A 57,671-nucleotide genomic window follows, 5' to 3' on the forward strand; every position below is an offset into this window, starting at 1 on the left:
ATCATCCGAAAAAGATTCTCCTACTTCGATAAAAAATATCTTGAAAAAGCGGTGATGAAGTCAAGCGCCAAGTTTCCAAATACTCTATCCCGACTCGTATCAATCCAGATTCCGACGTCTTCGATAATCGATCCATCGTCGATGGATTCTTGCGTTTCAGCCGATGCGACCCGAGCGGCCGGAGCGTCGGAAACGTTTTTTGAGAAAGGTCATCTGATCGGCCAAGATGCGGCGATTGGAGAGCACCAGATATTCCGCCCGGTTGGGGGTGTAGGGGATCGCCAACAGATTCATTCCGGCCTGATCCGGGGTGCGCGCTCCCTTGGCGTGATTGCAAGCGCGGCAGGCCGCCACCACGTTGATCCAGCAATCCTTGCCGCCTTGAGAGAGAGGGATCAGATGATCTCGGGTGAGGAGTTGTGCAGGGAATTCGTTGCCGCAATACAGGCAAAGATGGTCGTCGCGCAAGAAGAGTTCCCGATTCGATAGCGGGGGTGTGAGGTGCTCGCCCTCGCCCTCTCGATCCTTTCCTTTGACGGCGACGATGGAACTGACGGTGATCCTCGATCGATGCCCGGTCAATCGATTGATTCCGCCTTTGAAGGTGAACGAGCGTTCTCCGGCGGACCAAGCGACCATCTCTCTCGACATCAGCACCACCGCCGTTTGCCAAGGGATCCAACGCAAGGGGCGGCCGGCGATATCAAGCCGAAGGATCAGGGGATTGTGGTTGGGGCTCATGGTCGAAAGGGCCATCGAAATTCTCTCCTCGCAGAATGGATATCGAGTGCCGTGACAAAGAGCATGCTTTAGGGCCGGGCTTTTTTCAAAGATGTGGACCGGACCTGGGCGGGTTATGGTGTTTCCGCGTAACGCGCGATACAGGCCAGTATTTCCTCTCGCGCCGCTTCCACACCGACCCAACCGTCGACGCGTACCCACTTCCCGGCTTCGAGGTCCTTGTAGTGCTCGAAGAAGTGCTGAATCTGATCCAGCAGCGAGTTGGGTAGATCCCGAGCCGTGTTCATCTGTCGATAGAGATCCGTCAGATCGTCTGACGGTACGGCCAGGATCTTCGAGTCTGGCCCGGCTTCATCCGTCATACGCAGCATGCCGACGGGCCGGGCCCGAACCACCGAGCCGCTGATCAACGGGTAGGGGGATGCGACGAGTACGTCCGCCGGATCACCGTCTTCGGCGAGCGACTGCGGCACGTACCCGTAGTTACACGGGTAGTGCATGGCGGTTCCCATGAAGCGGTCGACGAACACGGCTCCCGTGTCCTTGTCGACCTCGTACTTCACCGGATCGCTTCTCAACGGGATCTCGATGATGACATTCACTTCGTCCGGCACGTTTGCGCCGGGCCCTACCTGATGCAGCGGCATTCTGGTGGTTCTCCGATATGACTTTAATCCTTACTTGTTGGCGATGAGATCGTCGACCATGGCGGGCGTCAAGCCCCCATGATGCCGAAACCGGCATCGACATGCACGATCTCCCCGGTGATGCCGCTGGCCAGATCCGAGCATAGAAAAGCCGCAACATTGCCGACTTCGTCGATGGTGATATTGCGCCGAAGGGCGGCGGTGGCGGCGGCGGTATCGAGCATCGACCGAAAGCCGGTGATCCCCGATGCCGCCAATGTTCGGATCGGGCCGGCGGAAATGGCATTGACCCGAATCCCTTCGGGACCCAAGGCGGCGGCCATATAACGAACATTGGCTTCCAGGCTCGCCTTGGCCGCCCCCATTACATTGTAGTTGGGGATGGCCCGCTCCGCTCCGAGGTAGCTCAAGGTCAACAAGGAGCCCTTTCGTTCTTGCATCATCGGGCGTACGGCCTTGGCGACGGCGGCGAAGCTGTAGGCGCTGATATCGTGGGCGATCGCATGCGCTTTCCGATCGAGGGATTCAAGATAATCGCCTTGCAAGGATTCGCGCGGGGCGAAAGCCACGGCATGGACCACGATATCCGTTTCACCCCAGTGATTGTTCAGGCTCTCGAAAGCGCCGTCGATGGAGGCATCGCAGCCCACATCGCATTCGACCAAGAGACTCGCCTGGACCTCGGCGCCCAAAGGTTCCACCCGCTGACGCAGGCGCTCGTTTTGGCAGGTCAGTGCGATCTTCGCCCCCTCCCGGTGCATCGCGCGGGCGATTCCGAAGGCGATGGAGCGGTTGCCGGCAACGCCCATGATCAGGGCGCGCTTGCCTTCGAGAAAGGGCATGGGGGGTCTCCTTAAGGGGCGGCGGTGATCGGGCAGGGGATCCGGGCAATAGCGATGTGCTTTTACCTATACCCCGTTTTTCCTTGGCTCATGATATCTCGATTCGATGATCGATCGAGATTGTATCGCTCCGATTAAACCTTTTTCTCAAGGCAATGCGACTCGGAATCGAGCGTGAGACTTATCAAGGGATGGATGGGGGCGGGCGGGGCGTTAGGTTATCGGCACGCTACTTGATCTTGCCTCGAGGACCGGATGCATGAGGGTTGAAGGCATCGTGTAGACCCTCCCCGACCAAGTTGAAAGCGAGAACCACAGCGAAAATCGCCAATCCGGGGATGAAGAAGAGCCAAGGGGCATCGAAAATGTAATTCTTGCTGTCGGCCAAGATGCTCCCCCAAGTGGCGAATGGGGGTTGCACCCCGAAACCCAAGAAACTGAGTGCGGATTCGGTGAGGATGGCGCCGGAGATGGCGATGGTGGCGGTGACCAATACCGGTCCGAGTGTATTCGGCAAGCAATGAACGATGAGGATGCGCCATTTACCGATCCCCAAGGCGTGGGCGGCGGTGACGAAATCCCGCTCGCGCAGAGTCAGCAGCTCCCCTCGAACCAAGCGGGCGGTGCCCATCCAACTGGTCAATCCGATGACGATCATGATATTCCAGATGCTCGGTGAAACCAAGGCGATTACGGTCAGGATCAAGAAGAAGGTCGGGAAGCAGAGCATGATGTCGGTGAAGCGCATCAGCAGGGTATCCAAGGTGATGGGGCCGATGCGACGATCCCCGAAATATCCCGCGGCGCCCCCGATCAGCACCCCGATCCCGATGGCGATCCCGACGGCCACGAATCCGATCAAAAGCGCGATCGGGGTTCCTTGCAGCATGCGGGCCAAAATGCAGCGACCGAGATGATCGCTTCCGAGCAGGTAGTGCCCGAAGAGCGGGCGATCCTCCGCCGCGACCAGATCTGAAACGACATGCAACGGTGGGCGCAATGTATCGACCAAGCGTACCGTGGCGGGATCGAGGGCCGGCATCCAAGTGGTCGCGATCTGCCCGATCACCGCGATCAAGACGAGCATCACCAGTACGATCAGTCCGCCCAAGGCCAAGGGATTGCGGCGGATACTGCTAAGGATATCGTTCCCCGGCGATGCGCTCTCCTCGGTGAGCGATTTCGAAGCGTTCCCGGCCTCTCTGTTGAGGGTGTAGGGGAGATCATCGCCAACCGTTCGATCGTTTCGCATGATCCGAGGGTCTCTTAGCTGGATCGATGGCGGATACGCGGGTCCGCCACTGCATAAAGGATATCCGAGATCGAGATCCCGATGAGGGTGAGGACGGCGCCCAAGAGGTTCACAGTCAAGATGATCGGATAATCCCGCGAGAGGATCGCCTCGTAAGCGAGTCTTCCCAAGCCCGGCCAAGCGAAGATGGACTCGATGATGACCGATCCTCCCACCAATCCCGGCACCATCAGCCCGAACATCGTGATAAAGGGTAATAGAGCGTTGCGCAGGGCATGGCGGTAGATCACGGTGCTCTCATCGAGACCTTTGGCGCGGGCGGTGCGTATATAGTCCGCTTCGATGACATCCAGCATTTGGGATCGGGTATAGCGCGAGAGGGTGGCGATACCCAAGACCGCCATCATCAGCGAGATAGGGGTGATATGCCACATCAGATCGATGATCGAGAACCACCACGGAGCTCCATCGTTACCGAAAGTACGCATCCCGATCACCGGCACCCCTATGTTTTCGACGATCCCCAATATCAGTAGATAGGCGAGGACAAAGCCCGGTATCGAAATCAGTGCCCAAGCGATCAGATTCGATATTCGATCGACAGGGGATCCTCGAGAGAGGGCAGCATGGATGCCGATGGGAAAGGATATCGTCCAAACCAACAATGTCGAGACGATGAACAGCGGCAGGGAGTTCAAAAAGCGCTGCCAAATCTTCGAAAGGACCGGCTGTCCGTCCTTGAATGAGCGCAGATCGCCGCGGGACAAATCCCTCATCCATAGGATATATTGCTTCCACAGTGGCTCATCGAGGTGAAAGGCGCCTCGGATCTTCTCGATATCGGCCGCTTTCATCATCGGATTGAAGGGATCGACCTCGCTTGGTTCCCCCGGGGCGAGGTGGATAACGGCATGCCCGATTAAAGAGATGACGAAAAGGAGCGCGATGCGCTGCCAAAACAGATAAAGGATTCTCCGGATCATCGGTTTATTTCTCTACCCGAGGTGTCGATCGTCCCGATGGATTCCGGAGTTTTTCTTGCTGTCGGAGACGAAGGTGACCAAAGCGCATCGTGCAGTCCCTGATTGCCCACCGATCCCGATGCAGTCCCCGATATGGGGGATGGCCGAGCAAGGCCATCGCGCGCTCCGATCGCTTTTATTATCGATGCGTATCGCATGTGATGTTTTCCGATATCTTGGTTTTCAAGGGGTCAATTCCGGATTGACTCCGTTTTTATGCCAACGATTGAAGTAATAGAAAGGTCGGCCCATGGAGGTGGTGCGCAAGCCGGTGGTTTCCCCGTTTTCGGTCATGACAATATTGCGATCCAGTACGATATTCGAGCGAGAGGCATAGAGAAAAGTGTAGGGTTGATCATCGGCGACCTTCCGATGCAGCGCATGAGCGAGGCGAACTTGTTCTTGTCGATCGTAGGTTTTGCGAAGATCTTCGATGATCGCATCGACCTCGAGATTCTTGTAACCGACGAAGTTGAGTTTCCCATCCTCGGTCTGGCTTGAATGCCAGACCTGATGAAGGTCATAATCGATCCCCGTGCTCCAACCCAATATGACGGCATCGAAATCCCGGGGGTTGATGAAGTCTTTCAAAAACACCGCCCACTCGATGATTTGGCTATTGCTTTTGACGCCGATCTTCGCCCAAGCATTCTGGGCGATGCTCAAAAGCGCCTTGCGCTGCTCGTTGCCGTTATTGGTGATGAGATTGAACTCGAGTCGCTCTCCGTTCTTTTCCAGCCATCCATCCTCTCCCTTCGAATAGCCGACTTCTTGCAGCAGGGCGATGGCGGCATCGGGATCGTAGGGTAGCGCGGGGACATCCGGGTCATACCACGGGGTATTTTTCGAATAGGGACCGGTGGTCCGCTCGCCTTGACCGTAAATCAAGTGTTCGATGATTTCCGGGATATTGATTGCCATCCCGAGGGCCCGCCGCACCCTCGGATCCTGGAATATTTCCTTATTCATATTCCAGCCGATATAGACATAGACATTGCCCAGATAAGAGAAGTTCTGCCATGCGGGATCTTGCAGAAATCGATCCACTTGATGCGGTTGCGGACTATAGGTATCGAGAGCACCGGTGCGAAATTCCATATCTTGAATCAGGGGGTCGGGGATGATCCGCATGTGATAGTGCGCGAACCCCGCCGGCCCGTCGTGATAGTCGTCGTTGCGTACCAAGTGGATTTCCTCGTCGCTTTCCCAATGCACGAAACGAAAGGCGCCGGTGCCGATCGGGCTGCGGTTGAAGGGGCTTTCTCGCATGCCTTCTCGATCTTGCTCGGAAGGCATCCTTTCCGATCCCGCCATCGGATCATCCCTTCCTCGCTCGCCCCCCCCTTCTTCCGGTTCATCGGCATTCGAATCCCCGAAGACGAACGATCTCCGGCCCAGAATATGCTCGGGCAGGATTCCTATGGTCCATGCCGATACCGCGGGGGAGAAGAGTCCTTTGTAGATCACCCGCAATGCATGCGAACCGGTTCGCTCGATGCTTTCCACCGGTTCGAAATCGGAGGCGCGCGGAGAGATATTCTTCGAATCGACGATGGCATCGAAGGTGAAGATGACATCCCCGGCATCGAATTCGTGGCCGTCGTGAAAGCGCACCCCCCTTCGTAGTTCGAAGTCGATGATCGGCTGATGGCGCAGGATTTCGAATTCTTCCGCCGCCGGAGCGTTTTCCGAGGCCAAGGCTTGGCGGCGCAGGTGAGCGGGCTCGACGTCGATGAATTCATCGAAGGTACTGGAGGGATCATCCGATCCGGAAGCCGGCGGGCGGGCGTAGCCGGGACCCAAAACCCCTTCGATGCGATCGAAGAAGTCCGGGTCGATGCGCGTCAGATGGAAGACGACTCGGGCCGGATGCCGAATCGTCAAGGTGGCGGTGGCTTCCTCTTGCGGCAGATCGATCTCCCTTACCTCGACCCTCGCAGGCTCGATATGCACCGATCGAACGAGGTCCGATGTCGCCGGCAGGCGTTCGAGGGATGCGATCACCCGGTCTTCGATGCCCTTGGCATCGACCGCCCGGCCATCGGGAAAGAAGGCATCGGGGAGCACGGCGATCGAGGCGAATTCGCTCAATTCCCAATCCTTTGCCAGCACGCCCCGCAATTCGAGGTTTTCGTCGTATTCAAGCAGGCCATCGAAGACGAGATCGATGATATTACCGCTCGCGACGTCGGAGCTGAGGATAGGGTTGAGCACCCTGGCGTCTCCGGTGGATCCATCGATATAACGCGTCAGACGCTCGGGGGTGGCTCGATCTTGGTTCTCTTGTGTGGGAATCCAAAAAAGGGACTGAACGAGGATAATCGTCACCACCAGCGGTAAGATGATCAGCAAGGTGGCGGGGCGCATTTTTTTCAGTTCGAAGAGGGTCGGGATATCGAGGATCGGATATCGATAGCGATGTGCGGGTTATCGATATCGAGCCTGTCAGCCCGAGGGCGTCGGCCCGGTCGGTACTTGAATTTTCTGACCGGGGAGCAACTTATCACCCCGAGGAAGATCGTTGGATCGGCGCAGATTGTTCAACGGAATCCCGTAGCGCTTGGCGATCCCCCATAGCGTATCCCCCTGTTTTACTTGGTATTGCAGCATTCCATCGCCTCGCACCGGGAAGAGTCCGGGAACCAATAGAGTACGACCGGCGCGAATCCGATCCGAAGCCAAGTTGTTGAGTTCCTTGAGTTGTTTGACGCTGGTATTGTTCCGCAGTGCGATTTCCGAGAGGGTATCGCCGGGGGCGATACGGTATTTGTCGAGGCCCGGGGCGAATTCCTGCACCGATCGCAATGCGCCCAAAGCGGCTTCGAAGCGCTCGACGGAGCGAAGCGGGATCTGCACTCGATGCGGACCCTTGGGGTCGGTGAATCCGTTGCGGATGAAGCCGGGATTGAGCCTTTCCAGTTCGTTCATGCTCACTCCCGCCAGTTTCGCCACTTGGCGAAGGTCCACCTGACCTTTATTACCCAAATCCACTTGCCGGAATTCCACGAAATCCGGGATCGGGGTCAACTCGACCCCATATCGCTTCGGATTGCGAATGATGGCGGATAGGGCCAGCAGGTTGGTCACGAACCCTCGGGTCTCCCTCGGCAATTTCAACGACCAGATATCGACCGCTTTGCCCGCTCGGCGATTGTTGGCCACCGCCCGCTTCAGCTTGCTCTGCCCCCAGTTGTAGGCGGCGACCGCCAGCAACCATTGATCATCGAACTCCCGGTGCAGGTATTCAAGATAATCGAGGGCGGCGCGGGTGGAATCGACCACATCCCTGCGGGCATCGTACCAATAGCTTTCTTTCAGGCCGTAGGCGGCTCCGGTTTTGGGCATGAATTGCCATAGCCCGACCGCCCCCTTATGGGATTTCGCTTGGGGGTCGAATCCGCTTTCGAGGTAGGGAAGGAGCGCGATTTCGGTCGGAATGCCGCGTTTTTCCACCTGCCGCACGATATAGGGAAGATACCCCTTCGCTCGTTCGCCGGCGATATTTTCGAGGTGGTAGCGGCGCTCGCGATAGCGAGCGATGCGGCTTTCGATTTCGGGGCGCATCGGCTCCGACAGCGCAAGGCCGTGTCGGATCCGCACCCAAGTATCGGTGTAGTAGCCGCGTCGGGAAAGAGATGAACCGGGCCGCAGATTGCCGAGATCGATTTCCTCGAGCCGGGATTCATCGCTTCTGCGAGCGACCTCGATCATGGAGTCTCGCTCGCTTTCGGGCTTGCTCGGATATCCGACGAGGGCGAGGGCGGCATTGCGCCCCCCGATGGACGCTTCTTGCGTCGGAATGCAGGCCGAGAGCGCAGGTATCAACAGGATCGACAGTGCGGCCCGCAATCGGAAAGCGGCTCGCAGCCGAGCCTGCAAGACATGGCGCGCGAATAGGGTCGGATTTTCGATAATCTTCATTCTTAGCGCTTAGTCCCGCACATTCATCGAAGCCGTCGGCCAAAAGGGAGTGTCGGGGATTTCAAAAGGAGCGAGTATCGATTCGTTGATTCGTGATCGTCTTCGATGACCGCGCATCGGCCACGAATATCAAGGCTATCGACACCGCTTGACGCCGCTAATGACGATTTCGGACAAGCAAAAAATGCTCTTTGGCTCTCGTTCGAAAGGGGTGATCATCGAGAGCCCCTTCCGGCGAGTGTCGCGCCCGCATTCGAAGCGGGGCATCGAAATGTCGATGACGGCATCGACGCCCGAGGGTTTCGGGGCATCCGCATGAGCGATTTTTGCCCATCGACGCATTCCACCGCACGGCAAGGCCCATGATTACCAAGACGCATCGCCGAGAGTGAATCGCGGGCTTATCGATCTGCGTCTCGAAGTTCAAGGAGCGAGATGGCTCGATGCTCGAAACTTCGACCCGCCCCGCATTGATTTGCAGATTTTACGCGACGGCGATGCCTTGGTCAAGCCGACACCCTCCGGCCTTCAAAGGGATGGCTCGAGAACCGACAAGTGCACCCCGAGCGCTTTCAAGTTGCGAGATCGCGAACGGATTGCCCGCGCCCCGGCGGGCAGGTCGTGACCTGCGCCGATGCGGACGGGATTCGTTGTCGATGAGATTCGGTGCCGGGTATCCGGCCCCCTTCGATCGGCCAAGGGTTTCGATCGACAGGAGTCTTCGATCGCTCATCGGCATCGTCGGCGGACGATGCCAAGGGGCGATCCCTACCGTCATTGCAAAGATGACGCTCCCGTTCCTTTACCGTTATGTCATGCTTCTTGCCGAAGCGGGTTTCGCCATTATCCCATCGAGCCTTGTCGAGTCCATCGGTGAAAGATCCTCCGAAGGTCCCTCGATGGATGCGCGGATCGTTGGCCCTTTTCGAGCGATTCGGATTCGATTTTCGATAAAAAACTGGAATCGATGGGCGAAATTCGCTATCATTACCGGTTTGTGCGAAGGATTTGTGCGGCATTCGATTCGACTATTCGATTTTCCCTATCCGGATTTCGTTTTTCAATCGATTTCGCTTTTTTCGACGAAAAAGGAATCGACCACCTTCGACTCCTTGCCTCACCGAGGTCGACCATCGACTCGGGAGGCTTTTCCCATGAGGAGAGATCAAGATGCGTCATTACGAAGCGGTATTCATGGTTCACCCCAACCAAAGCGATCAGGTTCCGTCGATGATCGAGCGCTATAGCGCCATCGTCACCGACGCCGGCGGCAGCGTGCACCGGCTTGAGGATTGGGGAAGGCGTCAACTCGCCTATCCCATCAACAAGACCCACAAAGCGCACTATGTATTGATGAATATCGAGTGCACGGATACCGCCGTGGCCGAACTCGTCAACGCCTTCAAGTTCAACGATGCGGTGATCCGCAACCTGATCGTTCGTCGAGACGATTCCCCGACCGAGCCCTCTCCCTTGGCCCGGTCCAAAGAGGAGCGCGAACTCGACGATCTCGCCGATCAAGACGGCGAGGCTCGACAAGCCGATGCAGATTCCGGGGACAAGCCCAAAGACGATGCCGATATCAAGGCGGCGCCTTCCTCCGACGATGCCAAAGAAGCGACCGATAGCGAGGCGGACGCAGCCGCAGCGGACGAAAAAGAGACGAACGAGGAGCAAGCGCAAGAATCCCCCGACGCCCCTTTCGCAAAGGCGCAAGAAGACGAATCGGCCGCAACGGATCCCTCGGACGATACGAAGAGCGAACCCTCGAAGAGCGATCCCTCGCAAGACAGCGAATCCAAATAGCGGCTTTGCAAGCGGGCATTTCCGAAAGATCGGGCGCGTATGCGTCTTTCGCCGGATACATGTCCTTCGATGGTTCATTCGCGATCATTCGAATGACTCGATAACACTGAATTTCTCACAAATCGGGAGGTAACGGGTCGATGGCACGTTTTTATCGTAGGCGGCGCTACTGCAGATTCACGGTCGAAGGGGTCGAGGAGATCGACTACAAGGATATCGCCACCCTCAAGTCCTATATCTCGGAGACCGGCAAGATCGTTCCCAGCCGGATCACGGGGACCAAGGCTCGCTACCAGCGTCAACTTGCGCGGGCGATCAAGCGTGCTCGTTTTCTCGCGCTCATTCCCTATACCGATCAGCATAGTTGAGGGTGCGAGGCGGGGCTGTCGGCCCCGCCCGCCGCCCGCCCTTGCATCGGGGAAGCAAGCCCGTGCCCCTTCTCGGTTTCATCACCCGCAGCCGCTACCATGCGATGGGGGTGTCGTTCTTAAGCCTGTCGGTGCCCGCCTTCGGAATGTTGTTCAGTTTGGCGATCATCGGCTTGGCCACGCTGCTCCACGGAGTGAAAGAGGGGATCGGCGTAGGGGTGGGGACGGTGCTTTTGGCCTTCCTATCGCTCTCGTTTATTTCCCAACAGTGGGTGACATTCCACATCCCTTGGCATCTGTCGCTGATCTTCACGGTGGTGGTCGCCTGCGGCGCCTTGCGGATCGGTATCTCTTGGGGGAATTTGCTGGCGGGGGCGACGGCACTTGCAGGTATCGGGATCGCCGTCATCCACCTACAGATCCCGGATTCGGCCGAGCACCGAAATCAGGCGCTGTTTCGGGATCTGCCATTGATGGAACTGCCCGATCTCGGCGCATCGCAAGGACCGAAGACCTTTGATGATCCGAACGACCCCGATGCGAACGATGCGAATGCGGTGATGCCGATCGATCTCGGGTCATCCCCGCTCGTCGGCATTTTCATGGCGACCTTCGTCATCTTGCTCTTCGTTACGATGTGCTTGGCTCGCTATGCGCAAGCGGTCTTGATGAATCCCGGGGGATTCGGGCGTGAGTTTCGCGCCCTCGATCTCGGTCGCCGATTCACGATCGTCACCCTAGCCCTGCTGTCGGTGACCTTCGTATCCTCCGTATCCTCAAGCGATCCGAAATCGGGTATTTTTCAGGATTTATTCATTCTGGCGGCATCGGTCTATATCGTTCAGGGAATTGCGTTGGCGCATGCCCTTGTCAAGCGATACCGCCTTCAAGGGACTTGGTTGTTCTTGATGTATACGGGGATCTTCTTGGGACCCTTTTTGCTTCCCGGCTTGGCGCTGCTGATTCATCTGGCACTGCTTTTGGCCGGTTTTTCGGATACGTGGATGAATTACCGAGCCCGTTTGACCCATCGAACTCCAGGAGATGACGAGGATCGGTGAAAAACCATCCGGCCGAGTGGACGAACCGGGCCGGGAATGTCAGTGGTTGGAAAACCACGAGAATCGATAAAGAGGTGGTGACATGGAAGTGATTTTGCTGGAGAGGGTCGGACGTTTCGGCCAGTTGGGGGATAAGGTGCAGGTCAAGCCCGGATTCGCCCGGAACTATCTGATCCCCAAGGGTATGGCTTTGCCTGCGACCTCGAAGAATTTAGCGGAGTTCGAGGAGCGTCGGGCGGCGTTGGAGCGCCAAGAGGCCGAGGCCATGAGTCGAGCGGAGAAACTGGCCGCCGCTTTGGAAGATACCGAGCTGTTGATCCGACGCAAAGCGGGAACCGAAGGAAGGTTGTTCGGCTCGGTCAACGCTGCGGATGTCGCTCAGGCGCTTGCCGAATCGGGTCATGAGATTGCCCGTCAGCAGTTGCGCATGCCTGACGAGGGAATTCGTCGCCTTGGAACCTATACCGTGGCCGTTCGGATCCATTCGGATATCAAGGCCATGATCAGCGTGGTGGTGGAAGAGGAAGAGCCCGCCTCGTCTTCTTGATACAAGGACCATCCGATATCCGGCCCATCGAGCAATCGACACCCTTGTTCGCACTCCCGTGATCGAGCGCAGCGAAGATGCCCCCTCGCCCGATCCGCGCTTGGCCTCTTTGCGCGCGCCTTCGTGGTCGCAAGAGGCCGAGCAGGCGGTTCTCGGGGGCTTGATGCTCGATAAGGAGGCGTTGGATCGCATCGCCTCCGTGATCGAAACGAAGCATTTTTATCGTTTGGAGCACCAGCATATCTTCGCAGCGGTGCTGGCCTTGGGGGAAAAGGGGCAAGCCTGCGATGCGCTGACGGTCGTCGAGCGCCTCGATCAAGAGGGCCGGCTGGACGAAGCGGGCGGACAGGATTATCTCTACGGGCTCGTCGACAATACCCCGGGTTCCGCAAATATCGTCGCCTATGCCGAGATCGTGCGAGAACGCGCCATCTTGCGCGAACTTGCGCGCGCCGGGACCGATATCGCCGATACCGCCTTGCGCCCCGAGGGTCGAGAGCCCGCCGAAATTCTCGACGATGCGGAGCGAAAGATCCTCGAGATCGGCAGGCAAGGGGGCAAGGACGAATTCGTTCCGATCCACTCCCTGCTGACCAAAGCCTTCGAGCGTATCAGCGAACTCAATCGCAGCGGGTCCACCTTGACCGGCATCTCGACCGGCTTTCAGGATCTGGATCAAAAAACCGCGGGGTTGCAGGCCGGCGATCTGATCATCGTCGCCGGTCGTCCGTCGATGGGCAAGACCTCCTTTGCGATGAATATGGTCGAGGATGCGGCCATCAAAGGCGAGAAAACGGTGGCGGTTTTCAGCATGGAGATGCCCGCCGAGCAACTCACCATGCGGATGCTCTCTTCGCTGGGAAGGATCGATCAACAAAAGGTACGCACCGGTCGTCTTGACAGCGACGATTGGCCGCGGTTGACCGCCCAGCTGACCCTATTGGAAAAGACCCGCATTTACATGGTCGACGATCCGGCCATGACTCCGAACGATATTAGGGCTCGCTGTCGACGTTTGCAGCGCGAGCAAGGGCTCGAATTGGTCGTGGTGGACTATCTGCAGCTGATGCATGTGCCGGGCTCTCGCGAGAATCGTGCCACCGAGATCTCCGAGATCTCGCGCTCCCTCAAATCCTTGGCGAAAGAGTTGATGGTACCGGTGGTTGCCCTTTCGCAGCTCAATCGCGGCTTGGAGCAGCGCACCGACAAAAGGCCGGTGATGTCCGACCTGCGCGAGTCGGGAGCGATCGAACAAGATGCGGATCTGATCCTCTTCATCTATCGAGATGAGGTCTACAACGAGAACAGCGACGACAAGGGCAAGGCGGAGATCATCATCGGCAAGCAAAGAAACGGCCCCATCGGGCGGGTCGATCTGGCTTTTTTGAGTCAGTACACTCGATTCGAAAACTACGCTCGGGATGATTATTCCAGATCCGACTACAAGGAAGTGGCTTACTCGGATTCCGATATCCAGGATTGACGATCCATCGGTCGGCATCGATCGGCGTCGATCGAGTTGGATCCGTCTCGCCCCTCGCCCCATCGTTTTTTCGCGAATTGGCCGCTTTCGATATCCATACCAAGGCATCGATCGCCGCCTGCTTCGACGAAGCCGAAAAAAACGCCATGGTGTGATATCCGCAGGCATCGGGAACGAGCCCGTCGATGAATCGATCGTCGATGAATCGATCGTCAATGAATCGATCCCATCTAAAAAGCGCCTATCGAGGATATTCGCCTCGATGCCGGCTCGGCGAGCCGATGAATCCCTTTTCGTTGAGATAGCGAAAAATTTCCCGTACCGCTTCGCCGGGATCGGTGTCGGTGGTGTCGATGCGGATCTCAGGGGTTTTTGGTGCTTCGTAAGGATCGCTGATCCCGGTGAATTCCGGTATCAGGCCTTTGCGGGCTCGCACATAGAGCCCCTTGGGGTCTCGGGATTCGCAGACGGATAAAGGGGTGCAGACGTGGATTTCGATCATGGCCCCGAAGGCTTCGATCATCTCCCGTACATCCCGGCGGGTATCGGCGTAGGGGGCGATGGGAGCGCATATCGCGATGCCCCCGTTCTTGGTGATCTCGCCTGCGACGAAGCCGATGCGTCGGATATTGATATCCCGATGGGCCTTTGAAAATCCGAGCTCGCTCGAGAGATGGCGGCGCACGACATCGCCGTCGAGCAGGCTGACCGGTCGCTCTTCCTCCTCGATCAAACGGCCGTAGATGATCCTCGCCAAGGTGGATTTTCCCGAGCCCGAAAGCCCGGTGAAAAAGAGTGTGAATCCCTGCTTGTGCGGCGGGGGGAAGGCCTTGCGCAGATCATCGATGACCTCGGGCCAGGAATACCAGTGGGGTATCGTCGAACCCCGAGCGAGGCGGGTTTCGCATTCGGCATCGCTGAGCATGAGGATCTCGGGCGATTCGAAGTCATCGCTCGCCGCTTCGAGGTGCCGCTCCTTCCCCGCGCTCGTTTCCGATCGATCGCCGTTTGCATCCCCGTTGCCGGTGCCGCTCGGGGGAAGGCGGACGAAGCGCTGTCGACTCGGAGCCCAAGCCATTCGCTCGCCGGGGATGATCGCGATTCCCAGCTCTTCCTCGTATCGAAGGGCCAATTCCAAGGCCGCCCACGGCGGATAGATGCTTCGCTCTGGATGATCCCGGTCTTGCCCGGTGGGGCTCGCATGGTCGGTCTCGACGATCAATCCGGTACAGCCATAGTTGCGGCGGATCAGCGCATGCCATAGCGCCTCTTTGGGACCGGCGGTATATGTCGCCAAGGGTAGCAGCGAAAGCAATGCGGATCGTGGCGGATAGTGTCGCAGGACGCTCCGGTAACTGCGCATTCGGGAGAGATGGCGCAGACCCGGAATCGTGGTTTCGGTGATGACGGGGTGGATCAGCAATCGCGCATCGGCCGCTTGCGCGGCTTCGAGGGTCATGGCCCGCTCCGCCTTGTGGATGGGGCGAGCGGTATGAAAGGCGACGATCCGCTGCCACCCGAGTTCGACGAAGCGGCGGCGAAGGCTCTTCGGGGTGTGGCGCAGATCCAGATAGTCATAGCGCTGCGGGAGGTGCAGGCCGCGCACCCTTCCGCCGATCCGGAACTCCCCGACGCTTTCTTCGAGCCGCCGCACCCCCGGATGATCCTCGGAGGCGGTGCCGTAGATCCCTTGCGCCTCTCGTCGTTTGTCGGCGCGCCATCGTTCGCTGACCTCGAGCACCGCCAACGCCAGCCCTTCCGGATCCTGCAAGGCGATCTTCGCCCCGGGCTCGATGGTCGAGGCGGTCTTGGCGTCGACATCCAAGGTCAGCGGCATCGGCCATAGACTCCCGTCGGCAAGGCGCATCGATTCGAGGACGCCATGCCAATTCTCTTGGTCCATGAAGCCATCCAAGGGGGTGAAGGCCCCGCTCAGCAATAGCTCGAGATCGTCCATTTGAGACATCGAAAGGACGATCGCGGGTAATCTTGCGATCTCTTGGCGCAGGGATTTCGCCTCGTCATCGTCGACGAGCAAGGGGCGCAAGGGAAAAGGAGATGAATCGCAGCGAGGCGGCATGGCGGGGGTCGGACCTTTTATGGTTGTTCGCTTCGACGGGAATCGACGGGTGAATCGACGAAGGGATCGATAAGGAGTCGATCATCGATCGGGATCCTTTTCCGCTCGATCTCTTCCAAGGCCGAAGGGCGGTGCCCCGGATTATCATCTTGAAATCCATCGCAGATCCCATCGATACGAGGCGATCTCGAAGGATCCCCGCCGCCGATTTTAAACAAGCGGGCATCGAAGCGGTGCATCGGGAGCGCCGGGGTATCGCTCGATGCTTTGTTCATCTCGACCCATCGACCACCGACCACCGGGCAACGCTTGCGGGATCCTCATCGGGAATCATCATCGGATATGGCGAAACAGCGCAACATCTATATCTGCACCCAATGCGGCGCCGGTTCGAGGCAATGGCATGGGCAGTGCCCCGATTGCGGGGCTTGGAACTCCCTCGAGCTCGAAATCGATCGCGGATCCCGATCCCGTTCGCACCTCGCTCGCCCCGTTGCGCGCCCGGTTACGGCGGCGAGCGTGGATATATCCCCCGAGACCCGGATCGAAACCCGCATCGATGAGCTCGATCGGGTGCTGGGCGGCGGACTGGTTCCCGGCGGGGTGGTGTTGATCGGCGGCGAGCCCGGTATCGGCAAGTCCACCTTGCTCTTGCAAGCCTTGGCCGGGCTATCTTGCGAGACCGAGCGGCAGGTGCTCTATGTCAGCGGGGAGGAGTCGATTCGCCAAGTGGCCCTTCGCGCTCGTCGGCTGGGGGTGGCCGCGGATCGGGTGCGCTTGCTGGCCGAGACCCGAGCGGAGACGATCCTCGATCTTTTGAGCGTAGAGCGTCCTCGAATCGTGGTCATCGATTCCATCCAGACCATCTTCACCGAGGAGTTGCCCTCCGCCCCCGGAAGCGTCTCCCAAGTGAGAGAATGCGCCGCCAGACTGGCCCGTCAAGCCAAGGACGATGAGATGGTGACTTTTCTCGTCGGGCATGTCACCAAGGACGGGGCGTTGGCCGGACCCAGGGTCTTGGAGCATCTGGTCGATACCGTTCTTTATTTCGAAAGCGAGGCCGAGCGCCGGTTTCGGGTGATTCGGGCGGTCAAGAATCGCTTCGGGGCCGCCAACGAGATCGGATTGTTCGCGATGACCGATACCGGCCTCAAAGGCGTGCGCAATCCATCGGCGATCTTCCTCGCCCGCGGCGAGGAGGAGGTGGCTGGCAGCGTGGTGGCGGTGATCCGCGAGGGCACGCGTCCCCTCTTGGTCGAACTGCAAGCTTTGGCCGACGAGTCCTTCGGCCCGCCCCGTCGATTCGCCACCGGATTCGATCAGTCGCGGTTGAATCTGCTGCTCGCGGTGCTTCACCGTCATGCCGGAATATCCACCCACGGATTGGATATCTACGCCAATGTCGCCGGCGGAGTGCGTATCAGCGAGACCGGTGCGGATCTGGCGCTGCTGGCCGCGGTCCGCTCCAGCGTGCGCGAGCGATCGGTGGATCGCCGCACGGTGGTTTTCGGAGAGGTGGGTTTGGCGGGAGAGATCCGGCCCGTTCCCGGGGGCGAGGAGCGTTTGCGCGAAGCGGCCAAACACGGATTCACCAAGGCGCTGGTACCCGCGGCCAATATCCCGAGGCACCCTCCGAAGAGCATCGAGGTCATCGCCGTCAAACGCATCGAATCGGCCCTCGATCACCTTTGAGCCATCGGATCTTTCGGGTTTGCACGGTGAGCGCTTGACAGGGCGGTTTTGCAAAGGGGATCGGAAGGGCCCGGCGGCTCGGCGTCGGGCAGGGGGATTCGAAAGGTTCTCCTTGGAAGACGGATGGGCGATCAGGTGCCTTCGACGGCTTCGGGCTTTTGTCTCCGTGCAGGATTGATACGGGCCAAGCGCACCCCTTTGCTCGTGGTTTTGATGATATCGAAGGGGTAGCCTGCGATCATGATGCTGGTGCCGGGCTCGGGAATGGTTTCGAGGTGCTCGAGCAACAGGCCGTTGACGGTCTTGGGCCCGTCGGTGGGGAGCTCCCATTGCATCTCGCGGTTGATATCCCGGAGATTGGCGAGTCCGTCGACGAGATAGGAGCCATCGGCTTCCACCCTCACATCCTTCATGGGATCGGTGGAAAATTCCCCGACGATCTCTTCCAACAGATCTTCGATGGTGAGCAGGCCCTCGATATCGCCGAGCTCGTCGACGATGAGCCATAGATGATTGCGCGATCTCTGGAAGTTGCGCAGCTGCACCCCCAAAGGAGTGCCCACGGGGGCGAAAGAGGCTTCATTTGCTCGCTCTTCCAGCCATGCGGGCAGGCTATCGTCATTCGGTGCGGCAATCGCTCTTTTGATATGCAACACCCCGAAGATCTCGTTGATATTCCCTCGATAAAGGGGGATGCGGGTGTGTTCGGCTTGGTGAATTTTCTCCAATATCTCCGGCGGAGATTCATCGAGATCGATCGCCTCGATCTCGTCGCGCGGGATCATGATATCGTCGACCGCCATCTTTTCGAGATCCAAAATGCCGATCAGCATCTGTTTATGACTGAGCGGGATCAGCGCTCCCGCCTCGCTGACGAGGGTGCGCAGCTCATCGCGACTTAGGGTATCTCGATCCGAACCGTGGATCTTGATCCGAAGCAGCCATAACAATCCGTTGGCCATCATGGCGATGGCAATCACCAACGGACGAAAGATCGCCATCAAGACGGTCAACACCCAAGCCGCAGGGAAGGCGATCCTCTCCGGATGCAGGGCGGCGAGGGTTTTCGGGGCGACCTCGGCAAAGATCAAGATGACCAAGGTCAGCAGCCCGGCGGCCAATGCGACCCCCGCTTCGCCGAGAGTGCGCAGCGCGATCAAGGTCGCCAGCGAAGCGGCGGCGATATTGACGAGGTTGTTGCCGAGGAGGATCAGTCCGAGCAGCCGATCCGGTTGCTCGAGCAGTTCGCTCGCCTTTATCGCCCCCCGATGCCCTTTCTGCGCCAAATGGCGTAGACGGTAGCGACTTAAGGCCATCATGCTGGTTTCCGAGCTCGAGAAAAACCCCGAGATCAAGATCAAAAGGATGAGAATACCGAACAGTATTCCAAGAGGAACTTGGCTCAAACGAAGTGGACCCTCATGCGTGGATTCTTTTCGATGGCCCGATATCCCTCGGGCCGAGATTCCCCGAAGGATATCGAGCGATTTTCGAATCCGTCTTCGAAATCGAGCGAGCGGATATTCGCGCACATCGAGCTCGGGCGATGAATTCGATTCCCTCGCCCTCGAGTCGATATCCTTGTCGATGGACGATGCAAGACCGTGCCGAGCATCGACGATATCGGCATCCGATGCCTTGCAAGAAGCGACGAGCGCAAGCGATCATCGGATCCATCGTCAGATATCGGTATCCGACGGTCTGAAATCGATGTAGATATTTCTTTCCTCCCCCTTTTCCTTGGCGACCTTGCCCACCCTTGAAATGAATCCGAATTTCGTCATGAAATCCAAATCGTCGAAGACGCCCTCGAAGGTCAGCCGGATCAATATATCGACCGCATCCATGTCTTGATCCGCATAGTATTCCTGCTGGTACATATCCTCGACCGAGAGCTTCAATATTTTCAAATCGCTGTAGTTGTTCTTGTTGACCTCATGAACGATTTCTTCGACATCATCGAAAGACAGAACCTTGTTTTTCATATCGACCTCCTCGGTTGTCGTTGATCTGCGATCCTTAGCCGGAATTTCGAAAGCGGAGTCGATGCTCGCTCGATCGGAATCGAGGAACGCTCTTTCGTGAGGGCATCGAGAGCCTCGGCGAGATTTTCGGATTCGCTCGGCGAAGGGGGTTCGGATGTAAGGTGGAGGGTTCGAGCCGGATAGGGCGCCGAATACGATATCGGGCGGCTTCGATCCGCACCGGTGGATATCGATGCCGCGCATCGCAGGGCGCACCTGCGCGGACAAAAGGCAAGGCCGCCTTGCGCCCCCGCCGAGGAGATATTCGCTGAAAGAGGCGAAGGCAAGGAGCGGATATCGGAATGCTCGCACAATTTCAAATTTGCGCTCTCCTAGTGTCGATATTCATCGAGGCTCGAGATTCGACGGGTGATTTGCCAATTCATCGAAAACTTGGATCTCCTTTTAATGAGTATCGAGCCGAATGTCAAGATCCAAGGAGAGTTAAGGATGCGCGTATCTCGAGGATCGAGGCCCTTCGAGGCCATTCGACTCCATGAGCGAACCCTCGAAGGAAACCTTTCCAAAGGCCGAGATCAAGCCGGATACCAGCGTCGATCCAGCAGCACTTCGAGGATCAAACGGCTACCGAAATAGGCGATCGCAAGGGCCACGAAGCCGAAGAGGCACCAGCGTACCGCCTGCTGCCCCCGCCAGCCGTATCGTCGGCGTCCCCAAAGCAAGGTGCCGAAGATCGCCCAGGCCAAGCATGAGAGCGCCGTTTTATGGACCAAATGTTGTTCCAAGATATCCTCGATGAACATCAACCCGCTGATAAGACTCAGGCTCAGCAGGAAAAAACCCAACCCCACCCACTGGAAGAGCCAGCGCTCTTGGGTTTCCAAAGAAGCGAAGGAGCTCAAAGCCGCGCTCGGTCGATGATTGCGGATACGGAATTCCTGCCAAGAGAAGACCAAGGCCTGAAAGACGGCGAGCGTCAATATCGCATAGCCTGCCAGAGAAATGGTCGCATGAAGATGGATCGTCGTTTCGCTCAAGGTCACCGCCGGGGGCGAGGTCCATATCACGGGTACGAGGGGGGCGAAGGAAGTCAGCGAGAGCACCAACATCCCCGCCCCCTGATCCATCCATCGCAGGTCGGCGGCGATGACGAACATGGCGATGGTGATCAAGCCCGCCAGCGAGAGGGTGATCGCAAGATCGGGAGCGAAGGGATCCGGCCCGACGAAGAGCGAGGGCCAAAGGGCAATGGCGTGCGAAACGATGCCGCCCAAGGCGACCCGGCGGGCGAGCCGATCATGGGGCACCGCCGAACCGTCGCTGTCGTCGGGGACGCTCGCAATCCCTTGGGCGATGCGAACGGCCGCCACCAGATAGGCGAGGGTGGCGACGAAGGCGAAAAAAGAGGTGGTCGATATCATCGGGGTCGATGCCGATTCTTCATCCTTCGAACGAGGGCGGATATGCGTCGGGGAAATGCGATGGTGCAATATACGGCACTTTCCAAGCAAGGATATTGCGCCGATCGATCCCTCGCCGGATGCTTCCGCCAAGCCATGCGCCTTTTACCTGCGATCGACGGCGAGAACGGAGCATCGAAAAACGCACCCCGCCCCGGTCGATGAGCAGCGGTATCGTCGGCGAGCCCTCTCGGTGTCGATGCCGAAGCGGATGCAAGATATCGGATTGATAAGTACCATATCCCGATACTCGGTTGAGCCCCGCTGCCTCGCTCGATCCATCGATACCGTTTTTTGCACCCTTGTTCGGTGTCGACCGACAAACCGACCGACAAAGAGGATTTGAAATGAGCGAGCCCCGCATCATCAAAAAATATCCGAATCGGCGCCTTTACGATACGGAGATCAGCAAATATGTCACATTGAGCGATGTCCGAGATCTCGTCTTTCGGCAGACTCCTTTTCAGGTTCGAGATGCCCGCTCCGACGAGGATCTCACCCGCAGCATTTTGCTGCAGATCATCATGGAGCAGGAGGAAGGAGGGACGCCGATTTTCAGCGAGCAGGTGCTCGAGAAGATTATCCGCTTCTATGGCGGTTCGTTGCAAGGAGCGGTGACCAGCTATTTGGAGCGTAGTTTGAGCCTTTTCGTGGATCAGCAGGCGGGCTTCCAAAGGCAGATGCAGGCGATGATGAGCAGCGATCCCATTTCGGCGATGCGCGAGATCACCGAGCGCAATCTCTTCGCATGGCAGGAGATGCAGAGCAACTTGATGCGGGCGGCCACCGGTCCTTTGGAGCGCACCTTGCAGACCGATCATGCCGGAGCGAGGACTCATTCCTCGGATTCCGATCCGATCTCGGATAGCGGCGATCCACCATCGGATCGAGATCCGAACAAGACTCCCTAAGGGATCGATCGATTGTTTGCGCCCGCGCGCTTGCGGGCTTTGGCGTTGGATTCGAGCGGGCCCCGGTGTCGACCGATTCTATGGCATGCCGGCCAAGGATCGGCAGAGCCGCTTCTTGTTATCGACCGCTTCTCTTTATCGTTACTCGATCCTTTTTACTCGATCCTTTTTATCCGATCCTTTTTATCCGATCCCCCCAGCCTGATCTTGAGACCCGATACCCTCGAGGGCGCCCTTCGCCTCGATGATCGCCAACTCCCTCGGACTTGGGTCTTTTTCGACTCGAAGCCCTTGGATAGGTAAGCGAGGTGATCGAGTTCGATCGAATTTGCTGGTATCATTCGAGTTGTTGCACTGCAACATAATCTTGTCCATATCGCCTTCGAAGTCGGAGAATCGTTTTTTCGACCGAGGCCGAAAGGTCGATCCTTGCGCCTTCGGTTTTTTTTCGGATTCGAACTTCCGAAGGCGGCCATGAATCCACATCCAAGTACGAGATCCAAAGGGAGGTTTTTCGATGTCAGGAAGGATTGCATTGGTAACCGGTGGGCTGGGGCAACTCGGGCGTTCGATTTGCGAACGATTGTCGCAGCGGAATTTCAAGGTGGTGGCGCTGGATCTTCCGCAGGCGGTCGGCAGCGACGAGGCCAAGGATTGGAGCGCCCGACAAGCGCATGCCGATGGAGGGGAGGTCGCATTGATAGAGGTCGATGTCACGGATTACGAATCCTGCTCCCGGGGGGTCTCGAAGGTCCAAGACGAGATCGGTCCGGTGGATGTTCTGGTCAACTGTGCGGGCATCACTCGGGATGCGACCTTGAAGAAGTTGGAGAAAGACGCTTGGGATGCGGTCCTGACCACCAACTTGGACGGTGTGTATAACATGACTCGCCAAGTCATCGACGGTATGACGGTGCGCGGATTCGGGCGCATCGTCAATATTTCCTCCGTCAACGGGGTCAAGGGGCAGTTCGGTCAGACCAACTATTCCGCGGCCAAGGCCGGGATGCATGGATTCACGATGGCCCTCGCCCAGGAAGTGGCGCGCAAGGGGGTGACGGTCAATACCGTCTCTCCTGGATATATGAGCACGAAGTTGGTCGAGAAGATACCGGCGAATATCCTCGAAGAGATCGTCGATCGAATTCCGGTGGGGCGTTTGGGCGAGACTTTCGAGATCGCCGCCCTCGTCGCTTTTTTATGTTCCGACGAGGCGGCGTTCATCACCGGGGCCAACCACGACATCAACGGCGGTCTTCACATGCGTTGACGGTATATCGAGGGGATCGACGGGATCATCGGATCGAGGCGAGGCCGTGGACTCGAGGGTCGTCGGATTTCGCGACTTGAAGATTCCCGATCCCAAAATCCACGATTCAAAGGGCGAGGTCGTTTGTCGCACCGAGGGTAAGGGTTAAGATCGGGAGGCGATATCGGCGCTCGCTCGCCCGAATCCGAATAACCAAGAGGAGCCAGAATATGAAGATTCATATCGAGTTCGACGTGACACCGGCGGAACTGCGGGAATTCTTCGGCCTTCCGAATGTGCAGCCTTTGCAGGAGGAGATGCTCCAATCGTTTAGCCGGCAGATGCAATCGGGGATCGAGGGATTCGATCCGGTGCAGATGATGCGTCCTTTCATCACCCCGGATCCGGCGGGGATGGAAGCGATGCAAAAGGCGTTTTTGAAGACCCTTTCCACCTTCGCCCCCGGCGCCGATTCGAATCAAGCGCGGCAACAAAGGGCCTCGTCGTCGGCGGACGATCGCAAAAGAGACGATCACGAAAAGACGTGATCGCAAGCCGAGGAATCCCTCGTCAGGTTGGGGTTTGACCGAGCCAAGTCGCGATGCTCGGAAAGAGTCGATCGTGCGCGGCCTCGTCGCCGAAGAGATCGAAGTGCCCCCCGTCGTATTCCATCGAGGTATGAGGGGCATTCGGTGCGATCCTCGCCAAAGGACGGGAGGCGGCCGGAGGGACGATGCGATCTTCGCAGGCCACGACATTGAGGATCGGCAGACCGAGATCGTCGAGGGTCGAGGATCGCGCGCCGACCATCGTCGCCTCCTCTTCGAGTCGCTTGCCGATATCGCTCGTTTTCGTCATCAGGGCATTGTCCCGATAGAACATGCGCTGCATCGAAAGAAAGCATCGGCCGGGGAATTCGGGCGGGATCCGGCGGGCGACATTCAAGCGCTCTCGATGCCTCGCTCGGGCGCGATCCATCGCTATCGGCAGTGCCGACAGACCCTGTCCGTCATCGGGTATCGGCGAGATCATCGCCGTCAAGAGCGCCGGCAATCCCCCCGGCAGGTTTTCGAAGATCCCCACCAGCCTTTCGCCATCGAGCCCCCGTAGCCAGTGAGAGAGAAGATCGTCTTCGGTCGCGAAATCGATCGGGGTCGAGAGGGTGACCAGCGCTCTTGCCTTGCCCGGATGGGCCAGGCAGTGGAGGAGGGCCAGCGTTCCACCATGAAAATGCCCGATGATGGCCGGGCGATGGATCGCCTTAGAAGAGGGGGAATCGGCGAGAAGACGCACCGCATCCAATGCGCGCTCGATACCTTGGATTTGTTGCGAAAGACTGCCGCCTCCCTTGCAAGCCCGCCCCCTTTCGAGCATCCAGCAGTCGATGCCGTGGCGGGCCAGCGTTGCCATCACCGAGGATTGCGGATCGAGATCGAAAAGAGAGGATCCGGCGAGGAAGCCGGGGACGATCAGGGCATCGGCTTTTTTGGCAACCGGAGCCCGATGGTGGATAAGGAGATCGCCCCCGTCGAGCGCTCGTTCTTCGACGGCGCAAGGCCGTGCCGAGGATCGCTGCGCCTTCGAAGATCCCGAAGATGGGGGATTGGAATCCGAAGCGGGCCTTGATAGGACGCGAGCGATCCCGGCGGCGACCTCGGGATCGCTTTCCAGCCATTGCAGCGAGGCGGCGAAGGCCTGCCCCAAGGCATCGTCGAAGAGGGCTTCTCGAGCCCGCCGCCGGAAATGGGCATTCGCCTGCCGCACGATCCGTTCGTAGGCATCGATCGCAAAGAGCGGGTCGAGCCCTGCGCCTTGCTGCCCGACCCCGTCCCGGTCGCTTTCTTGCATCGCCCGCTGTCGATCTTCGAAAGCCGTGGCCTGCCGGAGCGAGAGCGCGACGTTCAAGGACAATCTTTGGGCGAAAAGGGCGATCGCCCTGATCGCCCCTTCCATCTCCTTGCGCGATGGATCATGCGCCGGCCTTCTTCCAAGGGCGTGTATCAGCGATATCCAAGGCCGGGACATCGCCATGAAGGACGATCCCGCCTCGCCGAACCGCCCGCGCAGAAGATCCTCGATCCCGGCATCGAAGATCGCGAGCAGCTCGTCGGGGTGCGCCTTGCGCTTGTCCAAGGATTCAGCGATTTCGACGATTCTCGATGATATCGTCGACCACCGCAGGCTCGGCAAGGGTCGATGTATCGCCCAATTCCTCGATCTCGTTCATGGCGACCTTGCGCAGGATGCGGCGCATGATCTTGCCGGATCGGGTCTTGGGAAGCCCCGGTGCGAACTGGATGAGATCGGGGCTGGCGATCGGTCCGATCTCCTTGCGCACGGTCTGCACCAGCGATTTTTCCAGTTCATCGCTTTGCTCGACGCCGGTGTTGAGGGTGATATAGGCGTAGATCCCTTGTCCCTTGATCGGATGCGGATATCCCACCACCGCCGCCTCGGCGACATCCGGATGCAAGACCAAGGCGCTTTCGACCTCGGCGGTTCCCATCCGATGGCCGGAGACATTGATCACATCGTCGACTCGTCCGGTGATCCAGTAGTAGCCATCGTCGTCCCGTCGCGCCCCGTCCCCGGTCATGTAGAGGTTTTCGAAGGTCGAGAAATAGGTTTGCACGAAGCGCTCGTGATCCCCGAAGACGGTGCGCATCTGCCCCGGCCAGCTTCGTTTGATGCATAAAGCTCCTTCGGCGGCGCCCGAAAGTTCCTTTCCTTCGTTATCCACGATCACCGGCTCGACGCCGAAGAAGGGTCGAGTGGCGGAGCCCGGCTTGAGGTCGGTGCAGCCGGGCAGGGGAGCGATCAGGATGCCCCCGGTTTCGGTTTGCCACCAGGTGTCGACGATCGGGCAGCGCTCTTCGCCGACGATGCGGTAATACCATTCCCAAGCCTCGGGGTTGATGGGTTCGCCCACGGAGCCGAGGATGCGCAGGCTCTTGCGCTCGGTGCGGGTGACGAATTCATTGCCTTGCCCCATCAGCGCTCGAATCGCGGTGGGGGCGGTATAGAAGATATTGACCCGGTGTCGATCGCAGACCTCCCAAAAGCGCGAGTGATCCGGATAGTTCGGCACCCCTTCGAACATCAAGGTCGTGGCCCCGTTCGAAAGCGGCGAGTAGACGACATACGAGTGCCCGGTGACCCATCCCACATCCGCGGTACACCAAAAAACATCCCCTTCGTGGTAATCGAAGACATAGCGGAAGGTCATGGTGGTGTAGAGAAGATATCCCGCTTGGGAGTGCTGCACCCCCTTGGGCTTGCCGGTCGATCCCGAGGTGTAGAGGATGAAGAGGGGATCCTCGGCGTCCATCTCCTCGGGGGCGCACTCGGCGGAGGCGTTTTCCATCGCCTCGTGGTACCAGATATCGCGTCCTTCTCGCCAAGGAATATCGCCGCCGGTACGCCGCAGCACGATGCAGGTGCCGACATCGGGGCAGGATTCGAGTGCCTGATGGGTGTTGCCTTTCAACGGGACATTTTTACCGCCGCGCGGCCCCTCGTCGGCGGTGATCACGATCCGACAATCGGAGTCGATGATGCGATCGCGCAAGGCATCGGGGGAAAAGCCGCCGAAGACCACCGAATGCACCGCTCCGATCCGGGCGCAAGCGAGCATCGCCACCGCGGCTTCGGGAACCATCGGCATGTAGATACAGACCCGATCCCCCTTGCGCACCCCGCGGGATTTGAGGACATTGGCAAAGCGACAAACATCGCCATGCAGCTCCTTGAAAGTGATCCTCCTTTCCTGGCCCGGTTGATCCCCTTCCCACAAGATCGCGATCTTCTCCCCGCGCTCTTCGAGGTGGCGGTCGAGGCAATTCCAGGAAACATTCAGCTTCCCCCCTTCGAACCAGCGGATGGAGACGCCGTCTTGAAAACTCCAGTTCGATACCCGATCCCATTTTTTGAACCAATCAAGGTGATCGTCCGCCATCTTCGCCCAAAACCCTTCCGGATCCTCCAGCGATTGCCGGTACATGGCTTGATAGCATTCTTCGTCGATCAGCGCGTTTTTTGCGATTTGCGGCTTGACTTCGTAACTATTCGATTCGGACATTCCGCTCCTCCTTTTTCCTCATGGTCATCGGTGAGTGTGGTCGACGACGGCGAATCGAATCTTGCGGGGATGAAAGGCTTCCGAGTTCTCGAAGTCGAGGGGCTCTTCGATTCACCGCCCCGGTCGGTTTTCGGCCCTTGCTCTTGATCCGCAAGTGTCGATGCGGGTTTCTCGTTCGACCCTCTTCACGGGGCCTTGTCGATCGTCTCGGCATGGTGGTTGTCGGGGGATTCGAGCCTTCGCTTGGCTTTTCTTCGAACCTTGGAGATTGCCGGCGACCAACGAAGGATAGCGAAAAATCGCCCTCGGGTTGCGAAGATCGCGCTTTCATATCGATATTCGCCGGATCGGCTTGTTCGAAAGGCGCCCTTGATTGCTCTTAGGGGCAAAGGTGCATCGCCAATCGAAGGCGATTGCCCAAGGCTCCTATCGGGGACTTGCGAATTCTCGGGCGAATATAGCCAAAAGACAGGCAATGGCTTGCCCTTGGCGATCCTTGGTCGTCTCCCCGGTTGCAGCCAAGATCCGAAAAGGATGGTCGGGAGTCGAAGTGTCAATATGCCAATTTGGTGCTAATAAGTGTCAATTTAGCAGCAATGAAAAGATCGCCACCGAGGGACTCTCCTCGAGGACGCTCTCGTTTTTCTCCGATGCGAAAAGGCCTCATCGATCGAGCTCGAGGCCGGGGATTTCGGCGGCCGCGCCTGAAAAAAATGTCCGGGAACCTAAATGTCAATATGCCAATTTGGTGCTAATAAGTGTCAATTTAGCAGCAATGAAAAGATCGCCATCGAGGGACCGGCTTCGAGAGCGCTCTCGTTTTTCTCCGATGCGAAAGACCTCATCGATCGATCTCGAAGCGGGGGGAGTCGGCGGTGCCCTCGCCTCGACGAGGCGGATCGGGGGCCGAAGTGCCAATATGCCAATGTGTCAATTTGGTGCTAATAAATGTCAATTTAGCAGTAAAATAAAAAGAGCCACCGAGGATCATCCCTTGAAAATTCCCGAACATCCTCCTGATTTCCAAGATCTCTTCGCCCGAGCCAAATCGTCGAAGGGCGATCTCGACGAGATCATCCGCCTCGCCCGTCCGACCGATGGGAAGGGTCGTTACTTGCATTGGGATCGGATGCGCCGTCTTTCGCCGCCTAAAGGACTCGACCATCGGCAGTGGTGGTTGGGAACCGCCATCGCTCGCCTCGCCATCGCTCGTAGGCTGCCCTTGACGGATACCGAAGGCAAGCCCTTTCGCTTCGGCTATATCGATCGCATGCAGCAAAGCCTGCACCGAATCGATCAGCAGGCCGGGGGAGAGTTGATGATCGACCATCCGCTCGTCGGCGATATCGTCGGTCGACGCTATTTGGTGTCCTCGTTGATCGCCGAGGAGGCGATCACCTCGAGCCTCCTCGAAGGGGCGGCGACCACCCGTCAAGAAGCGAGAGAATTGCTGCGCAGCGAGCGCCGACCGAACAATCATGGCGAGAGGATGGTTTTCAACAACTACCAGGCGATGATTCGGGCCAAGGAATTGATCGACGAACCCCTCACGCCGGATGGTGTTCTATCGCTGCACCGCAGCATCGTCGACGATACCTTGGAGCATGCCGAGCACGCCGGTCGTTTGCAGCGCAAGGGCGAGAAGCGGGTGGCCGTTTACTATCGGGATCGCGTGGTGCATCGGCCGCCTCCGGCGAGCGAACTCCCCCGTCGTCTCGAAGCCCTGTGCAGTTTCGCCAACGAAGAAAGCGGCGAGGGTTTCATCCATCCTGTGGTGCGAGCCATCGTCCTGCACTTCCAAGCGGCTTACGATCACTATTTCGTGGACGGCAACGGCCGCTTGGCGAGGGCCCTTTTTTACTGGTCGATGTTGCGCAAGGGTTATTGGCTGAGCGAGTACATCTCCATCTCCCGCATATTGCTTCGAGCCCCGGCGAGATATGCGAAATCCTATCTTTATGTCGAGACCGACAATAACGATCTGATCTATTTCATCCTCCATCAGCTGGATGCGATCGAAAAGGCCTTGGATGATTTGCGGGACTATCTTGCGCACAAGGCCGAGCGAGCCAAGCGGATCGAGGAGATGATGGCCGGCGGGGCTATCCTCAATCCTCGTCAGATATCCATCGTCGGCGATTTGTTGCGGAATATGAGCCTTCCGATGACGGTCAAGGATCACGCCCGCAGCAAGAGCATCGCCTTGCAGACCGCGCGCACCGATCTGGAGTCGATGGAATCCTCAGGTCTGCTTTCTCGCCGCCGGGTCGGCAAGCGCTTCGTATTCACCGCCGTCCCCGATTTCGCGGATCGCTTGCGGGCATTGCCCCAAAATCCCGGCAGGCGTCGATCATCGGCGGCTATCTAAGGTGTTCTAAGGCGTCTTCGAAGCGTCGGCGCCGAAGCGCTCCCGCAGGATATTTTTTTGCACCTTGCCCATCGCATTGCGGGGAAGGGAGTCGGTGAAAAAGATCCGCTTGGGGACTTTGTAGTTGACCAGATCGCGTTTGAGATGCTCGATCATCTCGCCCTCATCGAGGGTCGGGGCCTCGGTCGAGGGCACGATCACCGCGCAAACCTGCTCGCCGAAATCCGGATGGGGCAAGCCGATGACCGCCGATTCCTCCACCCCTTGCAAGCGATCGATCAGCAGTTCCACCTCCTTGGGGTGGATATTGAGGCCGCCGCTGATGATCAGATCCTTGCTGCGACCGACGATGGTGATATAGCCATCATCGTCGACATAGCCGAGATCCCCGGAACGAAAATAGCCATCGGCGGTGAATTCCTTGGCGCTGGCCTCGGGCATGCGCCAATAGCCGGAGAAAACATTCGGTCCTTTGAACTCGATACCGCCGACCTCGCCGGCGGCGAGTCGGCGTCCCTCGTCGTCGACGATGCGCAGATCGACCCCCGGCAGAGGGCGTCCGACGGTACCGGCCCGGCGTTCCCCCTCCAGAGGATTCGAGGTGCTCATGCCGCATTCGGTCATGCCATAGCGTTCCAAGATCCTGTGTCCGCTGCGCTGTTGGAAGGCCAAGAAGGTTTGTTCGAGCAAAGGAGCGGAGCCGGAGATGAACAGGCGCATCCCCCGACAAAGCGAAACGGTGAGTTCCTCTCGGGCGAGCAGGCGCGTGTAGTAGGTGGGAACGCCCATGAAAATCGTCGCTTGGGGCAGGGCTCGGCAAATCCGGGTGGCGTCGAAGTCCGGGAAAAAGAGCATCGCCGAGCCGTTGAGCAAGGAGGTGTTGCAGGCCACGAAAAGCCCGTGGACATGGAAGATCGGCAGGGCGTGCAGCAATACATCGTCGGCGCGAAAGCCCCAAGCGGCATGCAGCGTTCGGGCATTGGACGAGAGATTGGCGTGGGTGAGCATCGCCCCTTTGGGCCGACCGGTGGTGCCCGAGGTATAAAGCAGCGCCGCCGGATCGTCGCCTTTTCGGGGCGAGGTGGTGAAATCTCGGGGCAGCGACCGGCTTTGCTCGATCAACGAACCCTCGCCGTCGGCCCCGAGGCCGAGCAGGGAGCGCACCTTGTATTTTTCGCATAAGGGGCGCAGCGCATCGAGAAAAAGCGGCCGACCGACCACCACCGCCGGTTCGGCATCGCTCAGGAAATGATCCAGCTCGCGCTCCGGATAGGCGGGATTGAGCGGCAGATAGATCGCCCCGACCCTCAAGCAGGCGAGATAAAGAGCCAAGGCCTGCGCCGATTTATCCACCTGTACCGCCACGCGTTCACCGGGAGCGGCGCCTTGTGCCTTCAGGAGATGGGCGTAGCGCGCCGATTCGGCCTGCATATCCGACCAACTCCAGCGGTGGCCTTGCGTTGTGATCAGGCAAGGAGCCCGGTGGTCCTCGGCAAAGCCCGAGGCCAAGAGATCGTAGAGGTTGTCGTTGTTCATCGTTGCCGGGTATTTCGGATCGTATTTCAAGGTGATCGAGGCATCGCAGACCGAAGGCTCGATCGAGAGCCGGACCATCGGGGTATTCGATGGGATGGGGATTGTAAAGGCCTCGGATCGAAGGATCGATCGAATCCTTGACCGTTTTTTTCGAAGATCGTCGTTATGGTGATGGAATCCGTCCCCGATATCGCATCGATACGCCCGCCGCATCGCAACCCACATCGCAACCTGCCAGGGGCGTTCGCATCCGAATTCTTCGTCCCGATGCTCGATGATCCGAGCGAAAGGGCGAATCTCCAAGCGATTGGTTTTTCAAGGCGAGGATAGAGTCATCGATGGTTTTCGATGGTTTTTCGACGGGGAAAAACGCCGCCGCCCCTGATTTTTTTGTCGGCGATCGAGTCCCGCCGAGGGAGTCGGAGGGATTCGAAGCGTATCGAGGGATAAGGAAAAAATAAAGAGAAAGAGGGTATCGGAGAAGATTGAAAAAACGTCGAGAGATATCGAAAGGGATATCGAAAAACCGGATCGTTTCAGGAGGTCGTCGCCAATTCCTCGGAGAGGTGGGCGAGTTCGGCCCCGCCGGCCATCAATCGGCGCATATCGGCGCTGTCGAGATCGGCATTGGTTCCCGCTCCGATCACCTCGCCGAGGCTGAGGAAGGTGAAGCGGTCGGCGATCAGTTCGGCGTGCACTTCGTTATGCGTAATCAAGATGATCGCGATATGACCGAGATCCCGCACCCGTTTGATCGTTTTCAGCACTTCCATCTGCTGCTTTTGTCCCAGCGCCGAGGTCGGCTCGTCCAAGATCAGGACTTTGGCCCCGAAGTGGATCGCGCGGGCGATCGCCAGCGTTTGGCGTTGTCCCCCGGACATGGTGCCCACCGCTTGGCTCGGATCGGAAATATCGATGCCGAGTTTGAGCATCTCTTCGCGGGTGATGCGATCCATCTCGGCCATGCGCATCAAACCGAATATCGGCGGTCCGACGAAGAGCTCGCGGCCCATGAAAAAATTGCGAGTCACCGAAGCCAAGCCGTTCAAGGCCAGATCTTGATAGACGGTGCCGATGCCGGCATCCGATGCGTCCCTGGGCGATCGAAAATTCACCGCTTTTTCATCGACCGAGATGGTGCCCTCGGTGGGGGGGAATACCCCGGCCAGGGTTTTGATGAGCGTGGATTTGCCGGCGCCGTTATCGCCGAGCAAGGCGTGCACCTCGCCGGGATAGACATCGAGCGAGACCCCGTTCAAGGCGGTGAATCCGCCGAAGCGTTTGACCAGATTTTCGATACGAATGACAGGTCGGGTCGCCGCCGACATCACAGTCCTCCGGTGACGCGTTTGCGGATATTCTCGTTCGAAAACGCCGCGATCAACAGTACGGTGCCCAAGAATACCCGGTAGTAAGAGCCGTCGATCCACGGTATGTAGAAAACGGCATTTTGCACGAGGCCGAAGATCAAAGCCCCGAGCACGACCCCGATCACGGTCCCGAAGCCGCCGGTCAAAATGGCCCCTCCCACCACCGCCGCCGCGATCGCCTCGAGTTCTTTCAGATTCCCTTTCGCGGCGTCCGCGGTATTGGTATCGAATACCTGACAGGCGGCGAAAACCGTGGCGCAAAAGGCGGTGAACATGAACAGCCCGATTTTGACCTTGCGGGTCGGCACTCCGTTGGCAAGAGCCGCCTCGCGATTGCCCCCGGTGGCGTAGATCCAATTCCCGAGTTGGCTGCGCGAGAGCACGATATAAGCGGCGACGGAGATTGCAAGCCACCAAGCAAAGCGTGCATCGAGTCCGGTCACCCACTGATTTCCCAAGCGATTGACATTCCAGCCGATCCAGTAAAGAAAATCGAATAGCCACTGAAAGGTCTCGCCGCCGAAAAGATAGGCGAACCAATCGCTTTCTTTGAAGTCCGGAAGACCCGAAATCTGGGTCGAGCCCTCGTTGAAGGTGCGAAAACATACCTCGGTCAAGCCCCGCAAAATGAACAGGAAGGCCAAGGTGACGATGAACGACGACAATCCCGAGCGCACCACGATATTGCCGATCAAACAGCCGATGGCGAGCGTCATGCACAAGGTGATGGTGAAGGCGGCGAAGGGGGTCGCCTCGCCGAGGCCGAAGGGCAGCCCCCATTTGAGCATCATGGCCATCGACATGCCGGCGAAACCGATCATCGATCCGATCGATAGATCGAATTCCCCGGCGATCATCAGCAAGGCGGCACCGGTGGCGATGATGCCGAGCTGAGAGATGATCGAAAGATTGTTCTTGATCCCCAAGGGGTTGTAGACGACATTGCCTGCGACCACCCCGAGAAAGATCAGCAGCAGCAACAACCCGACGGTGGCCCCGATCTCCGGCCGGTTGATCAAGGCGGCCAGCATCCCCCGGCGTTGCCGCCGATCGGACTCGCTACGTTTCGCCGTGGTGGTTTTCGCTTCGGATGCCATGGTCTTGCACCGGATGCCGTATTGGACGATCGTCAAAAAAACACGGGGTCGCAAGAAAGCGACCCCGTGGGATTATCGATGGCAGCATATCCTTCGACTATCGAAGAAATCAGCGATTGACGCCCGCTTGTGCCACCACCGCGGAGGCGTTGGATGCATCCACGAAGCCCGGACCGGAGGGGATATTGGCCCCGGGCAGCATCCCGGCATTGGTGTTGTAGAGGTGAAGCACGATGACCGGCATATAGCCTTGGAGGCGTTGCTGCTGATCGATGGTGAACATCACCTTGCCCGAATCGATCAGATTCATCACCCCCGGGCTCAAATCGAAGCACGATAGATGCACCTCGGTCCCGACTTCGTCCACCGCCTCGGCCGCCGCTTCGCAGACGTGGGGGCCGACGGCCAGCAGGGCGTCGATTGATGGATCGGCCTGCAATGCAGCGGCGGTACGCGTCTTGATCTGCGCGGTATCGTTGGAGACGTCGATCATGTTGAGATCCGCCCCCATGGCATCGAAATAGCCGCTGCAGCGATCGACCAGCGCGGTATTGAAAGCCTCTTGGTTCAGACACAGGGCTTTGGTGGCGCCCTCGGTCTTGGCCCGTTTGCCGGCGTTCTCTCCCGCCAAACGCTCGGGTTGACCCACGTGCATCAAGGCTCCGAGCTTGCCGGAACTCTCCAAGCCGGAGTTGATGGTTACCACCGGGATGCCGGAATCGACCGCGGAGCGGATTGCATTGCCGAGGGCATCGGGGTCGGGCAGGGAGATGATCAGACCGTCGGGTTGGGTGGCGGTGGCCGCTTCGATTAGTTTGGCCATATCCGCCATGTCACCGCTGGGGGCGAAGTTGTACTCGAAATCGGCGCCGACGGCTTTGGCGGCATCGCGCCCGCCTTTTTCGACCACCGGCCAGAAGGGGTCGGTCCCTTGGGTATGCGTGATCATCACATAGCGTTCGGCCATTGCGGATCCACAAAGGGTCGTCGCGGCAATCGCCGTGATAGCGATCAATACTTTTTTCATCTCGATCCTCCGATTCGACAATTCTCGATATGGATGTTTATGCGGTGCTTGAAGTGCCCGCAATTCGTAGGTGCTGCAGCCAGTGTAGGTGCTGCAGCCGGTAAAAATAACATACTTGAAAAGAAACGATGAATTCTTTGCGCCGGGCATTATGTCGATATCTCGAAACGGATATCGAGGACAAGCCTCGAGGGTCGATGCCGGGGGCGATATCGGGGTTTGACATAGGCCCCTGCGATTCGCCGCTCGACGCTTTTGATGGATCCTCGGCGGCAACGCCCGAGGCGGAGCGGAGCCTTGGGAATCCCCGCCGTCGGCATGCATTCCATGAGTGCTCGAGGAGCGAAGCCATTCGGCAATCGCCAACGCCGGCCTCGCTTATCGGGATGCGGGCGGGGGCGGTGACAAGGGGATTCTCAGATCACCGCATCGCCCTTTCGGATCGCCTCTCCTTGCGAGAAGGCCAAGATATTGCCGAACATCCGGCGTACGGTCGGCTCGAAATTATCGGCGGCCATCGCCGCGATATGAGGGGTGATGATCAAGCGATCGACCCCGAGGAGCGGGCTGTTCGCCGCCAAAGGCTCGATCTCGAATACATCCATCGCCGCCCCTCTCAGTCGGCCTTGGGCAAGGGCCTCGATCAGCGCCTCTTCGACCACCACCTCGCCTCGGGCGACATTGATCAACACCGCATTTTTTTTCATCGCCGCCAAAAAATCCCGATCCACCAGATGGCGAGTCCGCTCGTCGAGCGGGCAGTGGAGGGAGACGATATCGGAGCGTTCGAGCAGCTCGGCCAACGAAGCGAAGCGAGCGCCGTGCCTGCGCTCCTCCTCGGGGGGCAAGGGACGGGGTTTGTGGTAGAGCGATTCGCAACCGAAACCCCGCAGCAATCCTGCGAGCCTGCGGGCGATGGCCCCGAAGCCGATCATCCCCACCGTCTTGCCGGAGAGTAGAAAGGGGGTGCCCCCGGCCGAGGATTGTTCCCACCGCCCTTCGTTCAATGAGCGATGCCCTTGCGGGATATTGCGCAAGGTCGCCAGGATCAGCCCCAAAGCGAACTCCGCCACCGGCAGCGCGTTGCTCCCGGTGGTGCGGGCGACCCGGATACCGAGGGAGCGAGCGGCTTCGAGATCGAGATTGTCGATCCCCACTCCCCACTTATGCAGGAGTTTGAGCCTTTTCCCCGCTCTCAATGTTCGGGCGTCGACCGCTATTTGACCGGAGATCGCATAGTCGGCGTTCGCGATCAACCCCTCTAGCCGCTCTTGCTCGCCGGCCTTCGTTGTCGGATCGCAAGATCGGGCGTGGATCAGCGAAAAACCCGGGGGTAGCAGGGATCGCATCCGTTCGACGATTCGCTCATCGATCGCATCGAGGAGCGCGATGGTTTCGGGCATCCGATAGTCCTTCGGTGTCAACAAGGCGAGCGTTGCAAAGATCTTCGGTCTTCCAAAGGCTAAGGCGCCAAGGACGCTCTTCGATCCCGCATCCCTATCCAAGCATTCCCATCTTGCACCCCTTGGCGCCCCGGTCAAGACCCGAGACTTCCCTCTTAGCGGATCGAAAAGCGCACCCCGGGACGGGCCAGTCCGCCGCCGATCCCCACCGGCACCCCGTCGGCTCGCCGGCATGCGGCGCCGATCAGATTGCCGTCCTCTTGCCGGGCGATCGCATTCATGCCGCCTGCGATCCTTTTTACCCGTCGTACTTCGTGTCCCCGGCGAATCAATGCCTCCTCGACCGCATCGGAAATCCCCGCTTCGATTTCAAGCGCCCCGCCTTGGGTCCAGATACGAGGGGCCTCGACCGCCTCCGGCAAGGGCATCGCATGATCGATCAGATTCACCAGAGATTGCATGGCGCAAGGGAAGATACGCAACCCGCCGGGGAGTCCGAGCGCATGGGTCAGCCGGCCATCTCGACGCACCATCATCGGGGCCATCGATGTGAATACCCGTTTCCTCGGGGCGATCGAGAGGGCGCGCCCCGGCCGGGGATCGAAGTTGAAGAGATAGTTGTTGGCGATCATCCCCGTCTTCGGTACCTCGAAGCAGGCCCCGAAGAGTCCGTTGATGGTTTGGGTGGTGGCGATCGCATTTCCCTTGGCGTCGACGGCGGTGATATGGGTCGTGGAGCTCGATTCCCCTTGAAAGATCGAAGGCCAATATCGACGGGCGCCTGCCATGTCGATCTCGTCTCGCCGGAGAGCGGCGTAGGCTTTGTCGATCAACGCATCGACCGGCACCTCGACGAAATCGGGATCGGCGGTGGCCACGCTTCGATCCGCAAAGGCGATCTTGATGACCTCGGCCAGCAGGTGCGTCGTATCCGCGCTGCCAAAACCCATCCGCCTCAAATCGAAGCCTTCGAGGATATTGAGCATCTGCACGATATGCACACCGGCCGAGGCGGGCGGAGGGGGTCCCAAGATATCGAAACCCCGATAATCGCCGCAGATCGGATCCCGGTCGATCACCCGATAGGCGGCGAGGTCATCGGCGTCGACCAAGCCGCCTTCGTCGGCCACGCTTCGCACGAAGTCCTCGCCCAAGGCGCCGTGGTAGAGCGCTGCCGGCCCGTGCTTGGCGACAAGGCGTAAGGTATCGGCGTATTGTGCTTGAACCAGCCGCTCCCCCGCCTCCAAGGGCGAGCCTGCGGGCAGGAAGCGCGCCGCAAGGCCCGGATCGCGCGCAAGATCCTCCGCCTGATCCGAAATGCAGTCGGCGAGATAGGGGGTGATGATGAATCCGCGTTCGGCAAAACGAATCGCCGGGGCCAAGATATCCTCGAGATCGAAAGAGCCGAAGCGCTCCAAGGCGCTGCACCACCCCGCCAACGCCCCGGGTACCGCAACGCTCTTTCCCCCGATCAGGTTTTCCCGGCCGACGGTCTCGATCCCCGGCAGCCCGCTTTGCGCCCCCGCTCGCTCCAAAGCCGGGGTGTACATCGTCTCATGGGCCGCCGCCGGAGCGCAGCCGAGGCCGTCGATGATGAGGTGCCGTCCGTCGGCATCGCGCAGGTGGGCGACGCCGCCGCCGAGGATCCCCACCATCATCGGTTCGACCACGGTCAGGACGAAGAGGGAGGCGATCGCGGCGTCGATGGCATTTCCGCCCTCGAGCAATATCCCGGCACCGGCGGCCGATGCCAGCGGATGATTGGTGACGATCATCCCTTGCGAGCCGATGGCGGGTCCTTTCTCGCAGATGAAGGGGAAGGAGGAGGCCTGATTCATGGCAAGACTCGTCAGCGTCGGCGATCTTGCTCGGCCCGCAGCTCGGCGAGCCGCTCGTCGATGCGAGACAGGCGATAGCGGCTTCGTCTGCTGCCATTTTTCTCGGCGTTCGAAGCCAAAACGAGCTGTCCGATGGCATCGGCGAGTCGATCGGAGAGGGCGTAGGATTCGGCGAGAGCCATCCGGCTATCCACCTCCCGCCCGAGCATTTGCAGGGCTTGGGCTCTAAGCCGTTGGAGGCGGGCGTCGACCCTTCCTCGGCGAGCGAAACCATCGATCTTATCCAGCGCTCGCTGCGCTTGCCCGTCGTCGATCAAGGCCTTGGCGAAGTGCCCGATCATTCCCGGGCTGCCCGGCAACCGATCGGCCCCGGCGGCGTAGAGCTCGATGGCTTGGGCGTTTTTCCCCGATCGCAGCAGGCTTTCGCCCAGACTCGAACGAAAGGCGAGGGTGCGGGGGTATTTCTCGACCAAACGGGCGATCGCCTCTCGCCCCTCGTCTTCCCGGCCCAAGCGCATCGAAGTAAGCCCCCGGCCATAGCGAATCGCCGCTCTTTCGGCCTCGTTGTCATCTCCCGCTCGATCGTCGATATCCGCCGCTTCTTCCTCGATCCCTTGCGGCAGACTTCGAGGGTCCTGCGCGTTTCGCACCCGCAGCCAAGTACGCACCGCGTGATAGTCGATGGGATCGGGGGGCTCCCCTTTTTGGAGGCCGCGGGCGATACCCCGCGCCTCGGCGAGACGAGCGCCGGTGATCGGATGCGTCGAAAGGAAGGATGGGGGGCGTTGTCGGAAGCGGGAATCTCGCTGCAGGATCTCGAAAAAATTCGCCATCTCCAAGGGATCGAAGCCCGCCTTTGCCAGCAAACGGATACCGATCCGATCCGCTTCGGCCTCTTTTTCGCGGGTGAAATCGATACGCCCTTGCATTGCCGAACCGATCACCCCGGCCACCGCCGCCTGTCCGATTTCGAGGTTCTGGCTGCCAAGGAGCAACCCGACCAAAATCCCGGCCATGGTCGGCAGGTTCGCCCGGCTGCTGCGCTCCAGGCTCTGGAGGATATGACGCTGCGATACATGGGCGATCTCGTGGGCGATGACGGAGGCGAGTTCGCCCTCGCTACGGGTTGCGAGGATCAATCCGGCGTAGATGCCGATATAGCCCCCGGGGGCGGCGAAGGCGTTGATCTCGCCGTCGTCGACCACGAAGAAGGTGAAGTCGATATCTCGGGAACGATCCGAATTCGCGGCCAAGGCATTGCCCAAGCCCTCGATATATTCGTCGATGGGCGGCTCGTCGATGATCGTCATGCGAGTGCGCAAAGAGCGCATGAACGCCTCGCCGAGGCGGCGCTCCTCGTCGACGGTGATGATCCCGCCGGAGTCGGAATCGATATCGGGAAGCAGGACCTGCGCCGATGCCCGATCAGTGAGCCCGCCTAGCAGACAGATCCCGCCGCAGATCGAGGCGATCATCGCCTTGCCGCAACGCCCGATCCAAGGGATCGAGCCTCGATCGTCTCGTCGGCCACGGCGAAAACGATCCTTGGGGCACCGCGCAAGCGGCGATCGCCGAAGCAACGAGGGCGCCGCTTCGAGGCCTGCGTTCATAGCCGGCTCGCCGCTGATGAAGTCTCGGGCACGCATCGAAGATATCTGTCGGGATCCAAAGATGGAAGGGGGCGAGGGGCAAGGGGGATCGAGCGCTTTTTATCCCCGATTCGGCACTATCCCGACTCGACCTTAGTCCTGATTCGACCCTATCAAGCGCAAGTTTACGCCATCGTCGATTCAAAGCGCCCTTGCGCGGCTGTATCCTTCGGTATGATCCCGAAGGGTCGATTTTTTCTTTTTTCTTCGCGCGAGGAAGCGATCATGCCCCGCAATGCGTTCTATGCTCAATCCGGTGGGGTGACTGCGGTCATCAACGCCACCGCCGCCGGCGTCATCGAAACCGCCCGCCGACATCCGGATCGCTTCGGCAAGATATTCGCCGGTCGCAACGGCATCCTCGGGGCGCTGGCCGAGGATCTGATCGATACCGATCAAGAAAGCGACGAGGCCATCGAGGCGCTGAAATTCACCCCCGCCGGGGCCTTCGGTTCGTGTCGCTACAAGCTCGGGGAGTTGGAGGAGAATCGAGCCGAATACGAGCGTCTGATCGAGGTCTTTCGCGCCCACGACATCGGCTATTTCTTCTACAACGGGGGCGGTGATTCCTCGGATACCGCGCTCAAGGTCTCTCGCATCGGCGAGATATTGGATTATCCGATGATCGCCATCGGCATCCCCAAGACCGTGGATAACGATCTGCCGATCACCGATAGCTGTCCCGGTTTCGGCTCCGTCGCCAAGTACGTCGCTGTTTCCATTTTGGAGGCATCTTTCGATGTGGCCTCGATGGCCTCGACATCGACCAAGGTCTTCATCCTCGAGGTGATGGGCCGGCATGCCGGATGGATCGCCGCCGCCGGCGCCTTGGCCGCGAAACGCCAAGGGGATCCGCCGCAGGTCATTCTTTTCCCCGAAATCGAATTCGACGAGGAGGCATTCATCGACAAGGTTCGCCTGACGGTCAAAAACGACGGCTTTTGCTCGGTGGTGGTCTCCGAAGGAGTCCGCGATGCCCGAGGGCGTTTTTTGAGCGAGTCCGGCTTGAAAGACGCCTTCGGCCATTCCCAACTCGGCGGGGTCGCCCCGGTGATCGCCAATCTGGTCACCGACAGGCTCGGCTATAAAAATCACTGGGCGGTGGCCGATTATCTGCAACGTTCGGCGCGGCATATCGCCTCGCAGACCGATCTCGACCACGCCGTGGCGCTGGGTCGGGCGGCGGTCAATATCGCGCTGAGCGGGCGCAACGGCGTGATGCCGGTGATCAAAAGGATCGGCGACGATCCCTATCGATGGGAGGTGGGCGAAGCGGCGTTGACCGATGTGGCCAATATCGAGAAGACAGTCCCGCGCGAATATATCAGCGAGGACGGTTTCGGTATCACCGAAGGCTGTCGACGCTATCTTTCACCGCTGATCGAGGGCGAGGCCTATCCCCCCTATCGCAACGGTTTGCCCGATTATGTGCGCCTGCGCAATATACAGGTGCCGAAAAAACTCGAAACCCTTTCTTGAATATCGTGAAAGTGTCGCGCTGACATCCACACCGGGTTTTGCGCGCCAATCGCCGATCGATGGGCGAGGGATAAAAGGCCGAAGCCTCTTGAAAAAAGAAGGCCCCGATAACCGGGGCCTTTTTTCGATCGACGAAAAGATCGCGCTTGGGTGTCGCGCCTTTTCAAAGCGACAGATCTAAGACAACAAGGGGGCGATCACCAAACTGACGATCGCCATCACGTTGATCAGAATATTCATCGACGGGCCGGAAGTATCCTTGAAGGGATCCCCGACCGTATCCCCGACCACCGCGGCATGGTGGGTGGTCGAGCCCTTGCCGCCGAAATTTCCTTTCTCGACGTATTTTTTGGCGTTATCCCACGCTCCGCCGGCGTTGGCCATCATCAGCGCGAGCAAAACGCATCCGAGCAAGGCCCCGCCGAGCATTCCCCCCAAGGCCTCGGCTCCGATCCCGAAGCCCACCACCCAAGGGGCGGCGATGGCGATCACCCCGGGCAGGATCATTTTGCGCAAGGCGGCGCTGGTCGCGATATCGATGCAGCGGGCGGTATCGGGTTTGGCCTTGCCCTCGAGCAACCCGGCGATCTCGCGGAACTGGCGCCTGATCTCGTTGATCATCTCGAAGGCCGCCTTGCCCACCGCATCCATGGTCAAAGAGGCGAGGTAGAAGGGAATCACCCCTCCGATCAGCAATCCGATCAGCACCTTGGGGTTGCTCAAGGCCAGTTGGAAATCGGGGTTTTCGCTTTTGATCTCGGCCACGAAGGCGGTGATGATGGCCAGCGCCGCCAGCGCCGCAGCGCCGATGGCAAAGCCCTTGCCGATGGCCGCGGTGGTATTGCCGAGCTCGTCCAAGGAATCGGTGATCGCCCGGGTTTCCGGCCCCAATCCCCCCATCTCCGCGATCCCCCCGGCATTGTCCGCCACCGGTCCGTAAGCGTCGATGGCCATGGTGATCCCCACCGTCGCCAACATCCCGACCGCCGCCACTCCGACACCGTAAAGACCGACGGTGTAGTTGGAGACCGCGATGATCGCGCAGATCGTCAGCAGCGGGATCGCCACCGAGCGCATCCCCACCGAAAGGCCGGAGATGACTACCGTGGCCGGGCCGGTCTCTCCGGCGCGGGCGATTTCCCGTACCGGTGAGCCGGAGGTGAAATGTTCGGTGACGAGCCCGATGATCACCCCGCCGATCGCCCCGCAGACCACCGCCCACCAGACATTCTTGTCGACCCCGATCAGATTGGTGATGACGAAGAAAGAAGTGATGATGAAGAGCACGGTGGCGCCGATGGTGCCGATGCGAAGCGCCACCTCCGGCTGCCGGGAGGAGAAGGAGCGTACCGCCAGGATCCCGGCGATCGAACATAAGAGCCCGAGCGAAGCCAACCCCAAGGGCAAGAACATCAAATCCCCTCTCAGTTGTTCTTGCATCTCTTCGGAACCTGCGATCTCCGCCCCGCCGACCGCCGTCAAACCGCCCAAGGTGAGCGTCGAGGCGATGGCGATGGTGGCGATGATGGATCCGCAATAGGACTCGAAAATATCCGATCCCATGCCCGCGACATCGCCCACGTTGTCGCCTACGTTATCGGCGATGACGCCGGGGTTGCGGGGGTCGTCCTCGGGGATCCCCGCTTCGATCTTGCCCACCAAGTCCGCCCCCACATCCGCGCTCTTGGTGTAGATGCCGCCCCCGACCCGCGAGAAAAGAGCGACGCTCGATGCCCCCATGCCGAAACCGTGGATGGTATGAGCGGTGTGTGGATCGCTACCGAAGAACAGGTAGAGAAGCCCCAAGCCCAGCAGCCCCAAGCAGGCCACCGCCAGCCCCATGATCGAGCCGCCGAAGAAGGCGACGGTCAGGGCCTCGGCGGATCCGCGGGTATGAGCTGCGGTGGTGGTGCGCACATTGGCGCGGGTGGCGGTGCTCATCCCGATATAGCCGGCGCCGGCCGAAGTCAAGGCTCCGACCACGAAGGCGATGGCGGTTTGGACGCCCAAGGTGAACAACAGCAGGACGAGAAGGACCACGCAGAAGATGGCGAGCATCTTGTATTCGCGGCGCATGAAGACCATCGCCCCGAGATGGATTTCGTCGGCGATCTCCTTGACGGCATCGGTGCCCGCCGGGTACTCCAATACCTTCTTGTAGACCCACCAAGCGACACCCAATCCCAAGATCCCGAAGAGAATCGGGAGCCAAGCGGCATGGGCAATGACATTACCACTCATCGAAAAGTCCTCCATGAAGATCGGATCCAAAGGGCTTCATCAGGCGAATGGGCGCTGCGAATCGACAAAAAATACCCGCTGCCGCGTTTCGAGAAAAACCCGGGCTCGCTGCGGTGCAAGAAGAACGAAAATAATGCCGAGCGAGAATTCGATGCGGGATTTTAACCGCTAGCGATCCTTTATGTGATATCTTGCCGAAAACGAGCCCCGATCATGGGCGAGGGTCTTTCCGAGCGAGTTACCGAGGCCGGCGCTCGGATTCGAGGCCTTGCGGACTTCGCCGACCTTGCGATCTCGAGCGTCGATGATCGTCGAGGGATCCTTCGATCGAGGCGCCGTCCGCTCGAGGGCTTCGACCACCGAGACGGATCATTCGCAAACACCGGTTTGGGCAATGGAAAAGTCATCCTCCGCTACGAGCACCACGACTCATAAGGCTACCCCCGGTAGCGATTGGCCGGATTCATGGTACGCCGCGACCATCCCCGATCCGCCGCCGACTCCGGTTCTCGCAGGCTCCCACAGTGCCGATGTCTGCGTGGTGGGAGGGGGATATACCGGTCTTTCGGCCGCGATGTATCTGGCCGAGCGGGGTTATTCGGTGATCTTGCTCGAAGCCCATCGCTGCGGTTGGGGGGCGAGCGGGCGCAATGGCGGCCAGATCGGGAGCGGTCTTCGCGGATCGGCCGATGCCCTCGAGGCCACCTTGGGCGTCGAGCGCGCCCGCATTTTGTGGAATCTGTGCGAAGAGGCCAAATCCCTGATCGCTGAGCGGATCGCCCGCCACGGGATCGAATGCGAATACCGACCGGGGAATCTACTGGCATGCATCCGCTCCCGCCATATCCCCGCTATCGAGCGCGAGGCGGAGTTTTGCCTAAAGCGCTATGGATACGAAGGCTTTCGGATGTTCGATCGCCAAGCCATGCGCGCCGAGGTCGCCAGCGATGAATACGCCGGGGGACGCATGGATGCGGGCGGCGGCCATCTGCACCCCTTGCGCTACGCCTTGGGGATGGCACGGGCGGCGTCCAAGCTTGGAGTGAGGATATTCGAGCATTCGAAGGTGGAGTCGATTCGTTGGTCACAACCCGCATCGCTGCGCACGATGAGCGGTGAGGTGAGTGCGCGCTACGTGATATTGGCGGGTAACGCCTACCTCGGTGGCATCGAGCCTCGCATCGAATCCCGTATCATGCCGATCACCAGCTATATGCTGGCCACGGAATCATTGGGTGAATCCCGGGCGCGATCCTTGATCCCGAGCGGGGCTTGCGTTCATTCCACCCGCTTCGTGGTCGATTATTACCGCTTGAGCCACGATCATCGCCTTCTTTTCGGCGGCGGCGAGACTTGGTCCCGTCGCCCCCTGTCCACCCCGAAGGATTTCGTTCGTCGATATCTATCGAGAGTTTTCCCGCAGCTTGCAAAGGTGGGGATCGACTATGCGTGGAGCGGACAGCTGGCCATCACCATGAGCCGCCTGCCGCATGTGGGAAGATTGCCGCCGAACGGTTTTTTCGCGCAGGGCTTTTCCGGGCACGGGGTCGCCTTGAGCCAGATCGCCGGGGTGTTGATCGCCGAGGCGCTTTGCGGAACGGCGGAACGTTTCGATGTGCTGGCGAGTTTGAGGCATCGCCCTTTCCCCGGCGGCACCCGCCTGCGGCATCCCTTGCTGGTTCTCGGGATGCTCTTCTACGCCTTGCGGGATCGCATCTAGCGCTCTCGATCTTCCATCGGTGGGTCGCGCAAGACATCGGCCAAGATGGATATCGAGCGCAATCCGAAGGCGGCGGATGCGGGCGATCATCATCGGTCGGTATTTGACTTATAATTTTCTTTGCGTTTTCTTTTGGCGGTTTTTCGAGCGAATGCCTTTTGAAATCGGTCGCCCAAGCGCCTTATCGCCGTCGCAGTGCCATCGAGGGTCGAGGAGAAAGCATGATGAAGAGGATCAAAGAGGGGATGATCGCGCTGGTCTTGGCCCTTGTCGTCATCGCCGGGCATCCCCCCGAGGTGCAAGCGCAGGCTCCCGGGTTGACGATTTCCCCGCAGTTATTGACGATCAGCGAGGGTTCGAGGGCTTCCTTCACCGTGATGCTCGATACCGTGCCGAGCGGGAATGTGAGGGTGGTTTTGATCGGGCTGTCGAACGGGCATATAACGCTCGACCGGAGTGAGTTGGACTTCGATCCCCGGAATTGGAATGTTCCTCAAACAGTTACCGTATCCACCGCCAACGATCACGATGCCACCGATGAACGAGTGACCCTCACGCTCATTGCCAGGGGATCGGATTACGTCAATGTCCGAGGGGAAATGCAGATAGAGGTCCGCGATGACGATCGCCCGGGGCTGGTGATTGACCCGTACAGGGTGGTGATCGACGAAGGAAGCAGCGACAGATTCACTTTGAGGCTCGCAACCGAGCCGAGCGACACGGTCGAGGTGATGATCGGCCGACCGCTGAATAGCGATATCAGAGTATCCCTCTCAAGCCTGACCTTCAATATCGAAAATTGGAATACCCCCCGAGAGGTCATCGTTCGAGCCATCGAAGATAGCGATCTATCCAACGAAGATACGGAAATTCCTCTCACGGCCCGCGGCGGGGATTACGAGGGACGTACCGGGATCGTACCGGTCACGGTGATCGACAGGGGGGATCCCTTGCCGCCGACGCTCGACGATTACGCCTTGATCGTCTCCGATCCCTCGATGACCTTGGAAGAGGGTGGAAGCGGTCGCTTCGAAGTGAGGTTGAAGACGCGACCGAGAGGCAATGTGACGGTGAATTTCATATTGCCGGACCATAGCGATGTGACCCTCGACTCCGATACCTTGATCTTCACGCCTGCGAACTGGGGCACGGAACAGCCGGTGGAGGTCGTCGTCGGCGAGGATGCCGATTTTTCGAACGATACGGTGAGGATCGAACTGGTCGCCTCGGGCGGCGGATATGACATCGCCCAGGGCAGGGTGGATGTAACGGTGATCGATAACGATACCTTCGGCAGCGCCTTGATCCTGTCCCCCAAGAATCTCACCTTGAACGAGGGTGAAAGCGGCACCTTCACGGTGCGGCTATCGCTTCGTCCCGGGGCCGAGGTGAATGTGGTTTTATCGCAGACGTCGAATCCCGATATCAGGTTCGATACCGATGCGAATCGCCCCGGCAACCAGAATTCCCTGATATTCACCTCGCAGAACTGGAATATCCCCCGACCGGTCAGCGTCTTCGCCGCCCAGGATAACGATGCCATCGAAGATCGAGCCACCATTTCATTGATGGCCTCGGGTGGAGGTTATATCCGGATCGAGAACGAACTGCCGGTCTCGGTGATCGACGACGACCCCCCTCCCGGCTTGATATTGTTCCCATCGAGGGAAATCACGGTCTCCGAGGGCGATAGCGGCATCTTCACCTTGAGGCTGGCGACGAGGCCGAGCGGGGAAGTGACGCTGACCTTGATACAGCCCTCGAATTCCGACATCAGGGTCGATACCGATTCGAAGAGGGAGGGCTTTCAGAACAAACTCGTCTTCGGACTATCGAATTGGGCACAAGAAGAGTTGGTGATCGTCAGCGCCAACCGAGACAATCGATATAGCCGCACGGAAGTGTCGATCGTCGCCGCCGGAGCGGAGGAGTATGCGGGCATGACGACGCAGCTCTCCGTCATCGCCATCGAGTCCAATCCCTCCTTGGCGTGGGAGTCAAGAGGTGCGATCCCCGCCATCTCTCCTCCGAATGCGCAGGATACGACGACCATTCGCATCAGCTGCAAGGAGGATGGCGTGCCCTGCGATGTTTTCCTCGATTGCACCGCCCAGGACGGCACCATCTATCGAGGCCGGATGAGCCCCATACCGTCGATGGGCGCAAGGGTGTTGAGCACCCGGGATGTCGTTTCCATCGTCGGTGGCGATTGGAGCGGCAAAGGCCGTCTCCTTTGCTCTTTGAGATCCCAGGAGATCGTCAGCGGGCAGATTTGGACCCGCTCCGGAGACGGAGTGTTGGTCAACAACACCCAATCCCTTCGCAGCGCCGAGGTGGCCGATGCCTTGGGCCGGACCTATCATCGGGTGGATATCGAATCGATCCCCTCGCCGGATGATTCGGATCTGAGCAATATTCGTATCCGCTGCGAGGGTGGGAACGACTGCACCGATGTGGTGTTCGAATGCTACGAGGATGACGGAACTTTATATAGCGGGGTGTTGGGGCTCATCGGGCGAGCGCATACGAGACATTTACAAACGCAGGAGCTGTCTTCGATGATCGGACACCGTTGGCAGGGGATGACGCTCTCTTGCGAGGTGAGATCCGATCATCCCTTCAGCGTGCAGGTGCTGACCCGAACCGGTGGTGGCGGAGCCTTGGTCAATAACAGCGCAACCAGCGCCTACCGGGATAGTATGGAGTTCCGGTGAGGATTTCCGCGCTCGTTTGGCCGTCGGGCGATCGACCCGGATGATCCAAACCATCCCCGCCGCCGATCGAGTGCATTCGATGGAGGGTGCATCGTTTGCATCATCTGTATCATCGGGCCGAAGGATCGATTGATTTTTTCGCCGAAATAGCACATCATCATGGCAACTAATTTGAAGTCCCCTCGTCATCCATCTTGAAATTGAAAAGAGCCCCTATCGGCGAAAGAAAAGATCGATGGATATTCCGATACTCAGGTGTTTCTATCGATGAAGCGCATCGGCTGAAACCAAGGGGAGGAAAACGATGAGAGCGAGCCCCGATACTCATCATCGATCGGATGATCGATGGGATCGCTTGGGCAGGCAGCCGGCAGGCTTTCGATGTTTCTCCCTCCTTGCAGTTCTCCTTACTCTGCCTCGTAGGTCCCCTCGTAGAAAAAACACAGGTCATCTTGCGATCCCGTTTTTCTCCCGCTCATCGATACCGGATTCGGGGCCGGGTTTCGCTCGCCGCTTGCAAGGCTATCTGCTGATCGGGGCATCGATGCTGGCGTTTTCGCTATCGGCGTCGGCGCAGGATGTCGGCGTGGTCCCATCCCCCACGGCTTGGAGTGTCAGCGAAGGCGGCTCGGGGACCTTCGCCTTGAGACTGGCATCCGACCCGACAAGCGACAGGACGGTCACTCTGACAGCGACCGGCTCGATCACGATCGATACCGACGCCGATGTGGCGGGCAATCAGAACACGCTGACCTTCACCGGTGGGAGAGACGGCAACTGGGAAAGCGATCAGACGGTGACGGTCAGCGCCGCCGAGGACAGCGACAACAACGACGGTAGCGCGACGATCACCATCAGCGGTACCGGTATCACGAGCGCATCGATCACCGTGAACATATTGGAGACCGTCGATGCGGTGCGCAGCCCCAACGATTTGACCGTCGAAGAGGGCCAAAGAACCACTTTCGATTATCGATTGGCGGAGCGACCGAACGGGAATCGGACGATCACGCTATCGACCGACAATATCTATCTCCTGCTTTCCTCCGGTGATATACAAGGAAGGCAGAGCATCACCTTGACCTTCACCCCCTTGAACTGGGCTACCGCTCAGACCGTTACCGTGCGCACCTTTATCGATGGGGATGCGATGGATAGCGAGGAATTCATCGATGTCGCCTTGGGCGCCGGCCTTGTCCATCAAAGCGGTTTGGATTCGAGGGTGAAGGTGAGCCTGAAAGATAACGATATCACTTTGACCGTGTCGCCGACATCTTTGAAAATCCCCGAGGGCGAGACGGGAACTTTCACCGTCAAACTCTCACAACAGCCCCCGTCGAAAGACGACAAGACCCTTCGCTTCGGATCGATATCGCCCAACAACCAGTCGGAGATCATCGTCGATGCCGACCCTGCAACACCGGGCGTGCAACACACCTTGACCTTCACCGGGGGCGATGACGGTAACTGGAATACCCCTCGGACGGTGGCGGTCTTGACCACCGCCGACGACAACTCCGAATCGGAAAGCGGAACCATCTCCATCAACGGCTCCGGCATCGCCAGCACCGTCATATCCGTTCTCTTGGAGGAGGTGTCGGTTTTGCAACTGGATGCGCAAGGTTCCGGGGCCAACTTGCGAGTGACCGAGGGTGGATCGCAAACCTTCACCGTCAGAATAAAAGAACGCATGGAGGGCAGCAGGACGGTCAATATGGCATCGTCCACCAGCGAAATAACGTTGAATCCGACGAGCCTGACCTTCACCGGGGGTCGGGACGGCAACTGGGACACCCCGCAGACGGTCACGGTCAATGTCAGCAGCGACACTGACTCGGATGACGATTTCGGCGATATCACCTTCACCGGCACCGATGTCGGGACAAAGACACTGTATGTCTATACCTACGAACCCGTAAATATCGTTCGCGACAAGAATTCCATCACCGTCGATGAGAACTTCAAGTACCGAGGTCGGACCACGTTCAAGGTCAGATTGGCGTCGCAGCGTTTCAGAAATCTCGTATTGAAGTCCAGTACGCCGAATCTGCTGATCGATGCGGGCGATGGATCGTACAGAACCACGCAAACGATCACCTTCGGCTCCACCAACTGGAATATCGACAGGACCGTCACGGTCGTCGCTGGGGATGACCTCAATCAATCGGACGAAGAGGCGACCATCGAATTCGGGGGTATCGGCTTTGCCTCGCTGCCGGCGATGGATGTCGATATACGCGATGACGATATCTCGACCTCCGTTTCCCCTGCAACCTTGGACATGAACGATGGCACCACCTCGACCTTCACCGTCAAGTTGGCATCGCAGCCACCGGCGAAGGACGATAGACAGTTGATCATGCGGATCGACCCCCAGTCGTTCCCGCCCGTCGATTTCACTTTCACCCCCTCGTCCTTGACCTTCACCGGAGGTGACGACGGCAATTGGAATACCCCCCAGACGGTGACGGTCTCATCGGCGGGGGATAGCGACAACGATGACGACACGCATACCCTTCGATTCTTCGGATCCGGTATTCATAGTCAAACCTCGTCCCTCACCATCCGCGCCTTGGATCAGCTGACCCCCCTGACTCTTTCTACGACATCGTTGACGGTCACCGAGGGCAGCTCGAGAACATTCACCGTCAAGTTGGCAATGCAGCCGTCCAGCAATCGGACGGTCGGTTTCACATCGAGCAATCCCGACATCACTTTCAGCTCGACATCGCAGACATTCACGACCAACAACTGGAATCAGGATCGAACCGTGACGGTCAATGCCGCCGAAGACGACGATAAACAGGACGAAAGCGCCACCATCGAACTTGGCGGGGCCGGCCTCGTCTCGGCATCGATATCGCTAACGGTGGAGGATGACGATCCCGCCGAACTCGCCTTGTCGACGACGAGCCTGAGCATCCCCGAGACCGGAGTGGGGTATTTCAACGTCAGGCTGAAATCCCCCGCCGACCGGAGTGTAGGTCTATTCAGCGACAACGATGAAGTCGTTCTTGACCCCAAAACTTTGAACTTCACCGTCGATAACTGGAATACCCCCCAGACCGTGAAGATCACCGCATCTGCCGACGATGATCAAATCAACGATACGGCGAATATCACTTTCAACGCTCCGAAAATCACCAGCCCGACATTGGTTGTAACCGTCGTCGAGTCCGACGATTCGGTGCCGCTTCCATCGAAAGGGGCGCTCACCCTTTTGGAAGGGGATTACGAGGATCTGACCATCAAATTGTCATCGGCGCCCCCGACGGATAGAACGCTCACCTTGACCTCCGACAATGCCGATATCATCCTTTCCCCCGGGACGCTGAACTTCACCACGGTCAATTGGAATAGCCCTCAAACGGTGAGGGTGCGAGCGCGCGAGGATAGCAATCGAGAAGACGATCAGGTGACGATCACCCTCGGCGGCACCGGCATCCATCGCACCGAGATAACGCTGATCGCGATGGAGACCGTCGCGATCATCCGCGATACGAACTCCATCGTCGTCGATGAAGGCACCTCGACCTCCACGTTCAAGGTCAGGCTGGCATCGCAGCCGCCCGGCGACAGGACGCTGAGGATGAGGTCCACCCATGCCGACCTCACGATGGCCACCGAAGGAGGGACATCGAGCCGGGATCTGGCTTTGACCTTCACCGCCGACAATTGGAGTACCGACCGAACCATCACCGTCAGCGCCGCCGAGGATGCCGACGGCCAGAGCCGGGACGAGTACATCGATTTTTCCGGTCTCGGCTTCGATTCCATCGCAAGGATCCGAGCGCGAGTGCGCGATGACGATATCGCGCTCACCCTCTCGCCGACATCGCTGTCCATCGACGAAGGCCGGAGGGAGATCTTCACCGTCAAACTGGCAACGCAACCCCCGAGGAAGGACGACAGGACGGTTTTCTTGAGATCGGATAGCGACGAGATCTCTTTGAGCCCGAGCTCGCTGACCTTCACCGGGGGTGATAACGGCAATTGGAATATCGCAAAGCGAGTGCTCGTTTTTACGAGCCGAGACAAAGATACCGTCGACGATCGCGAGACGATCAGCCTCACCGGCACCGGCATCTTGAGCGGATCGCTGGTCGCAAACATACACGAGACCGTCCCTCTTTCCATCAAGGGCCTGCCATTGACGCTCAGCGAGGGCGGGTCGGCGACCTTCTCGCTTAGTTTGAGCGCGCAGCCCGCCGGCGACAGAACCATCGCCTTGGCATCGAATAACGCCGCGATCTCGATCGATACCGACCCCGATCGAACGGGCAATCAATCCACCTTGACCTTCACCGGCGGTGCCGGCGGCAATTGGGCGACCGATCGCACCGTCACTCTCAGCGTGGCCGCCAACAGCATCTCGCAAGATATCAACGTCGACAATAACAACGAGATGATCCGCATCAGCGGCTCCGGGGTCTACGTTCCCCTTCCCCTGACCGGGATCACGGTGCTCGATGCCATCCCCATCGTATTGGATCGCTCCTCCATCATCATGGATGAGCGAACCGATATCTTTCACGAACCGAATCTTCCTTTCTTTAAAATCAAGTTGGCATCCAAACCCTCGGTGGCAAGGACCGTCAATCTCAAGGTGACCAATCGAATCATCAAGATGACCCCTCCGGGGAATCGGATCACGTCGAATACGAGTTTGGATTTGACTTTCGGCGAGCGCGATTGGAACGTCTACAAGACAATCCGTCTCGGTGCGGGCGACGATCAGGATGCGATCGACGAAGACGAGCATATCGATATCACCGGTTCGGGGGTCGCCTCCAAGCGATTGGAGATGACGATAAGAGACGAGGATGTCGCTTGGGTGCCATCGTCCAATCCCATTTATATCGACGAGGGGCAGACCGGGAACTTCACGATCAAATTGAGCCGACAGCCACTGTATAAAAACGACGTAACCTTCACCTTGGCCCCCAGTTCCGGCACCCTCACCCCGAGATCCCTGACTTTTACCGGTGCCGATAACGGTAACTGGAATACCCCCCAGACCATGACCTTCACCGCCCCCACCGATGGGGATATGAACGACCAAACGATCACCATCATCCGCGACGGCAACTATCTCCACGTCAAAGGCGATCCCATTCGGATCATCGTGACCGACACCTCCATCGAACCGGAGATATTGGATATGCCGCAGACCGTGACCGAGGGCGGCACGGGGACGTTCAAGGTCAGGCTGAAAACGGAAGCCACCAGGAAGATCAACCTGACATCGAGCGATGCCGGTATTACCTTGAGCCCGAGCATGCTCACCTTCTCCGGCAGAGGGGGCAACTGGTTTCAGCCTCAGACGGTAACGATCACCGTCCCCGCCGACGACGACCAATCCGATGGTCAAGTGACGATCACCTTGGCGGGAGCCGGTATCGCCACCACCACGGCAACTGCGACCACGGTCCATACCATCGATGCGCAGCGCAGCCGAAATTCCATCACCGCCGTCGAGGGTACCTCGAGTTCCACCTTTACCTATGTATTGGATGCAGCGCCTCTTGCCGATCGGACGATCGACATGAGGAGCACCCATGACGATATCACGCTCTCCACCGCCAGGGGCACGGCGAGCCGGGATCTCACCTTGACCTTCACCCCCGACAACTGGAACCAGTCGCAAACGGTGACCATCACCGTCGCCCATGATGACGATGCCGCGGATCGCACCGAATATATCGATTTCACCCTCGGTGCGGGTTTGGCCCATAAAACGGGGACCGATGCAAGGCTGGAGGTGACGCTCCAAGAGGACGATGTCGCCTTGACCCTATCCCCGACCTCGTTGGACTTGGCCGAGGGCTCCAATGGAACCTTCACCGTCAAACTGGCAAGCCAGCCGCCGGCCAAGGACGATAAGACGATCACCTTGAAAAAGGCCGACGAAGGCAGTCCCGATATCGATTTCACCCCGAAAACCCTGACCTTCACCGGTGCCGACAACGGCACTTGGAATACGCCCCGGACGGTCACGGTCACCACCGTGGAAGATAGCGATGACGACGACGACAGCGCAACGATCGAACTCACCGGCAACACCGGCGTCGAATCCGCATCGTTGGTCATCACCGCAAAGGAAACGGTCTCGATGATGTTGTCAAGTAGTGCCGTGTCGGTGAGCGAGGGTGGAAGCGAAACCTTCACCGTCAAACTGGATTCTCAGCCAGGTGGCAATAGAACGATCACCCTGACATCGGATAACGATGCGCTCGATATAACCCCCGCCTCGTTGACCTTCACCGACGATAACTGGAGCGTCGAACAAACCGTGACGCTCAGCGCCGACGAGGACGCCGATGCCTCCGACGCCAACGCCGATATCAGGTTGGCAGGCCCCGGTATCACCCCGGCCCAAATGGTCGTCTCTATGCTCGAAGTCATCGATGCCATTCGAAGCCCCATCACGGAATTGCTCACCGTCGAAGGAGAAACGCCGGGGACCTTTACCTATGTGCTCGATGCAAGACCGCCGAGTGCCGCCAACCGGAAGATCACATTGAGCACCACCGATAACGACAAGGCCGCCGATCTCAAGATCGCCCTCGGCAATGGCCCGCCGAGCGATGAACTCACCTTGACCTTCACCCGTGATAACTGGAATGTCGCGCAGACGGTCAAGGTCATCAAAACCGAGGACGACAACAGGCACAGCGCCATCGAATCCGTCCAAGTCGCCCTCGGCGCCGGTCTTGCCCATAAAACCGGGACCGGTAATCGGTTGCGAGTGAATATGCGAGATGACGATACGACGATCGTCAGCTCGACGGATTCGTTGGATATCAGCGAAGGCGGCCAAGGGACCTTCACCGTCAGACTCGATGGCTGGCCCGGGGGCCGCACCGTCAATATGACATCGAACAACTCCGCCGTTACCTTGAGCCCCTCATCCTATACCTTCAGTGGCAGCAACTATCGCACCGGTCAGCCGGTGAGGGTCACCGTTCCTACGGATAACGATACCGTCGATAACCAGGCAGTGGCGACGATCAGTCTTGCCGGCGACGATTTCGAGACCGTCACGGTGACCGTGAACTCGATCGAGACCGTCAAGGCGAAACGGAGCAAAAATTTTATAGAGATCGGGGAGGGGACATCGACGGAGACCTTCACGTTCGTGCTCCAATCAAAACCGGTCGGGGATAGGACGATCGAGATGAGAACCACCACCGACGATCTCACCCTCGCCACCGACGGCGGCGCTTCGAGTCGGGATCTCACCTTGACCTTCACCCCCGATAACTGGAATAGCGCGCAGACGGTCACGCTCAGCGCCGCTCACGATGCCGATGCCGCCGATAACACCGAATATGTCGATTTCACCCTCGGCGCCGGTCTTTCCCGCGGTGATAACACCGATGTAAGGTTGGAGGTAAGGCTGAAAGATGACGATGTCGCCTTGACTCTATCCCCGACGACGCTGAATTTGATCGAGGGGGAAACGGGAACCTTCACCGTCAAATTGTCGAGACAGCCACCGGCCAAGGATACCAAGACGATCACCTTGGTCGAAGTCGGCAGGGGCAACGACGATATCTTTTTTACGCCCCGCTCTTTGACATTCACCGGCGGGGACGATGGCAACTGGAATGACGAACAGACGGTGACGGTCACGACCTTCAGTGATTCGGATAATGTCGACGATAGCCTGACGATCAGTCTTACCGGCAATACCGGGGTCGAATCCGCCTCGTTGGTCGTCAACGCCCAAGAGAGCGTCGCCTTGGCCCTGTCGAATACCCCGGTAACGACGACCGAAGGCTGGAGGGGGACTTTCCAGATCAAGCTGGCAACCCAGCCCGCCAGCGACAGGACCATCAACTATACGGCGAATAACGCTGCGATTACCTTTTCCCCCACATCGATGACCTTCACCGGCGGCAGCGACGGCAACTGGGATGACAACCAAACGCTGACCGTCAATTCCGCCCATGATAGCGATACGATCGACAACGAAGTGACGGTCACCTTGACCGGCGACAGCGTCAGGACCGCCACGGTAACCGTCTATGCGCTGGAGTCCATCCCCTCTTATGTGGACAGAAATTTCATCATCACCGACGAGGGGAAATCGACGGGCGTCTTCGATTATGTGCTCGATAGACAGCCTCAATACGATCGCAGGATCGATCTGAGAACCACCCGCGAAGATCTCACCCTCTCCATCGGCGACGGCACCCCGAGCCGGGATCTCGCCTTGACCTTCACCCCCGATGACTGGAATGTGGCCCAAAGGGTCAAGATCAGCGCCCCCGAGGATAACGATGCGAACGATCACGAAGGGCAAATCAGAATCACCTTGGGGCCGGGGCTTTCCCATAGAAACGAGGGCGGCAACAACAAGAGGTTGAGAGTGCTGATTCTCGATAACGATGTGCCGGTCATCCGTTCGAAGACCCAACTGGATATCAACGAGGGCGAAAGCACGACCTTCACCATCAAACTGGGGAGTCGCCCGGCGCGGGATCGCGGCTTCGCATTGTCATCGAATGACGATGACATCACCGTGAGCCCTGCATCGCTGACCTTCACCAATGGCAACTGGAATGCCGAACAGACGGTGACGGTCAGCGCCGCTGCGGATGACGATACGGTGGACAACCCCAACAAAGCGACGATCGCGATCACCGGCAGGAGTTTCGCCGACATCTCGATGCCCGTGAATACCTACGAGGGGGTCAAGGCGGATCGGAGCAAGAATTTCATCGTCGTCCCCGAGGGAACATCGGCGCAGACCTTCACCTATGTGCTCGAATCGCAGCCGGCCGGGAATAGAACGGTCGGGTTGAGGAGCACCACCGACAATCTCACCCTTTCCACCGCCGGCGGCACGGCGAGCCGGAACCTCACCTTGACCTTCACCTCCGATAACTGGAATAGCGCACAGACGGTCACGCTCCACGCCGCTCACGATGCCAATGCCACCGACGATACCGTTTATGTCGATTCCATCTTCGGCGGCGGCCTTTCCGCGGCCGCAGGGGACGATTTAAGGTTGAGGATAACGCTGGAAGATGACGATGTCGCCTTGACCTTGAGTCCGACCTCGCTGGAATTGAGCGAGGGAACTTCGCAGACCTTCACCGTCAAATTGGCGGAACAACCCCCGAATGAAGCTGTCCGGGAGGTCTTTTTGGCCGCCGCCGACGGGGGCAGCCCCGATATCTCTTTTACCCCCGCCCAACTGAGTTTCACCGGTGGGGACGATGGCAACTGGAATGACCCTCAGACCGTCACGGTCAGCGCCGAAAGCGATAGCGATACCGCCGACGATAGCGCGACGATCAACCTCACCGGCAAGGGCGATGCCACGGTCGCCCCCGCTTCCTTAGGTGTGACCGTCAAAGAGGGTGTCGGAATGGTCCTGTCGAAGACGAGTTTGACGGTGACCGAAGGCGCAAGCGAGACATTCACGGTCAGGCTGGATACGAGGCCGGGCAGCGACAGGACGGTCGCACTTGGATCCGACAACGCCGCTGTCACCCTCAGTCCGACCTCGCTGACCTTTACCGGCGGGAACGACGGCAACTGGAATACCCCCCGGACGGTGACGGTCAGCGCCACCGAGGACGATGATACGAGTGACAATACCGTAGCCGTTACTTTGACCGGCGCCGGTCTTCGCCAAAGCGGTCTTGCCGTGATCGCGATGGAGGCCATCAAGGTCGCTCGCGACCGCAACTTCGTGGTCGTCGACGAGGGCACATCGACCTCCACCTTCACCTATGTGTTGGAATCCATGCCCGGTCGCGATCGAACGATCGAAATGATGACTTCCCATGCCGATCTGACGATCGTCCCCGGCGGTGGTTCTTCCGCAAGTCGAAGTCACACCCTGACCTTCACCCCCGTCAACTGGAGCACCGCCCAAGCGGTCACCCTCGCAGGTGCCCAAGATAGCGATGCCACGGATCGCAGGGAAGATATCGATATCACTTTGGGCCCCGGCCTTGTCCATAAAACCGGTGTTCCGAACGATGTGAGCGTCCTTATGCAAGATGACGATATCACGTTGACCTTGACGGGTACTCCGCTTCGCATGAGCGAGGGAGAAAGCGGGACA

36 protein-coding genes and 1 pseudogene (1 of these 37 only partly in view) are annotated in these 57,671 nt (G+C 59.0%); 15 read left to right on the forward strand and 22 right to left on the reverse strand.

The annotated features are described in order from the left end of the window. Nucleotides 1-156 precede the first annotated feature (156 nt). From BF99_RS0103815 to BF99_RS0103860, 8 genes are all read right to left on the reverse strand, one after another. Nucleotides 157-756 (reverse strand): HNH endonuclease, encoded by a 600-nt coding sequence (locus BF99_RS0103815; protein WP_025769819.1) that lies wholly within the window; start codon nucleotides 754-756, stop codon nucleotides 157-159. Nucleotides 757-854: 98 nt separating this feature from the next. Then, nucleotides 855-1,388 (reverse strand): inorganic diphosphatase, encoded by a 534-nt coding sequence (ppa, locus tag BF99_RS0103820; RefSeq protein ID WP_025769820.1) that lies wholly within the window; start codon nucleotides 1,386-1,388, stop codon nucleotides 855-857. A 68-nt stretch (nucleotides 1,389-1,456) separates the two neighbouring features. After that, nucleotides 1,457-2,230, reverse strand: coding sequence for an enoyl-ACP reductase FabI (locus tag BF99_RS0103825; RefSeq protein WP_025769821.1), 774 nt, complete (start codon nucleotides 2,228-2,230; stop codon nucleotides 1,457-1,459). A gap of 229 nt (nucleotides 2,231-2,459) precedes the next feature. Then, a complete protein-coding gene (locus tag BF99_RS0103835; protein ID WP_025769822.1) occupies nucleotides 2,460-3,482 on the reverse strand; it encodes an ABC transporter permease in 1,023 nt (340 codons plus the stop codon). Nucleotides 3,483-3,496: 14 nt separating this feature from the next. After that, the gene (locus tag BF99_RS0103840) at nucleotides 3,497-4,465 is read right to left on the reverse strand and encodes an ABC transporter permease (RefSeq protein ID WP_025769823.1); all 969 of its coding nucleotides are present in this window, start codon (nucleotides 4,463-4,465) and stop codon (nucleotides 3,497-3,499) included. A 222-nt stretch (nucleotides 4,466-4,687) separates the two neighbouring features. Continuing rightward, on the reverse strand, nucleotides 4,688-6,871 hold the full coding sequence (locus BF99_RS0103845) for an ABC transporter substrate-binding protein (RefSeq protein WP_025769824.1): 2,184 nt from the start codon (nucleotides 6,869-6,871) through the stop codon (nucleotides 4,688-4,690). A 78-nt stretch (nucleotides 6,872-6,949) separates the two neighbouring features. Then, nucleotides 6,950-8,425 (reverse strand): LysM peptidoglycan-binding domain-containing protein, encoded by a 1,476-nt coding sequence (locus BF99_RS20150; protein WP_025769825.1) that lies wholly within the window; start codon nucleotides 8,423-8,425, stop codon nucleotides 6,950-6,952. A gap of 572 nt (nucleotides 8,426-8,997) precedes the next feature. After that, a complete protein-coding gene (locus BF99_RS0103860) occupies nucleotides 8,998-9,444 on the reverse strand; it encodes a hypothetical protein (protein ID WP_025769827.1) in 447 nt (148 codons plus the stop codon). 151 nt (nucleotides 9,445-9,595) lie between these two features. Here BF99_RS0103860 and rpsF point away from each other — a divergent pair. From rpsF to dnaB, 5 genes and pseudogenes are all read left to right on the forward strand, one after another. Then, nucleotides 9,596-10,027: pseudogene (rpsF, locus tag BF99_RS22370) on the forward strand (30S ribosomal protein S6); the annotation flags it as partial. 344 nt (nucleotides 10,028-10,371) lie between these two features. Beyond that, the gene (gene rpsR / locus BF99_RS0103870; protein ID WP_025769829.1) at nucleotides 10,372-10,599 is read left to right on the forward strand and encodes a 30S ribosomal protein S18; all 228 of its coding nucleotides are present in this window, start codon (nucleotides 10,372-10,374) and stop codon (nucleotides 10,597-10,599) included. Further along, entirely contained in the window at nucleotides 10,596-11,660 is a 1,065-nt protein-coding gene (locus tag BF99_RS0103875) for a hypothetical protein (RefSeq protein ID WP_025769830.1), read from the forward strand. Before rpsR ends, BF99_RS0103875 begins: the two co-directional genes overlap by 4 nt. Before the next feature lie 82 nt (nucleotides 11,661-11,742). After that, entirely contained in the window at nucleotides 11,743-12,207 is a 465-nt protein-coding gene (gene rplI, locus BF99_RS0103880; RefSeq protein WP_025769831.1) for a 50S ribosomal protein L9, read from the forward strand. Nucleotides 12,208-12,268: 61 nt separating this feature from the next. Then, the gene (gene dnaB, locus BF99_RS0103885; protein ID WP_051482770.1) at nucleotides 12,269-13,690 is read left to right on the forward strand and encodes a replicative DNA helicase; all 1,422 of its coding nucleotides are present in this window, start codon (nucleotides 12,269-12,271) and stop codon (nucleotides 13,688-13,690) included. Between the two features lie 241 nt (nucleotides 13,691-13,931). On the opposite strand, the gene cysC is transcribed toward dnaB, so the two are convergent. Further along, the gene (cysC, locus tag BF99_RS0103895) at nucleotides 13,932-15,770 is read right to left on the reverse strand and encodes an adenylyl-sulfate kinase (protein ID WP_025769833.1); all 1,839 of its coding nucleotides are present in this window, start codon (nucleotides 15,768-15,770) and stop codon (nucleotides 13,932-13,934) included. 342 nt (nucleotides 15,771-16,112) lie between these two features. Between cysC and radA the strand changes: the two genes are divergently transcribed. Next, entirely contained in the window at nucleotides 16,113-17,462 is a 1,350-nt protein-coding gene (radA, locus tag BF99_RS0103905) for a DNA repair protein RadA (RefSeq protein ID WP_025769835.1), read from the forward strand. 131 nt (nucleotides 17,463-17,593) lie between these two features. Here radA and BF99_RS0103910 read toward each other — a convergent pair whose 3' ends face one another. Beyond that, on the reverse strand, nucleotides 17,594-18,868 hold the full coding sequence (locus BF99_RS0103910; protein ID WP_025769836.1) for an HlyC/CorC family transporter: 1,275 nt from the start codon (nucleotides 18,866-18,868) through the stop codon (nucleotides 17,594-17,596). A 273-nt stretch (nucleotides 18,869-19,141) separates the two neighbouring features. Continuing rightward, nucleotides 19,142-19,447 carry a hypothetical protein gene (locus BF99_RS22770; protein WP_156013150.1) on the reverse strand — a complete coding sequence of 102 codons (306 nt, stop codon included), beginning with the start codon at nucleotides 19,445-19,447 and terminating at the stop codon, nucleotides 19,142-19,144. Between the two features lie 222 nt (nucleotides 19,448-19,669). Here BF99_RS22770 and BF99_RS22775 point away from each other — a divergent pair, with 222 nt between their 5' ends. Then, entirely contained in the window at nucleotides 19,670-19,822 is a 153-nt protein-coding gene (locus BF99_RS22775) for a hypothetical protein (protein ID WP_156013151.1), read from the forward strand. 200 nt (nucleotides 19,823-20,022) lie between these two features. On the opposite strand, the gene BF99_RS21820 is transcribed toward BF99_RS22775, so the two are convergent. Further along, nucleotides 20,023-20,868, reverse strand: a complete 846-nt coding sequence (locus BF99_RS21820; protein WP_051482766.1) for a cytochrome C assembly family protein — start codon at nucleotides 20,866-20,868, stop codon at nucleotides 20,023-20,025. 386 nt (nucleotides 20,869-21,254) lie between these two features. Between BF99_RS21820 and phaR the strand changes: the two genes are divergently transcribed. From phaR to BF99_RS21825, 3 genes are all read left to right on the forward strand, one after another. After that, complete coding sequence (phaR, locus tag BF99_RS20170) at nucleotides 21,255-21,818, forward strand: polyhydroxyalkanoate synthesis repressor PhaR (protein WP_025769840.1); 564 nt, start codon at nucleotides 21,255-21,257, stop codon at nucleotides 21,816-21,818. A 517-nt stretch (nucleotides 21,819-22,335) separates the two neighbouring features. After that, nucleotides 22,336-23,088, forward strand: coding sequence for an acetoacetyl-CoA reductase (gene phbB, locus BF99_RS0103955; protein WP_025769843.1), 753 nt, complete (start codon nucleotides 22,336-22,338; stop codon nucleotides 23,086-23,088). 209 nt (nucleotides 23,089-23,297) lie between these two features. Further along, complete coding sequence (locus BF99_RS21825) at nucleotides 23,298-23,615, forward strand: DUF6489 family protein (RefSeq protein WP_025769844.1); 318 nt, start codon at nucleotides 23,298-23,300, stop codon at nucleotides 23,613-23,615. A gap of 22 nt (nucleotides 23,616-23,637) precedes the next feature. On the opposite strand, the gene BF99_RS0103970 is transcribed toward BF99_RS21825, so the two are convergent. After that, nucleotides 23,638-25,200: an alpha/beta fold hydrolase gene (locus tag BF99_RS0103970; protein ID WP_025769845.1), complete on the reverse strand. Its 1,563-nt coding sequence runs from the start codon at nucleotides 25,198-25,200 to the stop codon at nucleotides 23,638-23,640. Nucleotides 25,201-25,204: 4 nt separating this feature from the next. Next, a complete protein-coding gene (gene acs / locus BF99_RS0103975) occupies nucleotides 25,205-27,145 on the reverse strand; it encodes an acetate--CoA ligase (RefSeq protein ID WP_025769846.1) in 1,941 nt (646 codons plus the stop codon). Nucleotides 27,146-28,139: 994 nt separating this feature from the next. Between acs and BF99_RS22375 the strand changes: the two genes are divergently transcribed. After that, nucleotides 28,140-29,513 carry a Fic family protein gene (locus tag BF99_RS22375; protein WP_025769848.1) on the forward strand — a complete coding sequence of 458 codons (1,374 nt, stop codon included), beginning with the start codon at nucleotides 28,140-28,142 and terminating at the stop codon, nucleotides 29,511-29,513. Between the two features lie 6 nt (nucleotides 29,514-29,519). Here the strand turns inward: BF99_RS22375 and BF99_RS0103995 are convergent, their stop codons facing one another. The 7 genes from BF99_RS0103995 to BF99_RS0104035 all read right to left on the reverse strand — a co-directional run bounded on the left by BF99_RS0103995 (nucleotide 29,520) and on the right by BF99_RS0104035 (nucleotide 39,394). Continuing rightward, nucleotides 29,520-31,127, reverse strand: coding sequence for a malonate--CoA ligase (locus BF99_RS0103995; protein ID WP_231471300.1), 1,608 nt, complete (start codon nucleotides 31,125-31,127; stop codon nucleotides 29,520-29,522). A 458-nt stretch (nucleotides 31,128-31,585) separates the two neighbouring features. Further along, the gene (locus tag BF99_RS0104005) at nucleotides 31,586-32,377 is read right to left on the reverse strand and encodes an ATP-binding cassette domain-containing protein (RefSeq protein WP_025769850.1); all 792 of its coding nucleotides are present in this window, start codon (nucleotides 32,375-32,377) and stop codon (nucleotides 31,586-31,588) included. Beyond that, a complete protein-coding gene (locus tag BF99_RS0104010) occupies nucleotides 32,377-33,516 on the reverse strand; it encodes an ABC transporter permease (RefSeq protein WP_025769851.1) in 1,140 nt (379 codons plus the stop codon). The genes BF99_RS0104005 and BF99_RS0104010 overlap by 1 nt, the downstream gene beginning before the upstream one ends. A 109-nt stretch (nucleotides 33,517-33,625) precedes the next feature. Beyond that, nucleotides 33,626-34,543, reverse strand: a complete 918-nt coding sequence (locus BF99_RS0104015; protein ID WP_025769852.1) for a sugar ABC transporter substrate-binding protein — start codon at nucleotides 34,541-34,543, stop codon at nucleotides 33,626-33,628. Nucleotides 34,544-34,959: 416 nt separating this feature from the next. Next, complete coding sequence (locus tag BF99_RS0104025) at nucleotides 34,960-35,946, reverse strand: 2-hydroxyacid dehydrogenase (RefSeq protein ID WP_025769854.1); 987 nt, start codon at nucleotides 35,944-35,946, stop codon at nucleotides 34,960-34,962. 155 nt (nucleotides 35,947-36,101) lie between these two features. Continuing rightward, nucleotides 36,102-37,784 carry a gamma-glutamyltransferase gene (ggt, locus tag BF99_RS0104030; protein ID WP_025769855.1) on the reverse strand — a complete coding sequence of 561 codons (1,683 nt, stop codon included), beginning with the start codon at nucleotides 37,782-37,784 and terminating at the stop codon, nucleotides 36,102-36,104. An 11-nt stretch (nucleotides 37,785-37,795) separates the two neighbouring features. After that, nucleotides 37,796-39,394 (reverse strand): beta-barrel assembly-enhancing protease, encoded by a 1,599-nt coding sequence (locus BF99_RS0104035; RefSeq protein ID WP_025769856.1) that lies wholly within the window; start codon nucleotides 39,392-39,394, stop codon nucleotides 37,796-37,798. Between the two features lie 261 nt (nucleotides 39,395-39,655). On the opposite strand from BF99_RS0104035, the gene BF99_RS0104045 reads away from it, so the two are divergent. Further along, nucleotides 39,656-40,912, forward strand: coding sequence for a 6-phosphofructokinase (locus BF99_RS0104045; RefSeq protein ID WP_156013157.1), 1,257 nt, complete (start codon nucleotides 39,656-39,658; stop codon nucleotides 40,910-40,912). Between the two features lie 177 nt (nucleotides 40,913-41,089). Here the strand turns inward: BF99_RS0104045 and BF99_RS0104055 are convergent, their stop codons facing one another. Further along, complete coding sequence (locus BF99_RS0104055; RefSeq protein WP_038097225.1) at nucleotides 41,090-43,153, reverse strand: sodium-translocating pyrophosphatase; 2,064 nt, start codon at nucleotides 43,151-43,153, stop codon at nucleotides 41,090-41,092. Between the two features lie 394 nt (nucleotides 43,154-43,547). On the opposite strand from BF99_RS0104055, the gene BF99_RS0104065 reads away from it, so the two are divergent. From BF99_RS0104065 to BF99_RS20180, 3 genes are all read left to right on the forward strand, one after another. Then, nucleotides 43,548-44,873, forward strand: coding sequence for an NAD(P)/FAD-dependent oxidoreductase (locus BF99_RS0104065; RefSeq protein WP_025769860.1), 1,326 nt, complete (start codon nucleotides 43,548-43,550; stop codon nucleotides 44,871-44,873). A 224-nt stretch (nucleotides 44,874-45,097) separates the two neighbouring features. After that, nucleotides 45,098-47,587: a hypothetical protein gene (locus tag BF99_RS0104070; RefSeq protein WP_156013153.1), complete on the forward strand. Its 2,490-nt coding sequence runs from the start codon at nucleotides 45,098-45,100 to the stop codon at nucleotides 47,585-47,587. A gap of 304 nt (nucleotides 47,588-47,891) precedes the next feature. Continuing rightward, on the forward strand, nucleotides 47,892-57,671 hold part of the coding region annotated (locus BF99_RS20180; RefSeq protein WP_156013154.1) for a hypothetical protein (this coding region is incomplete at its 3' end). 10,229 nt of the annotated region lie beyond the right edge of the window; 9,780 of 20,009 annotated nt are visible.

It is taken from the genome of Thioalkalivibrio sp. HK1 (assembly GCA_000583135.1).
Lineage (GTDB): Bacteria > Pseudomonadota > Gammaproteobacteria > HK1 > HK1 > HK1.

What these genes read in the sequence shown, in the direction of transcription:
- BF99_RS0103815 (WP_025769819.1), bottom strand. Translation starts at nt 756, where the DNA reads ATGGCCCTTTCGACCATGAGCCCCAACCACAATCCCCTGATCCTTCGG.
- ppa (WP_025769820.1), bottom strand. Translation starts at nt 1,388, where the DNA reads ATGCCGCTGCATCAGGTAGGGCCCGGCGCAAACGTGCCGGACGAAGTG.
- BF99_RS0103825 (WP_025769821.1), bottom strand. Translation starts at nt 2,230, where the DNA reads ATGCCCTTTCTCGAAGGCAAGCGCGCCCTGATCATGGGCGTTGCCGGC.
- BF99_RS0103835 (WP_025769822.1), bottom strand. Translation starts at nt 3,482, where the DNA reads ATGCGAAACGATCGAACGGTTGGCGATGATCTCCCCTACACCCTCAAC.
- BF99_RS0103840 (WP_025769823.1), bottom strand. Translation starts at nt 4,465, where the DNA reads ATGATCCGGAGAATCCTTTATCTGTTTTGGCAGCGCATCGCGCTCCTT.
- BF99_RS0103845 (WP_025769824.1), bottom strand. Translation starts at nt 6,871, where the DNA reads ATGCGCCCCGCCACCTTGCTGATCATCTTACCGCTGGTGGTGACGATT.
- BF99_RS20150 (WP_025769825.1), bottom strand. Translation starts at nt 8,425, where the DNA reads ATGAAGATTATCGAAAATCCGACCCTATTCGCGCGCCATGTCTTGCAG.
- BF99_RS0103860 (WP_025769827.1), bottom strand. Translation starts at nt 9,444, where the DNA reads ATGCCGCACAAATCCTTCGCACAAACCGGTAATGATAGCGAATTTCGC.
- rpsR (WP_025769829.1), top strand. Translation starts at nt 10,372, where the DNA reads ATGGCACGTTTTTATCGTAGGCGGCGCTACTGCAGATTCACGGTCGAA.
- rplI (WP_025769831.1), top strand. Translation starts at nt 11,743, where the DNA reads ATGGAAGTGATTTTGCTGGAGAGGGTCGGACGTTTCGGCCAGTTGGGG.
- cysC (WP_025769833.1), bottom strand. Translation starts at nt 15,770, where the DNA reads ATGCCGCCTCGCTGCGATTCATCTCCTTTTCCCTTGCGCCCCTTGCTC.
- radA (WP_025769835.1), top strand. Translation starts at nt 16,113, where the DNA reads ATGGCGAAACAGCGCAACATCTATATCTGCACCCAATGCGGCGCCGGT.
- BF99_RS22770 (WP_156013150.1), bottom strand. Translation starts at nt 19,447, where the DNA reads ATGAAAAACAAGGTTCTGTCTTTCGATGATGTCGAAGAAATCGTTCAT.
- BF99_RS21820 (WP_051482766.1), bottom strand. Translation starts at nt 20,868, where the DNA reads ATGATATCGACCACCTCTTTTTTCGCCTTCGTCGCCACCCTCGCCTAT.
- phaR (WP_025769840.1), top strand. Translation starts at nt 21,255, where the DNA reads ATGAGCGAGCCCCGCATCATCAAAAAATATCCGAATCGGCGCCTTTAC.
- phbB (WP_025769843.1), top strand. Translation starts at nt 22,336, where the DNA reads ATGTCAGGAAGGATTGCATTGGTAACCGGTGGGCTGGGGCAACTCGGG.
- BF99_RS21825 (WP_025769844.1), top strand. Translation starts at nt 23,298, where the DNA reads ATGAAGATTCATATCGAGTTCGACGTGACACCGGCGGAACTGCGGGAA.
- acs (WP_025769846.1), bottom strand. Translation starts at nt 27,145, where the DNA reads ATGTCCGAATCGAATAGTTACGAAGTCAAGCCGCAAATCGCAAAAAAC.
- BF99_RS0103995 (WP_231471300.1), bottom strand. Translation starts at nt 31,127, where the DNA reads ATGGTCCGGCTCTCGATCGAGCCTTCGGTCTGCGATGCCTCGATCACC.
- BF99_RS0104005 (WP_025769850.1), bottom strand. Translation starts at nt 32,377, where the DNA reads ATGTCGGCGGCGACCCGACCTGTCATTCGTATCGAAAATCTGGTCAAA.
- BF99_RS0104010 (WP_025769851.1), bottom strand. Translation starts at nt 33,516, where the DNA reads ATGGCATCCGAAGCGAAAACCACCACGGCGAAACGTAGCGAGTCCGAT.
- BF99_RS0104015 (WP_025769852.1), bottom strand. Translation starts at nt 34,543, where the DNA reads ATGAAAAAAGTATTGATCGCTATCACGGCGATTGCCGCGACGACCCTT.
- BF99_RS0104025 (WP_025769854.1), bottom strand. Translation starts at nt 35,946, where the DNA reads ATGCCCGAAACCATCGCGCTCCTCGATGCGATCGATGAGCGAATCGTC.
- ggt (WP_025769855.1), bottom strand. Translation starts at nt 37,784, where the DNA reads ATGAATCAGGCCTCCTCCTTCCCCTTCATCTGCGAGAAAGGACCCGCC.
- BF99_RS0104035 (WP_025769856.1), bottom strand. Translation starts at nt 39,394, where the DNA reads ATGAACGCAGGCCTCGAAGCGGCGCCCTCGTTGCTTCGGCGATCGCCG.
- BF99_RS0104055 (WP_038097225.1), bottom strand. Translation starts at nt 43,153, where the DNA reads ATGAGTGGTAATGTCATTGCCCATGCCGCTTGGCTCCCGATTCTCTTC.
- BF99_RS0104065 (WP_025769860.1), top strand. Translation starts at nt 43,548, where the DNA reads ATGGAAAAGTCATCCTCCGCTACGAGCACCACGACTCATAAGGCTACC.
- BF99_RS0104070 (WP_156013153.1), top strand. Translation starts at nt 45,098, where the DNA reads ATGAAGAGGATCAAAGAGGGGATGATCGCGCTGGTCTTGGCCCTTGTC.